The following is a 57,671-nucleotide window of genomic DNA, read 5'->3' on the forward strand; positions in this document are numbered from 1 at the left end:
TACTCCTCGACGCTGTCCTGCGTGGCGGTGCGCGCCGCGGGGGCGGCGGGCTCCTCGCGCGGAGCCGGTGCGGCGGGCGCGGGTTCGACCGGGGCGGGCTCGGTGACCGGTTCGGGCAGGATGGTCGCCAATCCGCGCAGCGCCCGCCCGAAATCGGGATCGACCAGATCGGTGGCCGGATCGTCGAGCGGCACGACCGAACCGCCGTGCGCGTCGGGCTGATAGCGCCAGTGCGCGGCGATCACCGAACGGCCCGCCTGCCACTGCAATTGGGCGACCCAGTAGTTCTTCTCGTCCTTCCAGGCATCCCATTCGGCGATATCGATATTGTGCCCACGCTCGGCGAATGCGGCGGAGACGATCTCGATGAGGGTCTCCACGGCCGGGCCGTCCTTGCGCACCGGATGCGCCTTCTGCGCCAACTCGGCCGCGCGCGCCCGTTCCAACAGCACCGGATAGGCGAAACGCTCGACTCGGCTGGCGGGCATGCCGGATTCCTCGGTGACCTGTTCCACCGAGGCGCCCGCTCGGATACGGGCCTGGATATCGCGAGGACGCATCGTGGCTTCCGTTTCGATCTCGATCTGGCCGAATCGGGCAAGGTCACCGCGGGCGGCGGCACGGAGCTTCTCGTCTGCGGGCAGCCGGTACTTCTGGCCGGTCTCGGTATCGGCACACACGATATGTGCGGAATCGGGCGTCAATCCGATCACTCGAAGTTCACGCACCGTTACCTCCTTATCGCTGCGTCGATCACAGCCAGGCTCGCGACACCGCCCACGTTATGGAACAGTAGTGCACTTCTGAGATTCGTGGGGCAAGACACGCGCGCGAGAATCCAACGTGGGACTCTCGCTCGCGTTAATCTGCTGTGTTCTGAACCCGAAGGCTACTTGGCGATTTCGCTCACAACCCAGTCGACGCAGCGGGTCAGCTGCGAGACGTCCTCGGGATCGATCGCCGGGAACATACCGATACGCAGCTGGTTGCGGCCCAATTTGCGGTAGGGCTCGGTATCGACGATGCCATTGGCGCGCAACACCTTCGCGACCTGCGCGGCGTCGACCGAATCGGCGAAGTCGATGGTGCCGACGACCTGCGAGCGTTGCGCCGGATCGGCGACGAACGGCGTGGCGAATTCGCTCGACTCGGCCCACGAGTACAGCCGCGAGGAGGAATCCAGCGTGCGCTTGACGGCCCAGTCCAATCCGCCGTTGCCGTTGAGCCATTCGATCTGATCGGCGAACAGCAGCAGGGTGGCCAGCGCCGGGGTGTTGTAGGTCTGATCCTTGGTGCTGTTGTCGACCGCGATCGGCAGCGACAGGAATTCGGGGGTGTAGCGACCCGAATCCGCGATCTCGGCAACGCGTTCCAGCGCCTTCGGGCTCATCAGCGCGACCCACAGCCCACCGTCGGCGGCGAAGCACTTCTGCGGGGCGAAGTAATAGACATCGGCATCGGTGATGTTCACCGGCAGACCGCCCGCGCCCGAGGTGGCATCGATGGCGATCAGCGCATTGTCCGAACCCGCCGGGCGCTGCACGCCTACCGCGACGCCGGTGGAGGTCTCGTTGTGCGCCCAGGCGATCACATCGGCGGCCGGATCGGCGACCGGCTCCGGCGCGGTGCCCGGATCGCTGGACACCACGATGGGATCGCCGATGAACGGATTCTTCTTGGCCACCGAGGCGAATTTGGAGCTGAACTCACCGTAGGTCAGATGCAGCGAGCGCTCCCGAATCAGGCCGAACGCCGCTGCGTCCCAGAACGCGGTGGTGCCGCCGTTGCCGAGGACGACCTCGTATCCGTCGGGCAGGGCGAACAATTCGCGCAGCCCGGAGCGCACCCGCGCGACCACGTCCTTGACGGGCTTCTGGCGGTGGCTGGTGCCGAATACGGACGCGCCCACCTCGACGAGGGAACGCAACTGCTCGGGCCGGACCTTGGACGGCCCGCAGCCGAACCGGCCGTCGGCGGGCTTCAAATCGGCGGGAATGGTCGGGAACGCAGCGGTCATGGCCACAAGACTAGAGGCCGACCACGGTCGTTGCTGCGGTGGGTCACCCCCTCGTTTCCCGACGTCGCGTACAAATGAATTTTCATTTGCATAACCATTTCGACGTGGCGTGGGACACAGCCGGGCTACCGTTGAGCCATGAGCATGGCTGCATTGGATGGGGTCGGCCTTCTAGGCCGGTTGTCGACCCAGCTCGAATCGCATGGTTTCGCGCTCCGCCACGGCGCGCTGTCGCCGACCGCCCGGCGCGAACTGCTGCTGCACGGCCTCGCGGGAACCGCGACCGTACTGGGTATGCGGCCGCGCCGGACCGAACCGGGACACCGGTTCTGGGTCCGCGTGCAGATCGATGGCCGCCCGCCCTACGAGACCCGGGTGCGTCAGCAGGTGCAGGCCGCCGATCTGGATGCCATGCAGCCCGGCGACGTGGTCGGCTGCCGGGTCGATCCGGGCGACCGCGATCGCGTCGTGCTCTACGTACCGAGCCCGGAAGAGGCCACCCGCGTGAGCATTTCGAAGATCCTGGCCGACGGCCGCCGCGCCGCGGCCACGGTCCTGGCCGCCACGCCCGTCGCCGCCGACTACTCCGGCCTCGACGATCCGGTGCTGCGGTTGGATCTGGAGCTGCGGGCCTGGGACGAGCCGCGCCCATGGCGGGTTCGGGTGATCCAGCCCGTACCGCTGACCGCGATCGAATTGGTCGATCTGGGTAGACATCTGGAGGTCGCGTTCTTCACCGTCGATCGCGGGGAATCGGTCGCGGTCGACTGGGCCGCCTCGATCGAGGACCGAAACGCTATGGGAGCCTGACGAATTCGTAACCCTGCTGACGCAGCCTCGGCAGCGCGACCAGCATTCCCGGCGCGGTACCGGATTTCGGCCGATGCATATGCGCGATGGTGATCGAACCCGGTTCCACCCGCGCCATGGCCTGCTGCACCTGGGCGGCCGAAAAGGTCGCTCCCGCATCGGCATTGACGCTGAAGCCCACCGGTTGCTCGCCCAGATCGCGCACGATCGAGACCGCCACGTCGTCGTAGTGCGCGGTGCCCGCGCGGAAGAAGCGCGGCGGGCGGCCGAGTAGATCGGTCAGTGTCTCGTGATTACCCCACACCTCGTCGACCGCCTGCTGGGCCGAGCCCGTGCCGTCGATGCCGTAGGCGGCGCGACCGTTCACCGACAGCGGGCAGTGCCGGGTGCCGTGATTGGCCAGTTCGAACAGCGGATTGGCGGCGAGTTTGGCGGCCCGGCCCGGATCGGCGTCGATCCAACGCTTGTTGAGGAACAGCGTCGCCGGAATCGACTGCTCGATCAGGAAATTCACCAGCACATCGTTGATCTCGTCGTTGTCCGGGCCGCCGCAGGCGTCGAAGGTCAGCGCCATCTGCTTGCCCTGGGCCGGGACCGTGGTGATGATTCCGGGCAGATCCATACCCCATGCGCCGGGCTGCGCCCCGGCGTAGCGACCGGCCACCGCGCCGGGGACCTCCGAGCGGACCAGCTGCACCCGGGCGGGCACGGCCGCCGCCGGGGTGCGTTGCGTTGTCGCGGCGGCCGAGCGCGGTACAGACGAATCGTCTTGTGCCGCACTACATCCCGAACTCATGAAACCGGCGGCCAGGGCCGCCCCCGCTGTCAGCAAGCCCCGCCGAGACAGTCCCTTGTCCACCACGCGACCGGATGTTACGCGAAGCGGACCGATGAGTCGATTACTGGTGGGCGATGTTTTCCCAGCCGGCGACGCTGTCGGCCGAACGCGGCTGCGGCCCGGTGTAGATGGCGGCCGGGCGGACCAGTTTGCCCAGCTGCTTCTGCTCCAGGATGTGCGCGCACCACCCGGCGGTGCGGCCACAGGTGAACATCGCGGGCATCATATGCGCGGGCACCTCGGCGAAATCGAGGATGACCGCGGCCCAGAACTCGACGTTGGTTTCGATGGCCCGGTCGGGGCGACGCTCGCGCAACTCGGCCAGGGCGGCGTTCTCGAGTGCGGCGGCGACCTCGTAGCGCGGGGCGTCCAGGCGCTTGGCGGTGGCACGCAGCACGCGGGCGCGCGGATCCTCGGCCCGGTAGACCCGGTGGCCGAAGCCCATCAGCTTTTCCTTGCGGTCCAGGATGCCCTTCACCAGAGCCCGTGCGTCACCGGACTTCTCGACCTGTTCGATCATCGGCAGCACGCGCGCCGGCGCGCCGCCGTGCAGCGGGCCGGACATCGCGCCGATCGCGCCGGACAGGCAGGCCGCTACATCGGCGCCGGTGGAGGCGATCACGCGGGCGGTGAAGGTGGAGGCGTTCATACCGTGCTCGGCCGCGGAGACCCAGTAGGCGTCGATGGCCTCGATGTGGCGCGGATCCGGATCACCCTTCCAGCGGGTCATGAACCGCTGGGTGATGGTCTCGCACTCGTCGATCTTCTTCTGCGGCACGGCGGGCTGGTAGATGCCGCGCGCGGACTGCGCGACATAGGACAGCGCCATCACCGACGCGCGGGCCAGATTCTCCCGGGCGGTGTCGTCGTTGATATCCAGCAGCGGCTGATAACCCCAGATCGGGGCGAGCATGGCCAGGCCCGCCTGCACATCGACGCGCACATCACCGGTGTGCACGGGCAGCGGAAACGGTTCGGCGGGCGGCAGGCCGCGTCCGAATTCGCCGTCGACCAGCAGCGCCCAGACATCGCCGAAGGTCACCTTGTTGGCCACCAGATCCTCGATGTCGACGCCCCGGTACCGCAGGGCGCCACCGTCCTTGTCCGGTTCGGCGATGTCGGTGGTGAAAGCCACGACACCTTCCAGACCGCTGACGAAATCGGGGGGTACGGCAGGACCAGTAGGTGCCGCAGCGCTGGTAGTCATGTTGTGACTCTCCTTGCAAATCGGGCCGCACGATCTGTGGGCGACCACGCCGATCACTTCAGAACCTTAGTCGGTCCACTACTGCGGAGTAACGTCTGGTCCATGCGTGACGAGCAGAATTCACCTGGCTCTCCCGATTCGGAAACGGGAATCGAATCTGCCGAGATCGACCCGGCGGTGCGAGCCGAGATGGATATCGCCGCCATGCGCGCCGAATACGGCGGCGATCCCGATCTCGACGAGTCCTGGCTGGTCGACGGGTGGGAACCGGTGCTGCGCACCTGGATCGAACAGGCCACCCGCGCCCGCATCGCCGAACCGAATGCGATGGTGCTGGCCACGGTCGAGCCGACCGAATCCGGACCGCGCCCGGCCTCCCGCACCGTGCTGTGCAAAGGGCTCTCGCCGGAGGGTGTGACTTTTTACACCAATTACGACTCGGCCAAAGGACGGCAATTGGCGGCCGTTCCCTATGCGTCGATCACCTTCGCCTGGCCCGCCCTGGGCCGACAGGTGAATCTGCGCGGCCCGATCCATCGGGTTTCTGCCGAGGTGACCTCCGTCTATTGGCGCTCCCGCCCACGCAATTCCCAACTCGGCGCCTGGGCCTCCCACCAATCCCGCCCCATCGCCTCCCGCGCCGAGCTCGATCGCGCCCTCACCGAAACCACCGCCCGCTTCGCCGACACCGACGAGATCCCGGTGCCCCCGCACTGGGGCGGTTTCATCCTCCGCCCGGAGATCGTGGAGTTCTGGCAGGGTCGACGCAGTCGGCTGCACAACCGCATTCGGGTGATCTTGGAGGCGGGGAGTATCGACGCCGCGGCCATGAAACTGGAACGGCTGCAGCCTTAGTCGTCCTGGCCTTCGGCCAGGAAAATCGGGAGGGCGCACGCCGCGTCAAGGGGGAGGGCGCACGCCGCGTCAAGGGTTGTATTCATGGGATGACCCACTCAAAATCAATCACTATGTCCGACACCCTGCCGATACGCTCTCGCCGGTGAAGCTGCTCGCCGACGTCGCACCGCTGCGCCATCCCGATTTCCGCCGGTTGTGGACGACCAATGTCGTCACCGTGGTCGGCGCGCAGTTGTCGGTGGTGGCCGTGCCGCAGCAGATCTTCGAGATCACCCGGAGTTCGGGGTATGTCGGGCTGGCCGGATTGTTCGGGCTGGTGCCGCTGGTGGTGTTCGGGCTGTGGGGCGGGGCGCTGGCCGATGTGATGGATCGGCGGAAGTTGTTGCTGATCACCAGTTCCGGTACGGGACTGACCGCACTCGCGTTCTGGGCCCAGGCCGCGGCGGGGGTGAACAATGTCTGGCTGGTGTTCGGGCTTTTCGCGGTGCAGCAGGCGTTCTTCGCGGTGAATCAGCCGACCCGCAGCGCGATCATCCCGCGGCTGCTGCCGGGCGAGCTGCTCCCCGCGGCGAACTCGCTCAACTCGACGCTCATGCAGTTCGGCGCGATCGCCGGACCGCTGCTGGCGGGCATGCTGATCCCCCTCGCGGGCCTGTCGACGCTGTATCTCCTGGACGCCATCGCCCTGCTGGCGACGCTGTGGGCGATCTGGCGACTGCCGCCGGTCCCGCCGACGGGCGGGGTGCGCCGGGCCGGATTGCGCACGGTCGTCGAGGGTTTCAGCTATCTGGCCACCCAGCGCATCCTGCTCGCCTCCTTCGTGGTCGACATCGTCGCGATGGTGTTCGGCATGCCGCGGGCGCTGTTCCCGCAGATCGCCCACGACACCTTCGGCGATCCGGTCGGCGGCGGCACATCGCTGGGCCTGCTGTTCGCGGCGCTGTCGGCGGGTGCGGTCGCGGGCGGCATCTTCTCCGGCTGGCTCGGACATGTGCGCAGGCAGGGCCGGGCCGTGGTGATCTGCATCGCGCTGTGGGGCGTGGGCATGATCGGCTTCGGCGTCGCGGTGGGCCTCAGCGGGGCGGGGCTGGGCACCCGCCTGGGCCTGTGGATCGCCCTGGGGTGCTTGGCATTCGGCGGCGCGGTGGACATGTTCTCGGCCACCCTGCGCACCACCATGCTGCAGCAGGTCGCCACCGACGAGATGCGCGGGCGGCTGCAGGGAGTGTTCATCGTGGTCGTCGCCGGTGGGCCGCGCATCGGTGATGTTGCCCACGGTTTCGCCGCCGCGGCGTTGGGTACCGCTGTGGCATCGGCCGGTGGTGGCACTCTGGTCGTGATCGGAATGGTGATCGCGGCGGTGATCTTCCCGGCCTTCGTGCGCTACCGCGTACCCCGTGCACACGCCGAAATTACGGTGGCATGAGCGATCTCGCGCTAATACCACGCAGACCCGTCCACGCTCACATCGTGCGCAGGTGACTGTGAGGTAGGTAAGGACCACCCTCACGAATCACGCACACAGCCAGCGGCTAGCGTTGAGGCAGGCGCATCGGACGCCGACCGCGCCCGATGCCTATGGTTCTAGCCTGAGAGGGATCCTTCCGTGCCCGCTGAGAACATCATCAACGTCGACGACGACGCCAAGCCGGTACTGTCCTACCCTGGCGGCGAATATCCCATGACGATCGCCAAGGCCGCCGAGGGTAACGACGGGATCGATCTGGGCAAGCTGCTGGCCAGCACCGGCTACGTCACCTACGACCCCGGTTTCACCAACACCGCCCCGACCAAGTCCGCGATCACCTATATCGACGGCGAGGCCGGTATTCTGCGTTACCGCGGCTACCCCATCGAGCAGCTCGCCGCGAAGTCCACCTTCCTCGAGGTCAGCTATCTGCTCATCTACGGTGAACTGCCGACCAAGGCCCAGCTCGACGACTTCACCGACCGCATCCGCCGCCACACCCTGCTGCACGAGGACCTCAAGCGCTTCTTCGACGGGTTCCCGCGCAACGCGCACCCGATGCCGGTGCTGTCCTCGGCGGTCAACGCGCTGTCGGCCTACTATCAGGATTCGCTCGATCCGCGCGATCCGGAGCAGGTGGAGCTGTCCACGATCCGGCTGCTGGCCAAGCTGCCGACCATCGCGGCCTACTCCTACAAGAAGTCGGTCGGCCAGCCCTTCCTCTACCCGGACAACTCGCTGTCGCTGGTGGAGAACTTCCTGCGGATGACCTTCGGCTTCCCGGCCGAGCCCTACGAGGTCGATCCCGAGGTCGCCCAGGCGCTGGACATGCTGCTGATCCTGCACGCCGATCACGAGCAGAACTGCTCCACCTCGACCGTGCGCCTGGTCGGCTCCTCCGACGCCAACCTGTTCACCTCGGTCTCCGGCGGCATCAACGCGCTGTGGGGTCCGCTGCACGGCGGCGCCAACCAGGCCGTGCTGGAGATGCTCGACGGCATCAAGGCGCAGGGCGGCGACGTCAAGGAGTTCATCCGCAAGGTCAAGAACAAGGAAGACGGGGTGAAGCTGATGGGCTTCGGCCACCGCGTCTACCGCAACTACGACCCGCGCGCCACCATCGTCAAGAAGACCGCCGACCAGATCCTCGGCAAGCTCGGCGTGCAGGACCCGCTGCTCGACATCGCCAAGCAGCTCGAAGAGGTCGCCCTGTCCGACGACTACTTCGTCGAGCGCCGCCTGTACCCGAACGTCGACTTCTACACCGGCGTGATCTACCGGGCCATGGGCTTCCCGACCCGCATGTTCACCGTGCTGTTCGCTATGGGCCGGCTGCCCGGCTGGATCGCCCACTGGCGCGAACTGCACCGCGAGCCGCTCAAGATCGGCCGCCCGCGTCAGATCTACACCGGCTACGGCGAACGCGACTACGCCGAGATCGCCGGCCGCTGAAATACGCTGCACGAGACCCGCTTCCGGATTCCGGGAGCGGGTTTTCGCATATTCGGGGAACGAAAACCCCACCGCCACCGTCTAACCCGAACAGAGAAGTCAATTCAACGCTTCGGGGGAAGATATGGAGTTCAGATCGGGCGGCGAGGGCCAGGGCGAGAACCCGGGCTCCGCGCGCAACGAGTTCGCGCGGCGACTGGCCGCCCTGCATCGCGCGGCGGGCCTACCGTCGCTGCGCAATGTGGCGATGCTGGCACAGCGCCGTGGCGAGGGGGATCATCGGTCGGCGGTGGCGACCGCACAGCGCATCAGCGACTGGGTGAGCGGGCGCAATGTGCCCGCCCGTTTCGAATCACTGGTCCCGGTGCTACAGGTATTGGGTTCACGGGCCCGGCGGCGCGCCGGAACCCCTTCCGAGACAATCAATTTACGCGCCTGGCGGATGCTGTGGTCGGCGGCTCGCGCCACGCCGGTGGCCTCGGCGGGCGGGCCCGGCGCGCCGTATCCCGACGCCGCGGGCTTCTCCGAGGCGCACGAATCGGTGTTCTTCGGCCGTCGGCGCGCGCTGAGCGGGCTGCTGGAAATGATTCGCGCGTCGGCGGATTCGGATCGACCCGCCCGTCCGATCGTCCTCACCGGCGCCTCCGGCGTCGGCAAATCGGCCCTGCTGCACGCGGGCGTGGTCCCGGCGCTACGGGCCGAACCGGGCCGCTGGGCGATCGCGGCCATGGTCCCGGGCCGGGACCCGCTCGGCACCCTGGCCCGAATCTTCGGCGGCAGTTCGGATTTCGCCCTCGCCGACTTGGACGCACAGACGATCGCCCGCTGGTCCGGCGGCCGGCGGCCGCTGCTGATTGTCGACCAGTTCGAACAGCTCTACCGACCCGAGCTGGATCCGGCCGCCCGCGAGGGCTTCCTCCGATGGCTCGACCGCCTGACGGCCGTCGGCTCGGTCCTCGTCTCGATCCGCTCGGATCAGGTGGTCCACTGCTCGGAACCGTCCTGGCTGTCGAATGCCCTGCAGCACAACAGCTTCACCCTCACGCCCATGCGCAGACAGGAACTCGTCTCGGCCATCGTCGGCCCGCCGCGCACCCGCGGGGTGACCGTCGATCCCGGCGTGGTCGACCTGCTGATCGCATCGCTCGACGGCGGCCGGGCCGTACCCGCCCGCCCCGCCGACGCGGGTGCGCTGCCCGTGCTGTCGACGGCGATGCGATCGATGTGGGCGCGCCGCAGCGGCGAGCGGCTCGACATCGCCACCTACCGCAGGGTGGGCGGTGTGGCCGGGGTGGTCGGGCAATTGGCCGAGCGCTACTGGGCCGGGCTCACCGAACGCGAGCGCCTCGACGCCCAGCAGGTGCTGCTGGCCCTGGTCACCGTCCACCGCGACGGCACGGTCGTGCGACGCCGCGCGCCGCTCGCCGATCTCGACGGCCTCGCCGCGGGCTCGGGCCCGGATCTCGTCGAACGGCTGGTGCGGGCGCGACTGGTCACCCTGGCCGCCCGCCACGCCGTCCTCGCGCACGACGCGCTGCTGGACTGGGATCGCCTGCGGAATCTGATCGCCACCAACCGCACCATGCTGATCTGGCGGCAGCGCATCGAGGACGACGCGGCCGAATGGGAAGCCGCCGACCGTGATCCGGGCCTGCTGTATCGCGGCGTCCGCCTCACCAGCGCGATCCGCAGCGCCGATCCGTCACTGAGCCCCGCCGCCACCCGATTCCTCCGGGCGTGCGCCCGGACCGAACTCGGTGGTTCGGAGGAGTCCGGCCGGGTAGACGAGTACGAGGAAGCCGCCGCGCGCTGAGTTCGACGGACCGATCGCGGGTCTTGGCGGCTGATTCGCGATCGGTCCAGGAGACTGTGCTCGTGGTCGAGGATGCGAGTTCGGAGCGGATGCCCCGTTGGCTGCCGCGAGCGCTGCTACTGGCGTTCGCGGGGCTGGCCGCGTATCAACTGGGCGAGTGGGCCTTCCACAAACTGCTCGGCCTGATCACGATGATGTTGGTCGCCTTCTTCATCTCGCTGGCGATGGAACCCGCGGTCGATCTGATGACCGCGCGCAAGGTGCCGCGCGGAGTCGCCACCGCCGTGGTCTTCGTGCTCTTGTTCGCCGCGGTCGGCGGATTTCTCGCCGCGCTGGTGACGCTGCTGGTGGAGACGGTGAGCAATCTGCTCAACGAATTACCCGGCCTGCTCAATCAGTTGGTGGACTGGGTCAACGGCACCTTCCACCAGCATTTCACGATCGATCAGCTGCGCGACCGACTGCTGCACGACTCCAACATCATCAACAACTACGCCCAGACGGCCGCCAACAATATCTGGGGACTGTCGAGCACGATCCTGGGCGGGCTGGCCCAATTCCTGACCATCGCGCTGTTCAGCATCTATCTCACCGCCGACGGGCCCAAGCTGCGGCGCACGATCTGTTCGCTACTACCCCAGCGCAGGCAGGACACGGTCCTGCACGCCTGGGATCTGGCGATCGATAAGACCGGCGGCTACCTGTACTCGCGGGCGCTGCTGGCCGTGATCTCGGCGGTGACCCATGCGATCTTCCTGGCGATCCTCGATCTGCCCAATCCGATCGCGCTGGGTGTGTGGTTCGGCGTGATCGCCTCCTTCGTCCCGACGATCGGCACCTATCTGGCGAGTGTGCTGCCGATTCTGGTCGCGCTGACCGTGCAGCCGTTCGACGCGGTCTGGCTGCTCATATTCGTGGTGCTGTACCAGTGGTTCCAGGACTATCTGCTGCAGCCGCGCATCACCGCGCGCACGGTCGATGTGAACGCGGCCGTGGCACTGCTGTCGGTGCTGGCCGGGGCGGCGCTGCTCGGCGCGGTCGGCGCGCTGCTGGCCATTCCGGCCACCGCCACCGTGCAGGCCTTCCTCAGTGAATATCTGCCGCGCTACCAGGTGGCCGCCGATCCGCGCATCGACCGCACCGCGCCCCGGCGCGAACGGAAGGCCATGCTGCGCAGACGCTCCCGGCGCAATCGCCGCGTGCGGTCCGACGAGCCGAACGCGACCGCGCCGACACAGCACGAGGCCGAACGGGATCAGCCGCCGGAGCGTGCCCCGGAGTAGCGCGAGCCGCCCCGAGGTGGCCCGGACCGCAGGGCGCGCGGAAATTGACGTGCGGGTCGTTCCAGCCCCGTGCGAAGGTCGATACATGTCGCTCCCCACCGGAATCTCCCTGCGCTCGGGCGCCGCGGCCGACGAGCCGGCCCTGTATCTGTTGCTGGCCAATGCGTTCGGCGGACGGGCGACCGCCGATCCGGCCGAGGCCGAGTGGCGCAGGCAGGTCTTTCCGACCGAGCGCGCGATTCTCGCCATGGACGGCGATCGCATCGTCGGCCACACCAAGGATCGCGAGATGACCCTGACCGTTCCCGGCGAGCGCACGGTCCAGGCGTGCGGCATCGCCGGAGTCGTGGTCGCCCCGACCCACCGCCGCCGCGGCATCCTGCGCGCGCTGTACACCGAACAGCATCGCCGCATCGAGGAGGCGGGCCTGCCGCTGACCATCTTCACCGCGAGCCGGGCCACCATCTACGGCCGTTTCGGATACGGACCGACGATCGTGGAGAGCCGGGTCCGCATCGATCGCCGCTTCGCCGAATTCCGGCCCACCGCACCGGATCCCGGCGGCGTCGAACTCACCCCGCTCGAGACCGCGCTGGAACGGCAGCTGCCCGAGATCTACGATCGCTGGCGTCGCCGCACGCCCGGCGCGCAGGTACGCCCGGCCGCGGCCTGGCAGACCAAACTCGCCGACTATCGCTCCGACGGCGGCCTGTTCGCCCTGGTCCACCCGGACGGCTACGCGCTGTATCGCTACCAGTACACCGAGACCGACCTGAACGCCGAGGTGGTCGAATTCCACGCCGTCACCGTCGAGGCGCACGCCGCACTGTGGCGCGCCCTGCTCGGCCTGGATCTGGTGACGATCGTGGAAACCTCGATCAGCGACGACGATCCGCTGCCCCACCTGATCACCGACAGCCGCCTGGTACGCACGGTCGGCCGCTACGACGCGCTGTGGGCCCGGTTGATGGATGTGCCCGCGGCCCTGTCGGCGCGCGGCTATCAGCACGATCTGGATGTCGTACTGGCGGTCACCGATCCGTTCCGCCAGGCGGGCGGCGTCTTCGCGCTGCGGGTGCGCGACGGCGTGGCCGAATGCGAGCCGACGGCCCGGCCCGCCGATGTCGAACTGGGCATGGATGTGCTGGGCAGCCTGTACCTGGGCGCGCATCGCGCGCGCACATTCGCGGCGGCGAACCGCTTGCAGGCCAAGGACTCCGAGCAGCTGCGCCGCCTGGACCTGGCGTTCACCGGCGAATGCGAACCGGTCCTCGGCTGGTTCTTCTGATGTGATCCGCGGCTCGTCGACGGGACCCGGGCCGCACTGGCATGCTGGTGCCGTGAGCCTCATCCGGTTGGTCCTGAATGTGCTGTGGCTGGTGTTCGCCGGCTTCTGGATGGCGCTGGGCTATCTGGTGGCCGGTGTCATCTGCTGTGTGCTGATCGTCACCATCCCGTTCGGCATCGCGTCGTTCCGCATCGCGGGCTATGTGCTGTGGCCGTTCGGCCGCGAGGCCGTGGCCCGGCCGGGCGCGGGGGTGCCGTCGTTGATCGGCAATGTGATCTGGGTGCTGGTGGCGGGCTGGTGGCTCGCGCTCGGACACCTGCTCACCAGCATTCCGCTGTTCATCTCGATCGTCGGCATCCCGTTCGGGTGGGCCAACCTCAAGCTCATCCCGATCTCGCTCATGCCGCTGGGCCGCGAAATCGTGCCCAGCGACCGGGCTTTCGGGCAGTGACGCGCTATTCCGATTGATCCACAATCTGTTTCATGATCGCGACCGCGTCCCGCAACACCTGCAGCTGATCGGGGCGCAGGCCCGCCAGCTGTTCGGTCATCCACGCCTCACGGGCGTTGTTCTCGTCCTGCACCAGCGCGCGGCCCGCCTCCGACAGCGACACGATGATCTGGCGGCCGTCGGTGGGGTGCGGGTTGCGTTCCACCAGTTGCAGTTCCGACAGCGACGCGATGACGCGGGTCATCGATGGCGGCTGGACGCGCTCCTTGGCGGCCAGCGTGCCCGGCGTCATGGCGCCCTCGCGGTTGAGCGTCGCCAGGGCCGACAGCTGGGTCAGCGAAATCTGGGCGTCGGCGCGGCGGCCCCGCAGATGTCGCGTCAAGCGCACGACCGCCAGGGAGAGCTCGGCGGCCAGCGCGCGAATGTCGGAAGGCGTTGTCACAGAGGCAAACGATACGGGACCCGCCACCCACGAGACGGCCGTTCCCGTCGCTAAGGTTGACATCGTGACCCGCAACGTGCCCGAAATTCCGCCGCATCTGACCGATCCGCGCCCGGTGCTGGTCGTCGGCGTGCTCGCGTGGGCAATCGCGACCGTACTCGTGTGGACGGTCGACGCCTGGGCCCCCGCCCGGCCGATCTGCCTGATGGGCATGGTCGTCGGACTTCTCGCCTATCTGATCTTCGTACTCCAGCGGCGCTCCGCGCGACGGGGTGACAAGGGTGCACAAAAAGGTCTCTGAGAAGTTTTTACAGCCCGCGAATTGACTGTTCGCGCACTTGCCGCTTAACTGCCTTGGGTGTCCTCCCGATTGAGCGTCGAAGAAAGACGGGCCCACCTTATCGAGGCGGCCATCGGTCTTGCCGAAAAAAAGGGCGTCGCCGGGGTTACCACGCGCGATGTAGCTCAGGCGGCCGGTGTTTCGCTCGGTGTGGTGCATTACTGTTTCGAAAACAAGGACGCGCTGATGACCGAACTGGTCAAGGCGTTGTCGATGGAATTGCGCGATTCCGTTGAGACCAACGAAACGGTCTGGCAGGACGTTGGAAGCGGAAAGGAATCGCTTCAAAATTTGGTGCGCGCGAGCCTGGAACTACTCTGGCTCAACATCGAAGCGACGCCCGAACGACAGCTGCTCACCTACGAAACCACCACCTACGCACTGCGCGAAAGCGAACAAACCCCGGCAAAACTCGCGATCGCCCGAGAGCAGTACACGTTCAACGACTCCACCGTCGCCGATGTGCTCGAACACGCCCGCGACGCGACCGGCACCCAGTGGTCGGTTCCGGTACAGACGCTGAGTCGCTTCACCCTCAACGTCATCGACGGCGTCGTATTGCGCTGGTTGGTCGACAACGACAGCGATGCGGTGCGCACTCAGCTGGATGTGCTCGCCGAGATGGTCACGACGTACGCGAAGTAACCTGTCGCCGAACATGTGTCGTGGTGTCCTCGCGCCACCACGGCACCTCGGCCACACCCTCGTAGGCGCCGCTCAGTCGGACCCGCAAACGATCGTGCAATACCAAATCGCCTGCGGGACGGCCGAATTGCAGACTCAGCACCACGCCCAGCGGTTCGTCGGCCCAGTTCGTCGACTCGCCGGGATCGAGGATCTCGGCGGTCATCGCATCCGATGCCAGTGGTAGATCCAGCAGATCGGCCAGTGCGGCAGCGTGTTCCAGATCTCCGACCACCAGCCGATCGGGCGGAATCACCAGCCCGTACCAGGGGCGGTCCAGCACCATGGCCCGCGCGGGGTCGATCACCGCGCCCGACAGCGCACGTACCCGTTCCGGTGGTGCGAGCGCGTCCAGATCGAGATGGGTTGCGGCCGTGGCCAGTCGGGCGTGCGTTCGGGAAATCGCCTCCGGCGACGGCCTTTTCGCGGGGTCGGCGAGCGCTTCGAGCAGGGCGGCTGCCAGTTCCTGATCGATGGTCTCCGGATCGGCCAGCACCGCGCGTAGCGCCTGCGCCTCGGCCGGTGCGAAATTCGCCGATTCCGGTAGCAGTCCGGCGAAGACGGGATCGCCGGGCGCGCGGAACAGGCCGAGGGGTGTGCCATCGATGCGGGCGTGGCGGCGCAGCCACCACGCGGTGTAGCCGTCGCGGTCGGCCAGCAGCGGGCGGGTGCCGGGCTCGGACAGCAACAACCGCAACGCCTTCGGCCATGCCTCGTCGGCGACCAGATCCAGATCGCGCACCGCGGCCAGTTCCGGCGGATCCTCGGCCAGGCCGTCCCACCACCGCTCCTCGTCGTCGAGGTGATGGTCGGGTCCGGTCGGATCGCTTTCGGTGACGACGGTGAAGCCCCAGCCGACGCCGATCGCGCGCAGGGCCGCGGGGCCGTACCTGTCCACGATCGTGGAATCGACTGTGCCGAACGGCGAATCGGCCACCAGCAGCTCGGCCAGGGGCGCTTGCGGCAGCAGCAGCTCGTCGGCCGGGCGGGATTCGCCCGCGGTATCGGGTAATTCGAGCAGGCCGAGACCGGGCGGTAGGACCGCGTCGTCGGGCAGTTGCGCGGCCAGGCCCAGGACGGCGGCGACGGTATCCGGATCGGCCGGGTCGAGTTCCAGTTCCCCTAGCAGCGCGGGGTCGTTCAGCAGATCCTCGGCGGTGACCGAGCGCGCGCCGAGTCTGTCCAGCAGTTCGTGCGCGGCCTCGGGGTGCACCAGGCGGGCCCAGCGCACCGGGAGGGTGGTGTCGAGGTGGTCGTCCAGGACGACCGTGCGGGGGCCGGTGACGAGCCGACCGTCGGTCAGCGGAACCGCCAGTGCGCCCAGTTCTTCCACGGCCAGCGGATCGGTGACGAACGGATCCAGGGCGTCGTAGAGGGCGTACCACCAGTTCGGCGGACGCTCCAGACCCGAGGACAGCTCGGCGATCCGGGCCAGGCCGATGCGGTGGACGTCGAGGACGGCCAGGGTGTCGGCGGCGACGCGGCCGGACAGATCGGCGATCACCAGGGGGCCGAGGACATCGGCGAGCAGTTCGGTGAGTTCGGTGGTGGCGCCGGGGAATACGCTGCTGCGCCGGGGTGCGGCGGTGGCGTCGGTGGTTTCGCCGGTCGGATCGAGTACGGGCAGCCATGGGGCGCCACGGAGTTCATCGATGAGCGCCTCGCGCAGCAGGCCGTCGGTTTCGCTGCGGGCGAAGCCCGGGGTGGGCACCAGGACCAGTCGGTCGCGCGGCGGTAGAGCGCGCGCGAAATCGGCGTAGCCCGAAGCCAATTCGGCGATGCGAGCGCCAGGGAGCAGGCGGCGGCGGTCGGGCTGCATCGCGATATCGGCGATCAGCAGGGCGGGTAGCGAGAGCTCCTCGTCGGAGCGGGTCGGGGCGCGTAGGACATCGGAACCCGCCGAGACGGGGCGGCCGTCGCGGATCGGCAGCAGCCAGCGGGCGCGACCGGTCGTGAACTGCCACCAGATCCGCGTCTCGTCGGCCGGGCCGGACAGGCGCAGCTCCGCCAGTCCGTTGCCGAGTTCGGTGAGCGCACTGATGATTTCGTCGTCAGCGATTCGAATGGCTTGCAGAGCAGGCAGTTCCAGCAGCAGATCGGCGGCTTCGACGCGCATGGCGGCCAGTAGCGAATCGGGATCGATGTCCGGGCGCAGGCGGAGCACGATCTCACTGTCGAATCCATCGGCGGGGGCGTCCGAGACGGGCCAGGCCAGACGCAACACCGGCGGCTGGAAGCCGTCCGCCGGGATATGGATATCATTGTCCCGCAGCGTATTCCAGGTCTCAGCTCGGGAGAACCGCACCGAACCGGCACTCGATCGGAATTCGATCTCCTCGGAGACAGCCACCACCGCGGTGAACCCGACGCCGAACCGCCCCACGGTCGACCCGGCCTCCGATTTCGCCGAGGCCCGCAGCGCGGTCAGCGCGTGCACCCCCGAAACATCCAACGGCACACCGGTATTGGCCACATGCAGTCCGGCAGCGTCCACCCACACCGCGACCCGCCCCGGCGCTCCGCCCCTGGCCGCCGCATCCGCGGCATTCTGCGCCAACTCGGTCAGCAACCGATCCCGATACCCCGCCCGCACGAGATCCCCCTCGGTAGCGGCATCCTCCCGCAGCCGAGTAGGCGACCCCCGCCAGGCCGCGACCACCCCTTCCCGCAGCCCCGCCGTCCCGAACGGATCCACCCCCACCCCGCCGATCAGCGCTCCTCCGCTCCCCCGACCTCGCCCGGTTTCACCCGCACAGCCGAAACGGCCCACGCATCGCTGTAATGCGCGCGCTCCCCGGAATCCTCCGCGCCCGAGGGAACCGGCCCCGCAACCTCGGAGTCCACCTCGCCAACAGCGCCTTCAGCCTCCACGACGGATTCACTCCCGCCAGCAGTACCTTCCGCCTCCACCGCGGAATCCACTTCGCCAGCAGTACCTTCCACCCCCACAGCAGAATCCCCTTCGCCAGCAGTACCTTCCGCCACCACAGCGGAGTCCACCTCGCTGTCGACGACTTCCGCCTCCACGACAGATTCACTCACCGAAGCCGCCTCGGGCGACTGCTCGGAGTGTCCTCCGCCAGCCGCTTCCGTCTCCACCACAGACCCACTCGCCGAAACCGACTGCTCGTCGGTAGCCGACACAACGACGGAATCCGATGAGCCGACAGTCGCTTCCGAATCGCGGGCGGCGGCACCCTCGACGGCCGAACCGGGCGCGCCGACGGACTCATCCGCCGAGGCCGACCGCTCATCGGCGGTCGGAACCACCGCCACGGCGGAATCCGCCTCGACACCGGCCGACGCCGAATCCTGCGCACTGGTCCGCACCTCGGGCGCGTCGTCTTCGGCGACCTCGGCCGAGACAGTGCCCTCGACAGCGGAATCCACGTCGCCGACGGCCACCTTCGACGCCGCGACGGACTCATCCGCCGGAACCACCTCGACATCGGTATCCACGACCTCGGGCGAGGCGGACGAGATCGTCTCCGCCACGGCGGAATCCGCGTCGCCGACAGCCACCTGCGAATTCCCGGCGGACGATTCCGTCTCCGTCGTCACGGAAGCCGACTCGGCAACAATCTCTTCCGACTTCGGTTCGGGACCATCCGCCGAAGCATCCTCGGCCACAACCGCATCCGCCGGGCGGCGGAGGTCTGTGGTGGGGATCAGGTCGACGGCGGCGTCGTCGTAGGCCTCGTAGAGGGGGGAGCCGGTGCCGGTGGGGACGACGGTGTCGGAGTGGGCGCCGCAGCCGTATTCGGTATGTACCACGTGGCCGTCGGCGCCCATCGCGTTGGCGCAGACGCCGAAGGCGGAGCGGAAGGCGCCGGCCAGGGGGACGAAGAAGCCGCAGACGCCGCAGGTGGAGGGCGCCGAGCGGGCCATGTCCGTGTCGGGGCCGTAGTCGGTGTACCAGCGGAGGGCCGCTTCCTCGCGGCCCTCGCGGCTGAGGACCTGGGGACGGCCGAGGCCGATCTCCTCGATGACCTCGTCAACCACCGGATCGCCGGTGACCAGATAGCCGGGTACCAGGCGTGGGTCGTCGACGGGCGGGGCCAGCAGGTCGCCGGGGGCCAGGTCGCCGGGGCGCACGCGTTGATCCCACGGCACGAAATCCGGTGCCACCAGGGCATCGGGGCCCGGCAGCAGGGCCGACTCACTGACCGTCGCGTACTCCGCCTCCAGCGGCGCCGCCACCACCACCGCCCACTGCCAGCCGCGATAGCCGGGCAGTGTGGCCGCGAAGTGATGCGTGGCCGCGTATTCATCCTCGGCGGTGACCCCCAGATGCTCGCCGACACCGGTCGGCTGCAGCTCGAGGAGCGCACGGCGGGCCAGCCCGACCGCCTCCGCAAGGATCGGTCGCACACCGGACTCCGAAACAGGAACTGCGCTCACGCCCTACATTTTGCCGTATGGAGCGCAAACGTCGTGCGTGGGCTGTGACTGGACTGATCTTGCTGGCAACGGTGGGTTCCGCGACGGCGTCGGGCTGCGCGAACATCGACGACACACCGCGATTCCGAGTCGAGGTGATCGGGACTCGCCCACACGATCGCGCCGCCTTCACCGAGGGCCTCGAGATCGACGGCACGATCCTCTACGAGGGCACCGGCCTCGACGGCCGATCCGATCTGCGCGCCACCGATCTGAACACCGGCGAACAGTTGGCCCGGGTCGAACTGCCCGCCGACCTGTTCGGCGAGGGCGTCACCTTGGCGGGTGACACCGTCTGGCAGCTCACCTGGAAGGACGGCATCGCCATCGCGCGCGATCCGCGCACCCTCGCCGAACGCACTCGGGCCCGCTACGACGGCGAGGGCTGGGGCCTGTGCACCCGCGGCGACCGCCTCGTGATGAGCAACGGCAGCGCCACCCTGACCTTCCGGGATCCGACCACCTTCGCCGCCACCGGCTCCATCCGACTCACCACCCACCGCAATGCCCGCCTCAACGAACTCGACTGCGCCACAGACGGTTCGATCTACGCCAATGTCTGGCCCACCGATCACATCCTGCGCATCGATCCCGACAGCGGCGCGGTTCTGGCCGATATCGACGCGAGCGGCCTGCTGACATCGGCCGAACGCGCGGGAACCGATGTGCTCAACGGCATCGCGCAACTCCCGGGCGCCGACCGATTCCTGATCACCGGTAAGAACTGGCCCACAATGTTCGAGGTGCGCTTCGTCCGGGCATAACGGCTCTGCAGAGGATCACACCCACACCTGAAACCCCATCCCCGAAACCCTGCGAGAGAATCGACATTGTGACTGCCTCCCGCGAACCCTCCGGAACCGATCCTGGTCGGTGGGACGGCGAGGACCGATCGCGCAGCCCGCGCCATCCCGGATACGACCGCTATCCGCCGCCGAACACCCCCGATCGGCAACAGCTGCCACCCCTGCCGCGCCGCAGCCCCGAACCGGACGTACCGGAATTCGTGACCCGCCGACTGTCGAGCGGCGAGCCGCCACCCGCGCTGCCGCCGCCACCGCCCGAACCCGAGACCGCGGAACTCACCGACACCCAACGCGTCCCGCGCAAACTCACCGTCACCCGCGTGGTGGTGATGCGCAGTCGCGAACTCACCGAGAAGGGTTTCCAGACCTTCCAGCGCGCGGCCAAGGCCGACGGCGCGGACGAATCGGGCCTGACGGCACTGGTCTACGCGACGATGGCCAATTTCGCCCTCGACGCGGCCATCGCGGTCGCCCTGGCCAATACGCTGTTCTTCGCCGCCCAGACCGCCGAATCCAAGGGCAAGGTGGCGCTGTATCTGCTGATCACGATCGCACCCTTCGCGGTGATCGCCCCGCTGATCGGTCCCCTGCTGGACCGGCTGCAACGCGGGCGCAGACTCGCGCTGGCCGGATCGTTCGCCGCGCGGGCGGTGGTCGCGATCGTGCTCATCTTCGGCTTCGGCGGCTGGCCGCTGTATCCGCTCGCGCTGTGCATGATGATCCTGAGCAAATCGTTCTCGGTGCTCAAGAGCGCGGTGACGCCCAGAGTGCTGCCACCGGGAATCGATCTGGTGCGAACCAATTCCCGGCTCACGGTCTTCGGCCTGGTGGGCGGGACGATCGTGGCCGGCGGCCTGGCCGGATTGTGCGCGATGATCGCCGGATCCACCGGCGCGCTCATGTTCGCCGTGGTGATCGCCTGCGTCGGAACCTATCTGAGCCTGCGGATGCCGTCCTGGATCGAGGTCACCGAGGGCGAGGTGCCCGCCACCCTCGGTTATCACGGCAGCGAGGCCCGCACCGAGGTCTTCGAGGAGGCGACGCCGTCCACCGTGAAACCCGCCAAGCGCCGCCAGCCGCTGGGGCGCGCGGTGGTCGTGGGCCTGTGGGGTAACGGCTCGATCCGGGTGCTCACCGGATTCCTGTTCTTCTATGTCGCCTTCGTCGCCAAGGCCACCGAACATGTGGCCTGGCGACAGGCCGCGATGCTCGGCGTGGTCGGCGTGGCGGCGGGCCTCGGCAACTTCGCGGGCAATGCCACCGGGGCCCGGCTGAAACTCGGGCGGCCCGCGTTGATCGTGGTCGGCTGCACGGCGGGTTGTGCGGCGATCTCGTTGTTCGCCACATTCGCCGACAATCTGCTCGGCGCGGCCGCGGCGACCCTGGTCGCGTCCGGCGCCAGCGCACTGGCCAAGGTATCGCTGGACGCCTCGATCCAGGACGATCTGCCGCCGGAGTCCCTCGCCTCCGGATTCGGCCGCTCGGAAACCGTGCTGCAGCTGTCCTGGGTGATCGGCGGTGCGGGCGGCGTCCTGCTACCGACCGTGTTCTGGAAGGGTTTCGCGGTCGTCACCGCCGTGTTGGCGCTGGGATTGCTGCAGACCGTGGTGAGCTACCGTGGTCATTCGCTGCTGCCCGGTTTGGGCGGCAACCGACCCCAGCATGCGAAGCAGGAGGTCTCCGGCGCCCATCCGAATCCGGATCCGGGCCTCGGCGATCCGACCCGACAAGCGACAGGAAACCCGCCACAGTGAAGCCGAAGACCCGTACCGCCCTGGCGCTGTCCGCGGCGGCGGTGTTCGTGGTGATCGTCGCCGTGGCCGCGGTGGTGGCCGTGGCGGTCCACAACGCGCACCGAGCCGATCCACAGCTCACCGCCTACGCGCACGGCAAGACGGTCACCGTCCCGCCCTACCGGTACTGCACCGTGACACAGTCCGACAGCAACGGCCAGCTCGGATTGTCCTGCCGGCAAAGCGAAATCACCGCCCAGCTGGACACCCCGCCCGGCTATCCGGTGCAGCTGTCGCTGCCGAACCACCTCGTGGACGCGCCGTGGGTGATGGTGATGGAGTACCGCGCGCCCGATGGCACCACGGCCCGGCACGTGGCGTCCTACCGCGACTACAGCGCGGGAACCCGTGCCGTGACGGTGGATTCGCGACCGCAGCCGGATCTGCGCCTGATCGGCATCGAACTGCAGCTGGTCGTGCCGACCCGCGACGAGGCGGGCAACGAATCCTTCGCGCCCTACCAGGTGTGGTCCATCCAGACGGCTTGATACGCGGCGGCCCCGGTGAGACATGCTCACCGGGGCCGCCGTGGATCTCGTCCTGTAATCAGTGATCGAGTTCGCGGGCCACGCCGCGCACGACCTCCGCGATGCGCTGGGCCGTCTTGCGATCCGGGTACTTGCCCTTGCGCAGATCCGGCTGCACCGTCGCCTCCAACAGCGTGATCATGTCCTCGATCAGGCCGTGCAGATCGTCGGGGGTCTTGCGGGGCAGCGCGGGAATCTCCTTGCGCTCCTTGCCCTGACCGCCACGCACCGACGGCAGCGGCTCGAGCAGCTTGAGGCTCAACGCCTGCGGGCCACGCCGACCCGCGGCCATTCCGAATTCCACTCGTTGCCCGGGCTTCAGCGCCTCGACACCCTTGGGCAACGCGGACGACCGAACATAGACGTCCTCGCCCTCATCCTGGGACAGGAAGCCGAAGCCCTTTTCGACGTCGTACCACTTCACCTTGCCGGTCGGCACTGCGCTCACCCGTTCGTCATCGATGCCCGGACCTCCCGGGCACAACCATGGGCCCCGGAACATGTCCGGAACCTTCCTGCTTGCGTAAAGAAAGCGCCCCACAGGTATGTAGGACGCGGTGCTTTCGAGTCTACCCCGGTGACCAGTGGCCGAGCACACCAGTTTTACGGTGCAGTAATGCCCGATTCCGTCTCGAATCCGACGCCCCGCCGCTCCGGCCGGTCGCTGCTGTACGTGGCACTGGGCCTGTTCGCGATCGGCCTGGTGGCGATCATCGCCGTATTCGTGGTTCCGCTCGTGAGCGATGCCCGTCCGGGGGTGTGGCTGTATCTGATCGCGATGGCCGCGACCTCGCTGGGTCTGCTGCTGGGCATCGTGTTCGCACTCTGGTCCGGTCGGCGGGCGCGGTAGGCAACAACTATTTGCCCAGTTCGTTATCCAGCCAATCCTGTGATCTTCGTCACATAACGAACCGATAACGAGACGGTCACGACGACCGAGATCTGATGACACGCCGCGACAACCTGCACAGACGGGGTTTTGGAAGACCTTGCGGCAGACCGCGACCCGCAAATACACGCCGGTTACCAAATGGTGATTTTTCGCGGCGATCGTCGTACGGTCTTACCCAGCCGGGAGCAGTCCCGGAACCACCGGCCCGCCGCACCGAGCCTTGCCCCGCGGGTACGGACACCCGACGGAAACAGGGGCAAGGGCGGGGAACCCAAAGTCCCACGCAGGGAGCCGGGAGAAGTCGAAAGACCGATCCCTTGGGGTGAAGTCCCGGGCAACCGGGACCGGACGACCTCTCAGTCCGAACCCGACAGCTCACCTCGCAGGAGCGTACGAGAGGAAGACACCCGATATGAGTGGACGCCATCGCAAGCCGACCAGTACCGGCCGCACCGTAGCCAAGGTCGCCGTCTCCACCGCGATCATGGGTGGTGCGGGAGTGGCCCTCGCGGGGCACGCGGCCGCAGCTCCCGACTCCGATTGGGACAAGCTCGCCCAGTGTGAGTCCGGTGGTAACTGGGGTATCAACACCGGCAACGGTTACCAGGGCGGCGTGCAGTTCTCGCAGAGCACCTGGGCCGCCCACGGCGGCACCGAATACGCCGCGTCGGCCAATCAGGCCACCCGCGAACAGCAGATCACCGTTGCCGAGCGCGTTCTCGCGACCCAGGGTTGGGGCGCTTGGCCGACCTGCTCGCAGCGCATGGGCCTGCACAGCGGCGCGACCGAGCGCAGCGCTCCCGCGCCCGCCGCCACCCAGAATTCGCACTGGACCCCGCAGACCGATGCCGCACCGCAGCAGCCGATTCAGGGCGACAGCACCCAGGAAGTGTTCCAGGCCGTCGACAAGGCCGTCGCCACCGCGCAGTCGCAGGGCTTCGCCGTGCCGCAGCAGGCGCTCGACGCCTACAACGCCTTCAAGTCCAGTGGCGCCAAGCTGGATCCGTCCGTCGTGAACTTCTTCGAGGCGAACAAGAACGTGCTGCCGAACTAGGCCGCGTCGCACCTCATATCGAAATACAGACAGCGAAAGGCCCCCACTCCGAGGAAGAGGTGGGGGCCTTTCGCCGTCTGCGCGTCAGCGGTTGATGACCGTGTGCGGGTGCACATACGGCACCTGATCCGCCGGCACCGGAAACTCGGTGTCCTCGCCGTAGGGCGACAGACCACCGGAACGAGTCGACGAGAGCTCGGTAACCGCGTGGTCGCCGTTCTCGACCTGCGGCCAGCCATTGTCGACGTAGGGTTTCTTCGATTTGTTCACCACGCGCTCATTCTGGCACGGCGGTTACCCGCCGGCGCGATAGGTACGACACAGCTCGGCAGGGCGTCGACCACGGCCGTAGGCTGGATGGGATGACCACGACCGACTCCGCTCCCGGCTCGGCCGAAATCGCGCTCGCCGACTGGCTGACCACCCGCTCCGACGACGATCTGGTGACGCTGCTGCAACTGCGCCCGGATCTGGCCGTCCCGCTGCCGGGTTCGATGGCGGTGCTGGCGGCACGGGCCGAACAGCGCGCCTCGGTGCTGCGCGCCACCGACGAGTTGGACACCCTGGATTTCGCCGTCGTGGAGACCCTGGCCGTGCACGGCGCGAGCTATCCGGGCCGCACGGCCGATCCGCTGCCCCGCGCCCGCCTGTACGAACTGCTCGGCGATCGGGTGCCCGCCGCGGCCATCGACGCGGCCGTGGCCCGTCTCGCCGCCCGGGCGCTGCTGTGGGGCGAGGACGAGTTATTACTCGCCGCGGCCGCCAAAGACGCGCTGCCGTGGCCGCTGGGCAGCACTACGCAACTTCCGGATGCGTTGACCGAACCGGAGATCCACGCGGCCCTGAGCGAAATCGGTTCGGCCGAACGAGCCCTGCTGGACAAGCTGGCCGCCACCGGCCCGCGCGGGCGCACCCGTGACGCCGCGCCCGGCACCGCGCCCGACCGTCCGATTCAGCGCCTGCTGGCCAAGCGGCTGCTCGAGTGGGTCGATGCGGAGACCGTCGAATTGCCGCCGTCGGTCGGCCAGGTGCTGCGCCGCGAACCGGTGACCGATCCGCACGCCCTGACGCCCCCGCAGCCGGAACCGCGGCGGCACACCGCGGCCGATGTGAACGCGGCCGCCGCCGGCGAGGTGGGTGAGCTGCTGCGCCACTGCGGCGACATCCTCGAGGTCCTGGGCCAGGCGCCCGCCCCGGCGCTGCGCTCGGGCGGACTGGGTGTGCGCGAATTGCGCCGCGTGGCCAAGCAGACCGGAATCGACGAGACCCGCATCGGAATGCTCGCCGAGGTGCTGGCCGCGGCCCGCCTGCTGGACAAGGGAATTCCCGAACCGCCGCCGGATTCCGATGCCGTCGACGACTTCTGGGCGCCGACCGGCTCGGCCGACGGCTGGCTGGACGGCCCGGCCGCCCGCCGCTGGGTGGTGCTGGCCGACGCCTGGCTGGAACTGGACCGCTTCCCGTGGATGATCGGCCTGCGCGACGCCAACGACAAACCGCTGGCCGCGCTGTCGCTGGAACTGCGCAATGTCCACGCCGTACGCGATCGCCGCACGATTCTGACGCTGCTGGCCGAATGTCCGCCCGGATCGGCCCTGTCCCCCGCCGATATCGTGCGAGTACTGGCCTGGCGACAGCCGCGCTGGCGCAGGCATTTCCGCCTCGACGCGGTGACGGCGACGCTGGCCGAGGCGGCCGCCCTGGGCATCGTCGGGCGTGGCGCGCTCACCTCGGCGGGCCGCGCGCTACTGCACGACTCGCTCGGCGACGCGGAGGCCGAGATGGAGTCGGCGCTGCCGGAACCGGTCGACCACGTGCTGGTGCAGGCCGATCTGACGGTGATCGCCCCCGGCCCGCTGGTACCGGATCTGCAGAGCCGCATCGCCCTGGTCGCCGATGTCGAATCGGCGGGTGCGGCAACGGTTTACCGGATCGGCGACGCCTCGGTGCGCCGCGCGCTGGACGCCGGGCTGACGGCGGCGGAACTGCATCAGCTGTTCGCCGCGCATTCGCGCACCCCGGTCCCGCAGTCGCTGACCTATCTCATCGACGATGTCGCGCGTCGGCACGGGCGGCTGCGCGCGGGTATGGCCCAATCATTCCTGCGCAGTGAGGATCCCACGCTGCTCGCCGAGGTGCTGGCCGCTCCCGTGGCCGAGCGACTGGCGCTGCGGGCCATCGCGCCGACCGTGGCCATCTCCCAGGCCCCGCTCGGCGAGGTGCTGGAATTGTTGCGCGGCGCGGGTTTCAGCCCGGCGGGCGAGGATTCCTCCGGCGCCATCGTCGATCTGCGCCCGCGCGGCGCGCGAATCCCCTTGCGCACCAACACCCGTCAGACCTGGCGTCCGACGCCGCCCAGTACCGAACAACTCCAGTTGCTGGTCGCCGAACTGCGCGCGGGCGAGAAGGCCGCCCAGGCCCGCCCCGGCCAGTCGGTGCGCTCCGACGGCACCCGCACCGGCACCGCGGCCACCCTGGCCCTGCTGCAACTGGCCGTCCGGGTGCGCCGCCCGGTGCATATCGGCTACGTCGACGCTCAGGGCACGGCCACCCAGCGCATCGTCGAACCGCTCAAGGTCGCCGGTGGCCAACTCGACGCCCTGGATCAGGTCACCGGATCGGTGCGCCGTTTCACACTGCATCGCATCGCCTCGGTCGCCCTGGTCGACGAGCAGCAGTGATCACGCCCGCGGATTCACGAAGCAGAACGTGGTTTTCGGCTCCGAGACAGTGAGATAGGTCGCGGGCGGTGCGCACAGCTCGCGGTCGGCGCGGCCGTCGACGCGCGCCACGACGCGGACGGTGGCCTGCGAGTCGGCGCAGTCGGCGGTGGCGAAGCCGGTCGCGGAGTCGCGGTGATAGCAGCTGTTCTGCTTCAGATCGGGAGCCAGGCAGAGGTAGGCGACGGTCTCCCCGGCCGAGGTCTCCTCGTAGCTGGCGTATTCGGAGCCGCAGTCGCGCCGATGGTCCGAATTCGATACGACCGTGTAGACCGTGCGGGCCGACGAACAGTCGGTCGGTTCGGTCCGGGCCTGGGTCGCCGCACCCTCGGCGACCGCGAGACAGTCACCGGCCTTGGCGCGGGCGGTGGCGGACAGTTCGGTGACCGAGCAGCCGGTGACCGCCCCGACGGCCACCGTCACCGCCACGCAGAGCAGCCGGACGTTCAGAACTGCCGCAGGCTCCACAGAGCCCACAGCGAATGATTGAGGATGCTGGGGAGAAGGTTGTTGAGCAACTGCAGACCGAGATAGTTCACAATCAATGCCTTTCGCAATACTGGACGAGCGCCCAGGCGTACATCGAGATCTCTGTCGCTATGGTCGGGGAGATCGTTACGCTCTGCAACATGAAGCTCGAGGACATCATCCGGGAGCTCTACGGAACCGATCCCGGCGAATTCGTGCGGGCGCGAGACGCGCAGGTCAAGGACGCGCGGGCCGCCGGGGACAAGGATCTGGCGACCGCGGTGGCCAAATTGCGCCGCCCGACGGTCGCGGCGTGGGCGGTCAATCTGCTGGCGCGCGAGGCCGGCGAAGAGGTCGGGGTGCTAATGGATCTCGGTGCGGCCCTTCGTGATGCGCAGCGCCGTCTGTCCGCCGACCGCCTGCGCACCCTCACCGCGCAGCGGCAGCAGGCGGTGAACGCGTTGTCGCAGCGGGCCGGTCGGCTCGCCGCAGCACGCGGCAAACCCCTCGGCGAGGCGGTACTGCGCGAGGTCGGCCAGACCCTCAATGCCGCACTGGCGGATTCGGCTGTGGCGGAACAGGTTCGCGGGGGCACCCTGGCCGCCGCCGCGAGCTACGAGGGCTTCGGCCCAGCCGGACCCGCCCTGGCCGCGGCCCCGGAGCCACCCGAACCGGCCGTCGCACCCGAACCTCCCGCCGATCGAGACGTCGCGGCCCGCCACGAACTCGACGAGGCGCTGAACTCGCTCGAATCCGCCCGCGAGACAACCGATTCCGCCCGCGCCGACGTCGCGCGGCGCGACGCCGAACTGGCCGAGCTCGACGCCCGCATCACCGCCCTGCGCGCCGATCTCGAACGCGCCGAGGATCAGCGCCGCTTCGCCGCGGCGGCCGAACGCTCCGCCCAGGAGGCCCTGCACAAGGCCGAACGCCAACTCGACCGGATCGAACGCTGGGTGGCCAAGGCGCGCTCACGGCTACCGGAGGGCGAATGATGTTCAGGCGCGCAAGGATCCGGGATACAGATACTCCGGCGCGGGTATCGTCTCGCGCTCGAGCCACGCCTCGAAGAAGGCGCTCAGATCCAGCCCGGCCCGTGACTGCACGAACTGCCGGAACTCCGGCATCGAGGCATTGCCGTAGGCATGCGACTGCACGAAATCCCTTGTCGCGGAGAAGAACACCGCATCCCCGACCAATCGGCGCAGGGCGTGCAGGAACAGCGGCCCGCGGTAGTACACGGCCGTGAACTCCCGGCCCGCACCGGGATTCTGCAGCGGAATCTCCCAGAACCTCGGATCGTCGCGGCGCTCGGCGACGGTCTTGCGATATCGCGCGTCGGCGTCGAGCCCCTCCTTGCTCTCCGGCCAGAGGTAGTCGGCGGTGTAGCTGGCGAAACATTCGTTCAGACAGATATCCGCCCACTGCCGCACCGACATCGAATCGCCCCACCACTGATGGGCGTTCTCGTGCACGACGGTGTCCAGATCGGTCCAGGGCGCGTAGATCGGGCGCGTCTGGGTCTCGAGCGAGAAGTTCAGGTCGGTGTCGACGTAGATACCGCCCCCGCTCTCGAACGGGTAGGGGCCGTAGACGGATTCGATGAAGTCCAGCACCTCGGGCAGGCGCTGCTCGAGTTCCCGGGCCCGCGCCGCGCCGGGCGCGAAGGCGCTGATCAACGGCGTGCCGTCGGCACGAGTCTGATCGAGGAAGTCGAAGTGGTCGATGGCCACGGTCGTCAGATAGCCGAGCGTCGGATGTCGCGACGCCCATTCCACCGTCCGATTCGGACCGTCGACCTCATCGCGCACCCGCAGGCCGTTCGACACCACCTGCCAGTCCCGCGGAACCGTCACGCTCAGATCGAAGGTGGCCTTGTCCAACGGGGTGTCGTTGAGCGGATACCAGGTGCTGGCCGAATGCGGTTCACCCGCCGCGAACGCACCGCCGCTGGGCGAGAAGGTCCAGCCGCCCTCGTCGTTCTGCGTTGCCTCTCCGCCGTATTCGACGCTCACCGTGAACGGCAGCCCCGGCAGGACGGGCAGTGCGGGGCTCACGGAGAGCTTGTGCTCGCCGTGGCGGACGAATCCGGCGGGCAGGTTGTTCACCGTCACCCGGCGCACCTGCGGCCCCGCGAAATCGAGATCGAACATGCGCAGCGCCTGGGCGGCCACCGACTCCAGCCGCGCCGTGCCGGTGAGCTGACGGCTCGGCGGATCGTAGGAGATCGCGACGGCGTAGTGGCCGACGTGATAGCCGCCGTTGCCGTCGTCGGGGTAGTACGGATCGCCGAGACCGGACGCACCGACCAGCGGATCGGCGGGCGGCTGCGCCTGCGCCGATGTCGCGAGGACGCTCGCGATCAACACAACCGCGGCCGAGAACCGCATTCCGGTACGCATTCTCATGCGACGAGCCACCCTTTCCACGAAGCGCAGAACAGGTGCCGATGCTAAACGCTCAACTCTCCGCGCCCGAGACCGCCACGCTCGCGCCCAGGCCGATGATCATCAGCCCGCCCGCGCCGCCTACCGCCTCGAGCCGCCGCGGCGAACGCGCGAACCAGTCGCGGGCCGATCCGGCGGCCAGCCCCCACACGCTGTCGGAGACCAGCGCGATGGCCAGGAAGATCAGGCCCAGGGTCAGCAGTTGCAACGGCACCGCGCCCCGGTCGCGATCGATGAACTGCGGCAGCACCGCGGAGAAGAAGATGATCGACTTCGGATTGGTGATCCCGACGATGATGCCCTGTCGGAAGATTCGCCGATTCGACACCGGAGAGATCTGGGTCTCCAGGGCCGCGCGCAGCGATCGACGCTCCCGAATCGCCTGCACCCCGAGATACATCAGATACAGCGCCCCGGTGAACTTGATGACGGTCAGGGCGATCGCCGAGGCCGCGACGATCATGCCGAGCCCCGCGGCGACCAGCACCAGCGCCACCAGGACGCCCAGCGCGTGGCCGAGTACCGAAACCAGTGCGGCCCGACGGCCGTTGGTGAGGGCGCGTCCGATGGTGAACAGCACGCCGGGACCCGGAACGACGATCAGAATCGTGGCGGCCACCAGAAACGCCCAGAAATGTGTGGCAGATATCACTGACCAAGTTTACGGATCCGGTCAACCGGATTTCAGCCCCGCAATTCCTCCGGCAGTTGCTGGGGATCCAGCAGCAGGTATTTCGAATCCTTGCCCTGCACCTTGTCGGCCACCTCGAGATTGTCTGCCAGCAGACGCCATTCCACCTCGCTGATGGCCGCGCGGGCGCGATCGATCACCCCGGTGTCGCGGGTGCCCCAGGCGATCGGCATGGCACTGACCACCTGGCGCAGATCGGCCACCGAGCGGGGCACGCGATCGGCCCGGACCGTCACCGCGGGCACCTGCTCCCCCGGCCCGCCGCCGTGGCCGGGCAGCGAGCGCACCACCCGCGTGATCAGGGCATAGCGCGGATCCGCCTCGGGTTTGGCCAGATTCACCAGCGCCAGCAGCGTCACGCCCTTGGGGTTCTTACCCGACACCACCGCCGGAACCAGCTCGCCCTCGGCGTAGAGCTTCTCGATACGCGACCGATACGGCGTCCAGACCGCCACGAACAGGGCGATGATCGTGCCCAGCGCGAAGGCGATCGCGAGCAGGAACGAATACGGATGATTCAGCCAGATGAGCCCGGCCGTTCCCAGACCGAGCACGATGGCCGCGGCCAGCGCGAGCACGCGCATCCGGCGAATATCGTGGACGACTTCGTTCACCGCCCGGGCATGCTCGCGGTCCACCGCGAATTCGAAGCGTCGCACGTCTCATTCCTAACACGTTTTCGGAGGCAAGCCCTCCATCTAGCCGATCGCCGGCCCCAGCAGGTCGTCCGCATCGGTGATGCGATAGGCATACCCCTGTTCGGCAAGGAAACGCTGCCGGTGGGCCGCGTATTCGGCGTCCAGGGTGTCACGGGCGACAACGGAATAGAAGTGCGCTTGACCACCGTCGTGTTTGGGCCGCAGCAATCGGCCCAGCCGCTGCGCCTCCTCCTGACGCGAGCCGAAGGTGCCCGAAACCTGGACCGCGACAGACGCTTCCGGAAGGTCTATGGAGAAATTGGCGACCTTGCTCACCACCAGCACCGGAATCTCACCGCGGCGGAACGCGTCGAACAGCGCCTCGCGCTCCTTGGTGCGGGTGGAACCCTGGATGACCGGGGCGTTCAGATGTTCACCCAGTTCGTCGAGCTGATCCAGATACGCGCCGATCACCAGGCACTGGGAATCCTTGTGCCGCTCCAAAATCGACTCCACCACGGGCAGTTTGGTCCGCGCGGTCGAGCACAGTTTGTAGCGCTCCTCGGGTTCGGCGGTGGCGTAACTCATCCGCTCGGCGTCGGTGAGGGTGACCCGCACCTCCACGCAGTCGGCCGGGGCGATCCAGCCCTGGGCCTCGATATCCTTCCAGGGCGCGTCGTAGCGCTTGGGGCCGATGAGGGAGAACACATCGCCCTCGCGGCCGTCCTCGCGAACCAGCGTCGCGGTCAGGCCCAGGCGGCGACGCGACTGCAGATCGGCGGTCATCCGGAAGACCGGGGCGGGCAGCAGATGCACCTCGTCGTAGATGACCAGGCCCCAGTCGCGGCTGTCGAACAGTTCGAGATGCCGGTACTCGCCCTTGGTCTTGCGCGTGATGACCTGGTAGGTGGCGATGGTGACCGGGCGGATCTCCTTGCGCTCGCCGGAGTATTCCCCGATCTCGTCCTCGGTGAGCGAGGTGCGCGCCAGCAGCTCGCGCCGCCACTGTCGACCCGCCACGGTATTGGTGACCAGGATCAGCGTGGTCGCCTTGGCCTTGGCCATCGCGGCCGCCCCGACCATGGTCTTCCCCGCACCGCACGGCAGCACCACGACACCCGAACCGCCCGCCCAGAACGAGTCGGCGGCCATCTCCTGATAGTCGCGCAGCTCCCACTGGCCCCCGTCGAAGTCCAGATCGATCGCATGGGCCTCGCCGTCGACGTACCCCGCCAGGTCCTCGGCGGGCCAGCCGATCTTGAGCAGCATCTGCTTGATCCGCCCGCGCTCGGACGGATGCACCGCGACCGTATCGTCATCGATGCGCGAGCCCAGCATGGGCTGAATCTTCTTGTGCCGCAGCACCTCCTCCAGCACCGCCCGATCCAGACTGACCAGCACCAGCCCGTGCGCCGGATGTTTGACCAGCTGCAACCGCCCGTACCGGGCCATGGTGTCGACGATGTCCACCAGCAGCGGCTGCGGCACGGCGTACCGCGAGAAGTTCACCAGCGCGTCGACCACCTGCTCGGCGTCGTGGCCCGCCGCCCGCGCGTTCCACAGCGCCAACGGCGTCACCCGATAGGTGTGCACATGCTCCGGCGCCCGTTCCAACTCGGCGAACGGCGCGATAGCCTGCCGCGCCTCATCCGACCGCTCGTGATCGATCTCGAGCAGCAGGGTCTTGTCGCTTTGGACGATGAGCGGTCCGTCGGTCACGGCGCCTCCTAGTCTGCGGGCCGTGGTCCATTGTTCCTGATGGGTCCGACACGGCTCAGAGCGCGGGCGGAACGTTCTCCAGGGTGGCGAGATAGGCCGCGGCGGAACCGGCTTCGGGTGCGCCGATACGGCGGTAGATCTCGACGGCTTCTCGTAGCCGGGTCAGCGCGGCGTCGGTGTCGCCCAGACCGGCTCGGCAGCGGGCGGCGCCCTCGAGCGCGCGGGCCTGTTCCGGTTGGCTGTCCACCCGACGGGCCAGCTCGAGCGCTTCGTCGAACACTCCCAACGCCTCTCGCAGAGCACCGCTGCGGGTCAGCACCTGCCCGATGCGATTGAGCGCCTCGACCTCGCCCAGGCGGTTTCCGAACTTGCGATAGAGGTTCAGGGCCTGCCGGTGCAGGTCGGCGGCCTCGGCGTAATCCTCGGTCAGATAGCGCACGCTGCCGAGATCATTGAGGACGTTGGCCTCGCCGAGACGGTTGCCGAGCCGCCGGAATTGCTCCAGTGCCTGCCGGTGCATTTCGATGGCCTCGGCATAGCCCCCGGCTGCCTTGCGCACATTGCCGAGGTTGCCCAGGGCGTTGGCCGCGCCGAAGCGGTCACCGACCTCCCGGAAGAGGTCCAGCGCCTGCTGGTGCAGCTCGGTGGCCTCGGCGTAGTCGCCGACATCCGCGCACGCGACGCCGAGATTACCCAGGGCGTTGGCTTCACCGAAGCGGTTGCCGATCTGCCGATAGAGCTCCAGGGCCTGGCCGTACAGTTCGGTGGCCACGGCATAGTCGCCGATATCCGCGCGCACGACGCCGAGATTGTTGAGGGTATTGGCCTCGCCGCGGCGATCATCGATCTCCCGATACAGCGTCAATGCTCGCTCGTACAGGTCGATGGCCTCGGCATAGGTCCCCGTCTCCTCGCCCACGATGCCGAGGGTGCCGAGGGCGTTGGCCTCGCCGAGTCGGTCGCCGATCTCCCGGTACAGTCTCAGCGCCCGGCGATGCAGTTCGGTGGCCTCGGCATAGTCGCCGGTCCGCTGGCATACGCTGCCGAGATCGGCCAGGGCGTTGGCTTCGCCGAGTCGGTCGCCGAGACTTCTGGCCGCGTCGACGGCGCGGTGATGCAGTCGCCGTGCCTGCGGCCAGGGTCCGTCACGGTCCAGCAGGGCGGCGAGCCCCGCGGTCAGCTCGACCACTCGGCGCGGTTGGTCCGTGGCGGCGGCGTGTTCCAGACAGGCCAGCAGGTTGACCCGTTCGACGCGCACCCACCCCCAGGCCCGTGCCTCGTCGGCGAAATCGTTCGCCGCGACATCCGCGCTCGGCCGCGTCCGCCGGGCCAGGCGTCGGTCAGCGGCCGCCGCGGTGTTGCGATAGTGGTCCAGCAGCCGGTCCAGGGCGCGATCGTTGTGTTCGCGCGGATCACCGGCCGCGAGAGTGCGTGCGTAATCGCGCAGCAGATCGTGTAGGCGGTAGCGGCCGGGAGCGGGTTCCTCGACGAGATGGTCGGTGTAGAGCGCCTCTAGTTCGCGACGCGCGACCGCGACGGGCAGGTCGGCCAGGGCCGCGACCGCGGCGATGTCGGTATCGGGGCCGGGGTGCACACCCAGATAGCGGAACACCTGCGCCCGCAAGGGCGGCAGATCGCGATAGGACATCGTGAAGGCCGCGTAAACGGCTCGATCGCCGGTGTCGAGTTCGGTGAGCCGATCGGTGGCCGCGGCGAAGTGGTCGGCCAGGGTCTGAATGGTCCAGGCCGGGTGGTGAGCCAGGCGTCCGGCCAGCAGGACGATCGCCAGGGGGAGATATCCGCACAACCGCACGATCTCGGCGATGGCGGCGGCGTCGGCGCTTCCGGTCGGATCGCGTTGCGCCAGACGGCTGAACAGCTGGGCGGCGTTGTCCGGGTCGAGGGCGTCCAGGGTCAGCGGGACCGCGCCGTCGAGAGCGACCAGCCGCCGCCGACTGGTGATCAGGGTGAGGCAACCCGGCCCGGTCGGAAGCAGCGGTTCGATCTGCGCGTGGTCGCGCGCGTCGTCGAGCACCAGCAGCACCCGCCGATCCGACAGCCGATCCCGCCACAGATCGCGCCGCGCCGCGAGCGAGTCGGGTATGTGTCCGGGCGCGATGCCGAGATCGGTGAGCAGCGTGGCGAGCACATCGAACGGATCGACAGGATGCTGTCCCGGTGTGTGAGCGTGCAATTCGACGAAGAAGCGGCCGTCGGGGAACTGGTCGGACAGCAGGTGCGCGCCGCGCGTGACCAGCGCGGTCTTGCCGACGCCAGGCATGCCGTCGACGGTGTGGATGGAAACCACCCGCCCCGGCCCCGCCGCCTGCAGGATCCGACGCAATTCGAACTCGCGCCCGACGAATGTGTCGAGGTCGCGTCGCAGCCCGGTCGTCACGGTCGGGCGCGACGACTGGGGTTCCTCGGTCGCGGCCTTCCACAGTCGTTGCCAGGCCGACCGATTCGCTACAGCGGGCTGGATGGGCACGGACCTCGCCTTGGCGAGCTGTACCAATGTCACCAGCACCGGTTCGAACGTTTCGAAACGTGAGGGCACATTGCGGCCCTTACGCCAGTCGCTGATTCGCTGTGCCGAGAGTCCGCCCCCGCGACCGGAGGCCCGTGTCGCGCGCAGCCGGGTCTCGGCGGCGGCCACGACCCGCTGCAATGTGGGATTACCGGCGGCCTCCCAGAGTTCCGCCAGTCGAGCCGTGAAAAGCGCTCGTGGTGAATCATTTTCGTGCCCGCTACCCACACCGACCAACCTAGGCCATAGCCGGATCAGACGTCCGCGGGCCAACCCCGCGCTGGCGTCGCGGGATCATCCGCCAACCGAGCCGCGATCCAGGAATCCCTACGCACCCCGCGCTGATATCCGCCCATGCGCATCAGGCCCTCGTAGTGGAAGCCCGTGCGGCGGGCCACGGCGGCGGAGGCCCGGTTGCCGACGAAGGCGCGCCATTCGATGCGGCCCAGGCCCAGGCTGGCGGGGGCGAAGCCGAAGTCGCAGACCAGGCGGACGGCCCGGGTCATCAGGCCCGCGCCGCGGGCGCGGGCGGCGAGCCAGAAGCCGATTTCCGCGGCGCTGGGGTCGTTGTCGCGGCGCATCAGGCCGATCATGCCGACCAGCTTCGATTCGGCCGATTCGCGGACACCCCAGGTCGGCAGGCCCGCGGTCCAGCCGGGGGCGACGGTGTCGGTGAGGAACTTCTCCGCGTGCGTGCGCTCGTAGGGCATGGGCACGGTCGTCCACTCGCCCACCGACGGTTCGCGACAGCAGTCGACGATCGTGTCGATATCGTCGGTGGCGGGCCGCGACAACCACACCACACCATCGGTCAGCGTGCAGTCCTCCATGCGGTCATGCTGTCATGTGCCGAGCTGACGGCCCAGCGATTTTCGGACCTGAAGTAAACTCACCGCAATGGTTGCCGCTCTGCTCGCCGATCTCTTCGAATCCCACCGGGCACATCTGTTCGCGGTGGCCTATCGCCTGACCGGCAGCGTGACCGATGCCGAGGATGCGGTGCAGGAGAGCTGGCTACGGCTGATCACCGCGCGGCAGTTCGAGATCGAGGATATGCGCGCCTGGCTGACCACGGTGGTGAGCCGAATCTGCCTGGACCACTTGCGCAGTGCCGCGACCCGCCGGGAAAGCTATGTCGGCCAATGGCTTCCGGAGTTCGTGGTGACCGGAACGACCCCGTCGAGCACCCCGGACCCGTTGGAAAGCGTCGTCCGAGGACAGGATTTCCGCTTGGCCGCACTGGTCGTGCTCGACACTCTCACCCCGCCGCAGCGGGTGGCCTTCGTCCTGCACGACGGCTTCGGCGTGCCGTTCGACGAGATCGCGGACATCCTCGACATCTCCGCCGACGCCGCGCGGCAGCTGGCCGTGCGGGCGCGAAAGGCGGTGGCGCACACGCCCGAACCGGCCACCGACGCCGACCACGATCTCGCGGTGCGGCGGCTGCTGGCGGCGATGGCCGCGGGTGACCTCCAGGCGGTGGTCGCCGCCCTGCATCCGGACGCGACCTACACCGCCGACAGCAACGGAACCACCAGCGCCGCCCTGCAACTGCTGCGCGGAGCGGCCAAGATCGCCCGTTTCACGGTGAGCCTGCTGCGGCGCTATCGGGTGGACTTCTCCGAAAACGGCAGCGGGGAATACGAATTCGTCAATGTCAACGGTCAGCTCGGTGTGCTGTTGCACGAGCGCGCACCGCACGACGGCGTACCGGGGTCACCGCCGCGGGTGATCGCCTTCAGCGTCCGCGACGGATTGATCGGCGCCGCTTACGAAATGGTCAACCCCGTCAAACTCCGGCGCGGACTACGGGTGCCGCACGACGGCCTGCTCTATTAGGGTCAGCCACCGACCTTCCCCGACATGTCGTATTCCTGGTACAGCTGCGCGGCATTCTCCTTGGTCACCTGCGTGGTCGGCAGCACCTGCTTCTTGTCCACCGGCTGCTGGTGCAGCAGCTTCTCGAGGGTGTCCACGGCCTGTTCGGCGCAGGTCGGATAGACGAAGGTGGTCAGCAGCTGCCCGTTCTGCACCGCGCGAATACCGCCGGTGGGAATGGCCAGACCGTCGATGCCGATGATCTGGATCTGTCCGGCCTTACCCGCGCCCTGGATCGCCAGCTGCGCGCCGAGGGCCATATCGTCGTTGTGCGCGTAGACCAGATCGATCTTGTCGCCCTTGGCCAGCCACTGCTGCATGGTCGCGGTGGCATTGGCCTTGAGCCACTTGGCCTCCTGCTGCTCGATGATCGAGATATTGTGGCCCTCGACGGCATCCCGGAAGCCCTTGTCCCGGTCGACCTGCGGCTGATCGGACAGGATGCCGCGCAATTCGACCACATTGCCGCCGTTCGGCAGCGCCTGGACGGCGGCCTGACCCGCGAGTTTGCCGATGGCGTAGTTGTCGCCGCCGATGAAGGCCGAATAGCAGTCGGTGTTGACACTGCGATCGAGGATGATCACCGGAATCTTCGCCGCGCACGCCTGCTGTACCGCGGCCGCCAGCGGCGCGGGCTCGTTGGGCGAGACGATCAGCGCGTCCACCTTCTGCTGGATGAAGGCCTGCACCTGGCTCACCTGGGTCGCGCTGTCCTGATGCGCGTCGGTGATGGGCAGCAGCTTCATATCGGGATGCTGTTTGACGTAGTACTGCAGCTGTAGATTCAGTTGCGCGCGATAGGGTTCGGCGTTGTTGGACTGCGAATAGCCCACTACGAACTGCTTACCGTCCCCGCCGCCGCTGGGCGCGTTGGCGGCGCAGGCCGAGGCGAGCGCGGCGACCGCGCAGACGGCGAATACGGTGAAGCGTTGGTACAGCTTCATTCTCGACTCCTGAACGAGATCCGACGGAAGAAATCGGGCCGCTGCAGAACCACGGCGACCACGACGATGAGGCCCTTGATGATCAGCTGGGCATTGGTGCTGATCGCATTGAGCCCCAACACGTTGTCCAGCAGCGTCAGAATCAACGCGCCGACGAACGTGCCCGTGATGGTGCCCTTGCCGCCCGACAGGCTGGCACCTCCGATGACCGCCGCCGCGATGGCGTCCAACTCGTATCCGGTCCCGGCGAGGGGATCGGCCGAGGCACTGTAGGCGGCATCGATCGGCCCGGCGAATCCGGCCAACATGCCCGACAGCGTGAACACCGCCACCACGACCAGCGTCACATTCACCCCGGAAAGCCGTGCGGCCGTGGGATTTCCACCCACAGCGTAGATATGGCGGCCGAATCGGGTCTTGGTCAGCACGAGCTGGAATACGATACAGACCGCCACGAAGGCCAGTACCGGATAGGCGATTCCGGCCCGCCCGAACAGCGGCAGCCAGGTGCCCTGGAACAGCGTGTGCCCGGGCGTGCCCAGATTCGCGAACTCCGCCGCGCGCGGGGTGGGATGGCCGCCCTCGTCGACCACGGCCGTGCCGACCGCGACATTGCCGGAGAACTGCCTGTCCAGGCCGCGCACGATCGACAGCATGGCCAGGGTCATGACGAACGACTGCACCCGCAGCACGGTCGTGCCGAGGCCGTTGCACAGTCCGAAAAACGCGCCGACCAGCGCGGACGCGGGCACGATCAGCCACGGGCTCAGATCGTGGTCGACCAGCAGCAGGGCCGCGGTCAGCGAGCCGATCCCCATGATCGATCCCACCGACAGATCGATACCGGCGGTCAGGATGACCAGTGTGACCCCGACGGCGAGAATGCCCCGCGAGGAGAACGCCGCGACGGCATTGGTGAGATTGGTCTGATTCCAGAAGTACTGTCCCTTGGTGATGATCCCGACCGCGATCACCAGCACCAGGCCGATATAGCCTTGCACCGCACCGAGATACGGTCCCAGCCGGGTCACCCTGGTCCGCAACGATACAGCGGGAGAAGCGGTTTCGGTCATGAGTCAACCTGCGCGCGATCGTCGAGGGCGGTGGGCCTGGCCATCGCCGCGGTGAGTATGCGTTCCTGATCGAAGGGTTCGCCACGAGCCGCATCGCGATGGAACTCACCGGTGATCCGGCCCTCGCAGAGCACCAGAATGCGATCGCACATGCCGATCAGCTCGGGCAGCTCCGAGGACACCGCCACGATCGCCGCGCCGCCGCGCGCCAGCTGGTCCATCAGCGCGTGCACCTCGGCCTTGGCGCCGACGTCGATACCGCGGGTCGGCTCGTCCATCAGCAGTACCGAGGGCTTGGTGAGCAGACATTTCGCCAGCACGACCTTCTGCTGGTTCCCGCCCGACAGGGTCGCGACCACGCTCATGGGCGAGGCCGCCTTCACGCGCAACTCGCTCAGCTGCCGGGCCACCGCGGCCCGCTCCCGGCGCGCGTCGACGGTCCGCCACGGTCGCAGGAAGCGGGCCGACGCGGCCAGGGAGGCGTTGAACCGCACGGTGTTTCCGAGTACCAGGCTCTGCGCCTTGCGGTCCTCGGCGACCAGTGCGAATCCGCGTGCGATGGCCCGGCGCGGACTGCGCGGGACGTAGCGCCGTCCCTGCAGTTCGATCCGGCCGTCCAGCGCGGGCCCGGCCCCGTACAGCGCCTCGAGCACCTCGCTGCGCCCCGCACCCATCAATCCGGCCAAGCCGACGATCTCACCCGCCGCGACGTCGAAGGAAATATCCCTCAGCGCAACGGTTTCCGCGCCCGGTGCGGGCCTGGTCGACAAGCCGTCGACCCGAAGCACCGCTCCGTCACCCGAATGCTGTTCGGGCCGACGGGGATACAACTCCCCCAGCGGTCGCCCGACCATCAACTGGATCAGCTCACCCCGCGCGGTACCGGCCATGGCGCGCTGACCGACGTGCGCGCCGTCGCGCAGCACCGTCACCGAATCGGCGATCTGGGCCAGTTCCTCGATGCGATGGGAGATGTAGACCACGCCCACCTCGCGCGCGGTCAGCCCGCGGATCACCGTGAACAGCCGCTGCGCCTCGGATTCGGTGAGCGCGGATGTCGGTTCGTCCATCACCAGGACCGCCAGCCGATGGTTGAGCGCCTTGGCGACCTCGATCAGCTGCTGTTCGGCCAGTCGGCACTGCCACACCGGCCGCCGCGGGGGCAGCCGCAATCCCACCCGCTCGAGCAGCTCCCGGGTGCGCGCGTCCATCGCCGGACGATCCAATGTGCCACGCGCGGTGCGCAATTCATGTCCGAGAAACAGGTTGTCGGCGATCGACAGCTGCGGCACCAGATTCAATTCCTGATGGATCATGGCGATGCCGTGCCGGGCCGCCTCGCGCGGCGAGCGCAGCTGCACCGGGTCGCCGTCGATTTCGATATGTCCGGCATCGGGAGTGAACACCCCCGCGAGGACATTCATCAGCGTCGACTTCCCGGCGCCGTTCTCGCCGAGCAGCGCCAGCACCTCACCCCGGCGCAGGGTCAGATCGACCCCGCGCAGCGCCTGTACGCCCGGAAACCCCTTGGTGATTCCGCTCATCGTGAGCAGCACCGGGCGCTCGTCGAGGTCGGTCATGCTCGTCCTCAGGCAGCGTCGCCGAATCCGTCGTAGTCGATGTCCAGCAGCTCACAGATCGCGCGCAGCTCGGGCAGATACTCCCCGGGTATGGCATGAATATGGTTGGCGCCGAAGCGATTCAGGAATTCGGTGGCATCCACGTGCAGCCGCGCGAAGGCGTGCGGCCATTCGAAGGTCGACATTCGCATCATCGCCTCGTTGGCCGCGGTGTCATAGTTCTCGAATTCGCCGCGCATCGCCTGCAGGCGATAGCGGCCGTCCAGGCGGGTGAGCCGGGCCAGGGTGAACGACCCCGGCGCGGCCAGATGATGCACCGACGCGCCACCCGCCGGGAAGAAGAACACCTCCGGATAGAAGTGGGTGCGCGCCAGATTCTCCAGCGGATCGTCCGAGCGCGCGGCGAACCAGGTGGCGTGCTGTCCGGAGTTGCACAGATCCCACACATCCCGATCGGCGTGATAGTGCCGGACGTCGGCGAACAGCACCGGGGTGCCGGACAGGCCCTTGAGCAACTGCATCGTCAGGGCCGCGTCCATATCCGATTCGGTCGCGGTGACGTGGGTCGGCTTGGGTCCCTCCCAGTCATAGGGATCGTTGAGGAAGGCCTCGGCGATATCCATGGTGGCGAAGTGGGTGGTCAGCTCGGGCTGGCCCTTGATGCCGGAGAAATCCAGATGCCATTCGTCGATGAGTTCGCGCATGGCGTAGTACGAACGGATCTGGCGTTCAAGCAGTTCGGGGGTCAGGGCCTTCCCGTCGTAGTGCACGCCCGCGGCGCTTTTCTCCAGCCACAGCCGGGCCTGACTCACCCGCCCGGCCTCGACGAGTTCGCTGCGCCGCACGATCTCCCACTGATCGATCTCCTCGACATCGATGCCGAAGGTGCGCATCCACTGATCGGTATCGGCGACCGCGGTGTACATGCCCATGGGCCGTCCGCCGATGCGCCCGAAGGTCGAACCCCGCAGCCCCTGCACCGCCGCGGCCGCTCGCACCCGCTCGAGCACCCGGGCGAGGGTGTCGGGATCGTTCATATCGCCCCACGCCCGGGCGTGCCGACGGCCGATCTGATCCAGCGCGCCGCCCGCGGCGAGCATGCCGACCATGCCGGGCTGCACCGGATCGAGGCCGCCGAACAGCAGCAGCGGACCCGGAGTCGCCTCCGCCGCCAGCATTGTGAAGTGCGGGAACGCCCAGACGGCGTAGTGGAAGACGGTCAGATCCACGCGCTCGTCGGCCAACCGACGGGCGGCGGCCGTGGCCAGTTCGTTGGTCCAGACGATATCGCCGACGATCACCTCGTGGCCCGCGGTCCGCAGCGCCTCGGCCACCGAAGTCGCACTGGCGCCGATGAATTCGGTGATGTCGCGATGAACGAAGTCGCGTCCGTCGGACATGGACAGCAGCCCGATACGAGCCATTCTCCGGCCTCCCCGCCCTCTCGCGAGAAATCGTTTTCTGAAAGCCTAGGTTCGCACAAGGGGACCGGTCACACGCGCCTTTTGGGCGAAACCGGGCGCTTCGGCAACAATGATGAGGAATCGTTTTCTCAGCGGGGTAGGTAAAGGCGGTGGTGAATGGCGGTGACGATCCGCGACGTCGCGGCACTGGCCGGGGTGTCGCCCGCCACGGTGTCCAGGGTGCTGAACGCCGATCCCCGGGTCGCCGCGGATCTGGGCGAGCGGGTGCGCGATGCGGTCGCCAAGCTCGGGTATCGACCCAACAGCGCGGCCCGGTCGCTGCGCACCCGGGCCACCAAGGTGCTCGGCCTGATCATCGCCGATATTCAGAATCCGTTCTTCACCGCTCTGGCCCGCGGCGTCGAGGATGCCGCCAACGAGCGGGATTACTCTGTGGTGCTTGCCAATTCGGACGAGAGCCTGGACAAGGAGCAGCGCTACCTCGAGGTGGCGGCGGCCGAGCGGATGGCGGGGGTGGTGCTCGCACCGTCCTCGACCAGCGCCAGCCGCATCGATATCCTCACCGAGCGCGGGATTCCGGTGGTGGCCATCGACCGGCGGCTGCGCTGGGCCGAGATCGACAGCGTGACGGTCAATAATCAAAAGGCCGCCAAGGAGGTGGTGGACCATCTCATCGCCGCGGGCGCGCGACGCGTCGCCATGATCACCGGACCCTCCGACGCCTCGACCGCGACCAGTCGACTGGCCGGGTACCGGGCCGCGCTGCGCGAGGCCGGACTCCCGCTCGATCCGGCGCTGCAGGTGCGCGGCGACTATCGGGCCGACAGCGGACGCGCGGCCACCCAGGCCCTGCTCGACCTGCCCGAACGCCCCGACGGCCTGTTCGTGGCCAATAATCTGATGATGGTCGGCGCGCTGGACGCGCTCGCCCGCGCCCGGGTCCGCTTCCCCGAGGATGTGCTGCTGGCCGGTTTCGACGAGATGAGCTGGGCGGGTTTCGCTCCCCCTATCACCCTGGTCGAACAGCCCAGCTACGACATCGGCCGCCGCGCCGCGGAACTGCTGCTCCGCCGTATCGCGGGCGAACAATTCCCGCCGCAGCGCATCGTGCTGTCCGCCCGCCTGCGCATCCGCTCCAGCACCGATCACACCGCCGTGGCCTGAGCGGACTACCTTGTGATCATGCAGCAGATCCCGACCGTCAGCCGACTCCGCCCGTTCGCGTCGACGATCTTCGCCGAGATGACCGAACTGGCCATCCGCCACGGCGCGATCAATCTCGGTCAGGGCTTTCCGGACACCGACGGTCCGGCCGGAATGCTGACGGTCGCGCGGCAGGCCATCGCCGACGGCTTCAATCAGTACCCGCCCGGACGCGGCGTCCCGACGCTGCGCAAGGCGATCGCGGCGGACCGGCTGCGCCGCTACGGCGTGCAGTACGACCCGGACAGTCAGGTGCTGGTGACCGTCGGCGCCACCGAGGCGATCGCCGCGAGCATTCTCGGTCTGGTCGAACCGGGCGAGGAGGTGGCGCTGATCGAGCCGTACTACGACTCCTACGCCGCCGCGGTCGCACTGGCCGGGGCCACCCGCCGCACCGCGCGGCTGGTGCCCGACGGCGACGGCTTCGCCCTGGATCTGGACTCGCTGCGCGCGGCCATCGGACCGAAAACCCGCATGCTGCTGCTGAATTCGCCGCACAACCCGACGGGTGCGGTGCTCGGCCGCGCCGATCTCACGGCCATCGCCGAACTCGCGATCGAACACGATCTGATCGTGGTCGCCGACGAGGTGTACGAACATCTCACCTTCGACGGGCACGAGCACATCAGCATCGCCACCCTGCCCGGCATGTTCGAGCGGACGGTGGTGATCTCCAGCGCGGCAAAGACATTCAGCGTCACCGGCTGGAAGATCGGCTGGGCCTGCGGTCCCGCGCCGCTCATCGATGGCGTGCTCGCGGCCAAGCAGTTCCTGACCTTCGTGGGCGGCGGCCCGTTCCAGCCCGCGGTCGCCCATGCGCTCGAACACGAGCAGGAGTGGGTGGCCGCACTGCGGGACAGCCTGTCCGACAAGCGCGTTCGCCTCTCCAAGGCCCTCGCCGACGCCGGGTTCGGGGTGAAGCGCAGCGACGGAACGTATTTCGTCACCGCGGATATCTCCGGGCTCTCCGGCGCCGACGCGCTGTCGTTCTGCCGCGAACTACCCGAACGCCTGGGCGTGGTGGCCGTGCCGATCAGCGTATTCGCCGACGACAAGGCCACCTGGAATCGCCTGGTGCGCTTCGCGTTCTGCAAACAGGGCCAGACCCTCGACGAGGCCGTCCGGCGCCTGCACGCCCCTCACTGACGACGACGCCGCACCGCATCGGCGAGGCGATCCAGCTGGGCGGAGGTGGTCTCCCAGTTCAGGCAGGCATCGGTGATGGACTGGCCGTAGGTCAGGTCCTCGGCCCGGCCCAGGGTCAGGTCCTGGCGACCGGCGATCAGGAAACTCTCCATCATCACACCCGCCAGGCCCGGCTCACCGGCGGCGAGCCGCTCGGCGATATCGGTGACCACATCGACCTGCCTGTTGTGGTCCTTGTTGCTGTTGCCGTGGCTGGCATCGATCACCACGCGCTGGGCCAGCCCCGCCTTCTCGAGGCGTAGCCGGGCCTCGGCGACCGAGGCGGCGTCGTAGTTGGTGCCATTACTGCCGCCGCGCAGAATCACATGGCAGTCCGGATTTCCGGTAGTGCGGATCAGCGCCGAGCGACCGTCGAGATCGGTGCCCGGGAAGACGTGGCTGGCCGCGGCCGCGCGCACACCGTCGACGGCCACCTGCACATCCCCGTCGGTACCGTTCTTGATGCCGACCGGCATGGACAGCGCGCTCGACAGCTGCCGATGCACCTGACTGGCCGCGGTCCGCGCGCCGATCGCCCCGTAGGACACCATGTCCGCGATGTACTGCGGAGTGATCGGATCGAGGAATTCGCAGGCCACCGGCAGACCGAGTGCGGAGATTTCGACCAGCAGCCGCCGGCCCAGTCGCAGCCCGGTGTTGACGTCGAAGGAACCGTCCAGATGTGGATCGTTGATCAGGCCCTTCCACCCGAGGGTGGTGCGCGGCTTCTCGAAGTACACGCGCATCACCACGTGCAGCCGATCGGAGACCTGCTCGGCCTTGGCGGCCAGGCGGCGGGCGTAGTCGATCGCGGCGTCGGGATCGTGCACCGAACAGGGGCCGACGATCACCATCAGGCGGTCGTCGACGCCGTTGAGCACGTCGACGGTGGCCTTGCGTCCCGCGCGGACGATATCGGCGAGCCGGTCGTCGGTCGGGTATGCGCGGCGCACATCGGCAGGCGACAGCAGCGGCGAGACGCTGATCGTGCGCTGATCATCCAGATCCGCGGTATTGGCCTCGATATCGGCTGCGGTTGTCATCGTGGGTTCCTTTTCTCAGGCCGACCCACGGAGAGGAGATTCTCGACGAGCCGGTCTGTGTCATCCGGCTCGGGGTGGTGGAAGGTCAGCGCGGCTCGCCGACCGGCCCACCCAGGGCCGGCTCGGTAAACCAGAAATACGCGCGCTGCACGAAAGGGACTGTACCAGGCGGTCACGCGGAAAGGTGACCGCCCATCTCGCACATCAGGAAAACATGCCGGGCTCGTAGGACCCCGCGGGCGTCCGCGCGATGACATTGAGGCGGTTGTAGGCGTTGATCAACGCCACCAATGAGATCAGCGCGCCGATCTGCTCGTCGTCGTAGTGCTTGCGCACCTGATCCCAGGTCTCGTCGCTGACGCCGCGGTGCGCGTCGGCGAGCCGGGTGCCCTCCTCTGCCAGCGCGAGCGCCGCCCGCTCGGCCTCGGTGAAGACGGTCGCCTCACGCCAGACGGCGACCAGATTCAACCGCACCGCGGTCTCACCCTCGGCGGTCGCGTCCTTGGTGTGCATATCGGTGCAGAAGCCGCAGCCGTTGATCTGGCTGGCGCGGATCTTCACCAGTTCCTGGGTGGCCTTGGGCAACGTCGAGTTGTCGATCGCCAGACCCGCGTTGCCGATCCGCTTGAAGAACTTGGTGACGACGTCGTTCGCGAAGAGGTTGACCCGTGCTTCCATGACCGGACTCCTTACTCGTGTCCGCCGCGTTCGCGGCGGCCTGTATCAAGTGGACGGAGCGCGGACCTGGAGTGTGACAATGCCTCGACGGTGAGCCGGATCACCTACGGGCGAACGGATAGGCGACCTTGGTCAGCTGTTCGGACAGCTCCCACAGGCGACGCGCGGTGACCTCGTCGCGAGAGGCGGCAGAGGAGCGGCAGCGCGCGGGATGTCCGCGCAGACCGCGCCACCCGGTGGGGCCGTAATACCCGCCCGGTTCGACCTCGGGCGCCGTGGCCGCGTAAAGGCTTCCCAGCGCGCCCATTTCGGCGCTCTGGGCCAGGACCCGGTTGCCCAGCGCCATGATCGAGTCGAGGAACGATTCGGTATGCGACTGCAGTTCGGTCGCGGCGTAGCCGGGATGGGATGCGACCGACAGCTTCGCCGATCCGCTGGCGCTCAACCGGCGCTGCAGTTCGTAGGCGAACATCAGATCGGCCAGTTTGGCCTGCCCGTAGGCCTGCCAGCGCTCGTAGCGGCGGCGCTCCCAGTTCAGGTCGGCGAGATCGATCTTGCCGATCACGTGGGCGCCGCTGCCGACCGTGACGATCCGATCGGAAATCTTGTCCAGCAGCAGCCCGGTCAGCGCGAAATGGCCGAGATAATTTGTGCCGAACTGCATTTCGAAGCCGTCGGCGGTACGGCTCAGCGGCACCGCCATCACGCCGGCATTGTTGATCAGCACGTCGGCCCGCTCGACCGAATCGGCGAATTCGTGGATCGAGGCCAGATCGGCCAGATCGAGCCGCCGCACCAGCGCGCCCTCGCCGATGGAATTGGCGACCGTTCGCGCCTTGATCTCGTCCCGGCACGCCATGATCACCCGGCCGCCCGCGGCGACCAGCGCCCGCGTCGTCGCCGCGCCGAGGCCGCTGTTGGCGCCGGTGACGATGAAGGTGCGACCGCGCTGATCAGGGATATCGGATGTGTCCCAACCGCTCACGCTCTCGAGTCTAGAGGGGTGCGGGGGTCACGGCGTGTCCCATTCCGAATCCGGGATCATCGGCGCGGCCGACGGTACTTTCCGGGCCATGGACACGATCATCTTCGCGGGTCTGCTCGTGGTAGTGGTCGGACTGTATCGTCGGCGATCCCGGCGCTGGGTCCTGGCCGGATGGTGGCTCGTGCTCGTCCTGACGCTGATCCTGCTGCGCCACCACATCACCAGCGGGCTCGGACTGGGGCTGACATGGTGAGGGGGCGGCTGGGGCAGCTGCAGTATCGGCTCGCGATCGTTTTCGTCGTCGGCTGGACCGGTGTGGTGTGCGGCGGCCTGGGCACCCAGTTCGTCGCCTGGGACTATCCGTGCCCGCTGTGCATGGTGCAGCGGGTGTTCATGCTGTTGGCCGCCCTCGGCGGCGCCTATATCGTGCGCAAGGCCATGACCGGCGTGGTGGCCGCCGAGGATTACGCCACCGGCTGGGGGCTGGCCATAGTCGCCTGTGTCGCAGGCGGTTTCACCTCCTGGCGTCAGACCATGCTGCATATCCTGCCCGGCGATCCGGGTTACGGCGATCCGGTCCTCGGCCTGCACCTCTACGTCTGGGCCCTGATCCTGTTCATCGCCGCCATCGCCACCATAGGCGTGGTGACGATCTTCGCCGAGGAAACCGCCACCGACGCCATTCCCACCCGCCCGCACCGCCTCATCGGCACAGCGGCGATCGCCTTCCTCGCGGTGGTGATCGGAATCAACCTGGTCGCGGTGTTTCTCGAGGAAGGGTTCCACTGGTTCCTGCCGGATGATCCTCGGCGGTACGAGTTCTTCTATGACGTGGGTATTTTGCGGTGAGTCCCGGAGGGCCCGGTCAGGCTTGGGCGAGGACTTCCTCGTCGGTCATGGCGGCGACTTCCAGGTAGAGCTTGGCGACCGTGGGCAGGCGGGTCGGGTCGGACTCGTGGGCCGAGAGGCGTTGGGCCAGGCCGGTTATGGTGCGGGTGGCGAACAGGTCGGAGACTACCGCGCGGGGTGCGTCGAGCCATTCCCGGACTCGGGCTATGACGGTGGTGGCCAGGACGGAGTCGCCGCCGAGGGCGAAGAAATCGTCGTGGACGCCGACGCGGTCGACGCCCAAAACCGCGGCGACGATATCCACCAGGGCGGCCTCGAGGTCGTCTCGCGGCGAATTGTCCTGGGCCGCGGCGGCTCCCGCGCGCAGCCGGTTCAGCACCGCGCGTCGGTCCAGTTTTCCATTGGGGGTCAATGGCATCGGGTCGAGGATCTCCACGCGGGTGGGCACCATGTAGCCGGGCAGCAGCTCCGCGACCACGGCCAGCACCTCCTCGACCGAGCTCACCGTACCGGCAACGGCCGCAACGAGTTTCGGTGCATGACCATCGAGCACCTCGGCCACCGCGTGCCGGACCCCCGGCGCGCGCCGCAGCGCCCGCTCCACCTCGCCGAGTTCGACGCGATAGCCGCGGATCTGCACCTGATGATCGGCACGGCCGAGGAATTCGATAATGCCGTCGGGCCGGTAGCGGGCCATATCACCGGTCCGATACCAGCGCAGCCCGTCGTAGTCGACGAAACGCTGCGCGGTCCGCTCCGGATCATTGCGATAACCCGCGGCCACATTCGCACCGCCGACCCAGAGTTCACCCGGCACCCAGTCGGGACAGTCGCGCCCGGCGGGCGAGACGATCCGGCAGCGCACATTGCGCAGCGGCACGCCGAACGGGATCGAGGTCCAATCCTCGGGCGGATCGGTCACCTCGCAGATCGTATTGTGAATCGAGGTCTCGGTGGCCCCGCCCAATCCGGAGAATCGGCAGCCGGGCGCCTGCCGCGCCAACCGCCGCGCGAGCTCCGCCCCGACCCAGTCGCCGCCGAGCGTCACCGCGCGCAGCGAATCCCCGAGCCGATCGCCGCCGATCTCCAGAATCATGTCGAGCATGCTCGGCACGCAGTTGAGGATCGAAACCCTATGCCGCCGTAGCAATTCCACCCAGGTGGTAGCCTCGGCGCGCTGTCGCGCGTCCACTGCGACCAGCGAGCCGCCGACGGAGAACATGCCGAAGACGTCGTACACCGAGGCGTCGAACTCCAGCGCCGACAGCGCCAGCACCCGATCGGATCCGCCGACCGAGAACCACTCGTTGACCGCATCGATGGTGTTCATCGCGCCGCTGTGCGGCACGTCCACACCCTTGGGCGCACCGGTCGACCCGGAGGTGAAGATGACGTAGGCGATCTGCGCGGTATCCGGAAACACCGGCTTCGCCAACGGATTCGAATATTCGCGCGCCCGATCCAACGCCAGACACGGCAGCCCCGGATCACCCATATCCGCGCCCGCGACGGTCAAGGCCGCGGAAACGCCTGCGGTACGCAGGATCTCGGTTCGTCGCGCCACCGGCTGATCGAATCCGATGGGCACGTAGGCCGCGCCCGCGGCCAGCACGCCGAGTACGGCCACGATCTGATCGCGCCCCTTGGGCAGCTGCACCGCCACCGCGTCACCCGGTCGCACCCCGCCGCCGCGCAGCGCCCCCGCCACGGCCAGCGCCTGCCGCGCCAATTCGCCGTAGCTCCAACGACCTTCGTCGCCCTCGAGCCCCCACACCACCGCGGTGTCATCGGGCGCGACGGCCGCATGTTCGAAGAGGCCCTGATGCAGACAGCGCCCGCTGACCGGCCCGTCGGTGGCATTGACCGCCGCGCGGACCGCCGCCTGCTCGATCGGCAGCCGCACCGCCGCCTCGGCCTCCCAGCCGGCCTCCTCGGCCAGCCGCGAGATCGCCGCAGTGTAGCAGGCGAACATGGCGTCGATCATGCCGTCCGGGAAGGCGTCCCGGCGCACGTCCCAGTTGAGCAGCAGTCCGCCGCGCACCTCGGTGACCTGCGCGTCGAGCAGCACCTGCGGGCCCTGCGAGATGATCCAGACCGGCTCGCCGAAGGTTTCGGTGACCCGGTCGGCGAACAGCTCGCCGAGATTGAGCGCACTGGTGTAGACCACCGGTGCGAGCACCGGCTCGCCGCGGAACCGGCTCAGATCACGCAGCACCTCCAGCCCCGCGTAACCGGCGTGCGCACCGCTGTCGTGCATACCGCGCTGCATTGCCCTGGCCCGCTCGGTGACGGTGACATTGTCGGTGACATCGACCTCCAACATGATCGAGGAGGTGAAATCGCCGATGACGCGGTCGATCTCCGGATGCACCGGTTCGCGGTGGAACAGCGGCACATTCAGCAGGAAGCGCGGCTGGGCCGACCAACCTCCGATGGTCTCGGCGAAAACCGCGGCCAGGGCCATCGCCGGCGTCACGCCGCGCCGATGGGCCGCCGCGAGCAGGCGCTGTTTGGCCTCGGGCGCGAGCCAGTGGTTGTAGCGCACGGTGCGATGCGGTTCGGCGCGACGACCGACCGGCACGGTCGGAAGTTCCGGTGCGCCGGGCAGTTCCGGCAGTCGCTGCTGCCACCACTGCCGATCGCGTTCACGCACAATCGGATCCGCCTGCCGCTCGGTGAGATAGCGGCGGAAGCTGTAGCTCGGCTCGGGCAGTCGGGCGCCGTGATAGAGCTCGGCGAGGTCAGCGGTGAGTACGCGGTAGCTCATGGCGTCCCCGGCCAGCATGTCGACATCCAGATGCAGTCGGCTGCGATCGTCGTCGAGCAGCGTGAGGGTGATATCGAGGACCTGCCCGTCCTCGAGGGCCAGGCGCTGATGGGTCTTGGTGTCGCGCAGGCGTTCCAGGGTTTCCTCCACGTCCCGCTCGTCGCGGCCGCGCAGATCGACGACCGAGAACACCGGGCGGCCCGGATTCGGCAGCGTCTGCTGGGTCCCGTCGGGCAGCACGCGGGTGCGGAGCATGGGGTGCAGGGCGATCAGTTCGCCGACAGCACGCTCCAGGCGGACGGGATCGATTGCGCCGCCGTCGAATTCGACATACAGATGCGCGGCGACGCCGCCGAGTTCCTGTTCGTCGGAGCGGCCGACCCAGTACGCGTGCTGCATACCGGCCAGCGGGAACGGATCTCCGGCGGCCGGATCGGCCGGTGCGATCGGAACCTCGGGTTCGGTCCGTTCGCCGAGATCACCGCCGAGCAGTTCGAGCCAGGCGTCGACGGTCGGGGCGGCCGCCAGCTGCGCGAAGTTCACATCGATCCCGCGTTTGCGCCAGCCGCCCGCCAGCTTCATGGTGCGGATCGAGTCCAGGCCGAGCTGAATGAGGTCGTCGCCGCCCGCGATATCGGCGGCGTCGATGCCGAGTTGCGCGGCGATCGCGGCGCGGATCTCGGCGCTATCGATAACCCCCCGGTGCTGCCCTGACTCCATATGCGCTGTCACTCCTTGTTCCGGCCGATCGGCCATAGCGTAACGCAATGAGATAGGGTTGCCTAACCTAGCTTAGGTGACCCTGATAACTGCCCTGCGATCGTGAGGTCCGCGCCCGTGACATCGACATCCACCGCCACGTCGGACCATCGCGACGGATTCGTGCCGTTCCCCTCGGAATTCGCCGAGCGCTATCGCGCCGACGGATATTGGACCGGCGTGACACTGGGCGAACTGCTGCGCACGGCGGCGCGGACCTGGCCGCAGCGGCCCGCCGTCCACACCGAGACCGGTGCGCGCAGTTACGCCGAACTCGACGCCGCGGCCGATCGGGTGGCCCGCGGATTCGGCGCGCACGGTATCGTGCCCGGCGATCGCGTTCTGGTGCAGCTGCCCAATGTGGCCGAATTCGTCCCGCTGCTGTTCGGACTGCTGCGCGCCGGGGCCATTCCGGTACTCGCGCTGCCCGCCCATCGACGGGCCGAGATCGAGCATCTGGCCGAATTGTCCGGCGCGGTGGCCTATCTCATCGCCGACGAGGTGGGCGGGTTCGACTATCGCGAGCTGGCCGCCGGTGTGCTCGAGCGAGTGGAATCGGTGCGGCGGGTGTTCGTACTGGGCGATCCGGGCGAGTTCATCGACGTGAATTCGGTTGTCCGCGAGGAGGGTCCGCTGCCGCGGGTCGATGCGAGCGATATCGCGCTGATGCTGGTCTCCGGCGGTACGACCGGACTCCCCAAGCTGATCGCCCGCACCCACGACGATTACGCCTATAACGCCCGAACCAGCGCCGAGGTGTGCGAACTGGGCCCCGAGGACGTCTACCTGGCCACACTGCCCGCGGCGCACAATTTCCCGCTGGCCTGCCCCGGCATCCTCGGCACGGTCGCCACGGGCGGTTCGATCGCGCTGATCGACGATCCGAGTCCGGAGAGCGCCTTCGCGGCCGTCGAGCGCTTCGGCGTGACCGTGACCGCCATGGTGCCGCCGCTGGCCCAATTGTGGAGTGCGGCAACCGAATGGGAGCAGGCCGATCTGTCCTCGCTGCGCCTGGTCCAGGTCGGCGGGGCGAAACTGGCCGAGGTGAATGCCCGCGAGGTGGAGCCCGCCCTGGGCGCGCGGCTGCAGCAGGTGTTCGGCATGGCCGAGGGACTGCTCAACTACACTCGCCTCGACGATTCCGACGATCTGGCGTGCGGCACCCAGGGCCGCCCGCTCTCCCCCGCCGACGAGATCCGCGTGGTGGACCAGGACGGCAACGACGTGGCCCCCGGCGACGAGGGCGAACTCCTGACCCGCGGCCCGTACACCATCCGCGGCTATTACCGAGCGCCGGAACACAATTCCCGCGCCTTCACCCCCGACGGCTACTACCGCAGCGGCGACCTGGTCCGCCGCCTACCCTCCGGCCACCTGATCGTCTCCGGCCGCATCAAGGACGTCATCAACCGAGGCGGCGAGAACATCTCCTGCGACGAACTGGAAGAACACCTCCTCGCCCATCCCGCGGTCCGCCACGCCGCCGCCGTGGGCCTCCCCGACCCGGCCCTGGGCGAAAAGGTCTGCGCCGCCCTGGTGGTCACCGACACCATGCCCACCCTCCCCGACCTGAAAGCCTTCCTGACCGCCCGCGGCCTGGCCACCTACAAACTCCCCGACACCCTCCGCCAGGTAGATCACCTCCCCCTCACCGCCGTAGGCAAGATCGACAAGAAGTCATTGCGCGCCCAGCTGTGAGTGCCCAGGGAAATAAAGAAGGCCGCGGCGCTCCCCTTTCCTCCTAAGCCTCCACTACGTAAGGCGCGATACTCGAAAGCTTTTCGCAGGTCTCCTCGAACTCGCGGTCCGGGCGGGATTGCGCGACGATCCCCGCGCCCGCGCGGAGCCAGGCGCCCTCGGTGGTCTGGTAGACCGCGCGCAGAACGAGGGTGGCCTCGAGGGAGCCGGTGGGAGAGATCGTCACCACCGCACCGGAATACAGGCCCCGGGGATCGTGGTCGAGGCGGAAGACGGCGTCGACTCCGGCGGATTTGGGGATGCCGGAGGCGGTGACCGAAGGGAACAGGGTTTCCACCGCATCCCAGGGGCTGTGGGCGGGGGCGAGGCGGCCGCGGACGGTGGAGGCGAGGTGTTGGACGCTGCCGCGTTCGCGGACGGCCATGAAATCCGAGACGGCGGTGGTGCCGGGCTCGGCGACGGCGGCGATCTCGGCGAAGGAGGTCTGCACCGAGATGGCGTGCTCGACGATCTCCTTGGGATCGCCGATCAGTTCGGTGCGCGCGGCCCGATCGACCTCGAGACCGCGGCCGAAAGCCCTTGTGCCCGCGAGCGGTTCGGTGGTCACCACCCTGTTCTCATCGACCGCGACCACGAGCTCCGGACTGAACCCCGCGGCCTCCAGCCCGCCCAACCGCAGCAGGAACGACCGCGCGGGCGTGTTGTGCGCCCGGCCGAGTCGATAGGTGGACGGCACATCGACCACATACGGCAGATCGACCTTCCGCGACAGGATCACCTTCTGATACCGCCCACCGCGAATCTCGTCCACGGCACCGGCCACCCGATCGCGATACGCCGTGGGATCGATGGCGATATCGGCCGGACGCGACCGCGGCAGCGCGACGCCCTGCGCGGCCGCGATGATCTCGTGGATCTCCCCGGCCTCCGCCAGCGCCGCCCCGGTGATTCGCACACCGGTCGCGCCGATCCGAACCTCGAGCCGCGGAATCATCAGATGGGCCAGCGGCGTTCGCGCGGCCAGATGTTCGGTCGCCCCCAGCGCCCAGGCACAGAACTCGAATCCGATCCAGCCGTAGACATGCCGTCCGCCCAGCTCCAGCCCGGCCAGCGCCCGATCGATCACGCGCGCGGGACTGCCCTCCCACGGCGTGGCGGTGACCTCGCCCGCCCAGTCGACCCGGAGCTCATGGGCGTCCAGCTCGACACTGCCGATCGGATCGGCCGCGAACACCCATTCCCCCGGACGTTCGTACATCACGTATTCGCCGAACCGATCGGCCGCGGCGAGGGCGGAAACCGCTGCGACAGGATCGATTCCGCATGCCGCGGTGAATGTCGCCCCCGGAATATCCCCACACTCGATTCGCACGCGCTCCGTGGTCGACACAATTCCTCCAAGGTTATGCTTACCTAAGCTTGGAAAGTAAGGCTAGCATTACCTCGGTTGGCTGCGGGTGTGCGGACGAGCACATCATGATCAATAGAGACGAAATACATCGAGGCGGTGGGCAAGCGCGCTTCAATGGTGAAGCGTCACCTGATGGAGGGCCCCGCCATGATCGAGCACCGCGCCGACGTCCCGAGCGCGACCACACCGAATTCCGCGCCGCGTTCGGCCGTCGCACTGGTGGACGCCTCCTCCTCGGTGGAACGCGAGTTGATCGGCGGCTGGCTCGCCGAGGGCGGGATCGCCGCCGAATTCGGCATCGACGCACCGGTCACCCAGCTCGATCTGGATCCGGCCGCGGTGGCCGAACGGCTGGTGGGCCGCCACGACGATCCGCTGGTCGTCCCCGTCCGCGTGCTGTGGCTGCCGCCGGAGCGAGACGGCGTGCGCCGCACCACTTTCACCGATCTGGTGAGCCTGAGCAATCCCCGCAAACCACACCGGTTGATGCAGCGCCGACTGGTCGCCAAATCCCCGGACCGCCACCTCGTCCTCACCGGTCAGCCCGCCCGGCTCAGCGAGTTGCGCGCCAACAATCCGGGCGTCGCCTCGAGCGCGGAACCGTTCGCGCGCGCCATTGTTCGCGCGGGCATCGTCGCCCTCGAGCGCGCCGAACGGTCGGTCATCGGCGACCGCTACAAGGTCCCCCGGCTGGTCGTCGAGGAGATCCTCGACTCCCCCGAATTCCTGCGCCGCCTCGACGCCATCGCCGCGCATATCGGCGTCGATCCGAGCGAGGTGTACCGGCGCGCGGAGAAGTCGCTGCGGGAATTGGTTGCGGCCCAGAGCCGTCTGGTGTCGGACCTGTTCACCCAGGCCATGCGCCCGGTGCACGCCTCGGCGTGGAAGGTCGACTTCGAACCGTCCGGCCTGGCCGGGCTGCGCCGTCTCAATCGCCGCTACCCGCTGGTCTTCCTGCCCTCGCACCGCTCCTACGTGGACGCCTTCGTCCTCGGAGACGTTCTGGGCCGCAACGATTTTCCACCCAATCATGTGATCGGCGGCGCGAATCTGAGTTTCTGGCCGATGGGTCCGATCGCGCGGCGGACCGGAACGGTATTCATTCGCCGCAGTTTCGGCGACGACGAGGTGTACAAGGCCGTCGTGGAGGAATACTTCGCATATCTACTGGCCAAACGTTTCAATATGGAGTGGTATTTCGAGGGCGGCCGCACTCGAACCGGAAAACTGCGTCCGCCGCGCTACGGCCTGCTCAACTACCTCGCCGCCGCGCTGCGCGCCCGACGCGTGGACGATGTGATGCTGGTGCCCGTCTCGATCACCTACGAACGCCTCAACGAACTCGGCGCGATCGCCACCGAGCAGGTCGGCGGCGTGAAGAAGGCCGAGGGCCTCACCTGGCTGGCCAGATATATTCGCAATCAACAGCATTCGGCCGGACACGTCTACGTGCGCTTCGGCGAGCCACTGTCGGCGCGGGGTCGCCTGGCCGCACACGGCGATCCGCTGGTCCCGGATACCGGTCCCGCCCAGCCGCTTCCGGACGAGGTCCGCGAGCAGGAGCGAAAGGCCGTGCAACGCTTGGCCTTCGAGGTGGCCGTCGGCATCAACGCCATCACCCCGATCACCGTCAACGCCCTGGTCACCCTGGCTCTGCTCGGCGTGCACGAACGCGCACTCACCCTGGGCGAGGTGCGTGCGGTGGTTCTGCCCGTGCTCGGCTATATCGAACGTCGCGGCCTGCCCAGCGGCGAACTCGCCGCGCTGCGCACCGATCACGGCGTCGCGGTCGTGCTCGAACAGCTCTCGCTCGCGAAGGTCGTGACGGTGTATCGCGGTGGGCTGGAAGCGGTTTACGCCATCGAACCGGGGGCGCATCTCGAGGCCGCGTTCTATCGCAACAGCGCCGTGCACTGGTTCGTCAATCGCGCCATCCTCGAACTGGCCGTACTCACCGCGGTCGAGGCGCCGGAGGGTAAGCAGCTCGACGCCGGCTGGGAGGCCGCCTACCGGCTGCGCGATCTGCTGAAGTTCGAATTCTTCTTCCCCGAGCGCGCCGAATTCGCCGCGCAGATCTCGCGGGAGATGCTGCTGGTGGATCCCGAGTGGCACAACCACACCGGCGACGGGACCGTCGGCGCGGACATTCTGGCCCGGCTCGCCGATACCGGATTCATCATGGCCCATCGCGTACTTCGATCGTTCTTCGACGCGCAGCTGGTGGTGGCCGAGCGGCTGGCCGCCCGCGCGGTCGACGAGCCGCTGGACCGCAAACAGTTCCTCGACGAATGTCTGGCCGTCGGCCGCCAGATGCAGTTGCAGCAGCGCCTGCACAGCCCGGAATCGGTTTCGTCCGAATTGTTCTCCACCGCACTGAAACTCGCCGACAATCACGGCCTGCTCGATCCCGAGGGCGTCGATCCGGCCGCGCGCCGCCGGGCCTTCGCCGACGAACTGCGGACCATCGGCGCCCGCATCTCGCGGGCCGCCACGCTTGATCCGTCCAACCGGGTGGAGGTGT

48 protein-coding genes, 1 pseudogene and 1 riboswitch (1 of these 50 running past the window's edge) are annotated in these 57,671 nt (G+C 68.2%); of the genes and pseudogenes, 24 read left to right on the top strand and 25 right to left on the bottom strand.

Annotated features, from left to right (window positions below; genetic code table 11):
- Nucleotides 1–728 (bottom strand): septation protein SepH (sepH, locus tag NP4_RS34450; protein ID WP_156524964.1); only part of this gene is annotated, 728 nt, incomplete at its 3' end.
- Between the two features lie 161 nt (nt 729–889).
- Nucleotides 890–2,017: a phosphoserine transaminase gene (gene serC / locus NP4_RS34455; RefSeq protein ID WP_068006848.1), complete on the bottom strand. Its 1,128-nt coding sequence runs from the start codon at nt 2,015–2,017 to the stop codon at nt 890–892.
- A 138-nt stretch (nt 2,018–2,155) separates the two neighbouring features.
- On the opposite strand from serC, the gene NP4_RS34460 reads away from it, so the two are divergent.
- Nucleotides 2,156–2,827, top strand: coding sequence for a hypothetical protein (locus tag NP4_RS34460; protein ID WP_068006849.1), 672 nt, complete (start codon nt 2,156–2,158; stop codon nt 2,825–2,827).
- On the opposite strand, the gene NP4_RS34465 is transcribed toward NP4_RS34460, so the two are convergent.
- Both NP4_RS34465 and NP4_RS34470 read right to left on the bottom strand, forming a co-directional pair.
- Complete coding sequence (locus NP4_RS34465) at nt 2,814–3,689, bottom strand: polysaccharide deacetylase family protein (RefSeq protein WP_245998667.1); 876 nt, start codon at nt 3,687–3,689, stop codon at nt 2,814–2,816. The genes NP4_RS34460 and NP4_RS34465 overlap by 14 nt on opposite strands.
- Before the next feature lie 37 nt (nt 3,690–3,726).
- Nucleotides 3,727–4,872, bottom strand: coding sequence for a citrate synthase 2 (locus tag NP4_RS34470; RefSeq protein ID WP_068006852.1), 1,146 nt, complete (start codon nt 4,870–4,872; stop codon nt 3,727–3,729).
- Nucleotides 4,873–5,061: 189 nt separating this feature from the next.
- On the opposite strand from NP4_RS34470, the gene pdxH reads away from it, so the two are divergent.
- The 7 genes from pdxH (at nt 5,062) to NP4_RS34505 (ending at nt 13,485) form a co-directional block, all read left to right on the top strand.
- Complete coding sequence (gene pdxH, locus NP4_RS34475; RefSeq protein ID WP_255285622.1) at nt 5,062–5,727, top strand: pyridoxamine 5'-phosphate oxidase; 666 nt, start codon at nt 5,062–5,064, stop codon at nt 5,725–5,727.
- A gap of 145 nt (nt 5,728–5,872) precedes the next feature.
- Nucleotides 5,873–7,156 (top strand): MFS transporter, encoded by a 1,284-nt coding sequence (locus NP4_RS34480; RefSeq protein ID WP_082876478.1) that lies wholly within the window; start codon nt 5,873–5,875, stop codon nt 7,154–7,156.
- Between the two features lie 180 nt (nt 7,157–7,336).
- Nucleotides 7,337–8,650 (top strand): citrate synthase, encoded by a 1,314-nt coding sequence (locus tag NP4_RS34485; protein WP_082876479.1) that lies wholly within the window; start codon nt 7,337–7,339, stop codon nt 8,648–8,650.
- 124 nt (nt 8,651–8,774) lie between these two features.
- A complete protein-coding gene (locus NP4_RS34490; protein WP_068006854.1) occupies nt 8,775–10,463 on the top strand; it encodes an ATP-binding protein in 1,689 nt (562 codons plus the stop codon).
- A gap of 62 nt (nt 10,464–10,525) precedes the next feature.
- Nucleotides 10,526–11,746 (top strand): AI-2E family transporter, encoded by a 1,221-nt coding sequence (locus NP4_RS34495; RefSeq protein ID WP_245998669.1) that lies wholly within the window; start codon nt 10,526–10,528, stop codon nt 11,744–11,746.
- 85 nt (nt 11,747–11,831) lie between these two features.
- A complete protein-coding gene (locus tag NP4_RS34500) occupies nt 11,832–13,034 on the top strand; it encodes a GNAT family N-acetyltransferase (protein ID WP_068006861.1) in 1,203 nt (400 codons plus the stop codon).
- A 61-nt stretch (nt 13,035–13,095) separates the two neighbouring features.
- Nucleotides 13,096–13,485 carry a YccF domain-containing protein gene (locus NP4_RS34505; RefSeq protein ID WP_218024000.1) on the top strand — a complete coding sequence of 130 codons (390 nt, stop codon included), beginning with the start codon at nt 13,096–13,098 and terminating at the stop codon, nt 13,483–13,485.
- A gap of 4 nt (nt 13,486–13,489) precedes the next feature.
- Here NP4_RS34505 and NP4_RS34510 read toward each other — a convergent pair whose 3' ends face one another.
- On the bottom strand, nt 13,490–13,927 hold the full coding sequence (locus NP4_RS34510; protein ID WP_068006868.1) for a MarR family winged helix-turn-helix transcriptional regulator: 438 nt from the start codon (nt 13,925–13,927) through the stop codon (nt 13,490–13,492).
- 64 nt (nt 13,928–13,991) lie between these two features.
- On the opposite strand from NP4_RS34510, the gene NP4_RS34515 reads away from it, so the two are divergent.
- Complete coding sequence (locus NP4_RS34515; protein ID WP_068006872.1) at nt 13,992–14,228, top strand: DUF2530 domain-containing protein; 237 nt, start codon at nt 13,992–13,994, stop codon at nt 14,226–14,228.
- A 69-nt stretch (nt 14,229–14,297) separates the two neighbouring features.
- Nucleotides 14,298–14,912, top strand: a complete 615-nt coding sequence (locus tag NP4_RS34520; protein ID WP_245998671.1) for a TetR/AcrR family transcriptional regulator — start codon at nt 14,298–14,300, stop codon at nt 14,910–14,912.
- Here NP4_RS34520 and NP4_RS34525 read toward each other — a convergent pair.
- Together NP4_RS34525 and NP4_RS42965 are read right to left on the bottom strand one after the other, a co-directional pair.
- Nucleotides 14,893–17,652 carry a sacsin N-terminal ATP-binding-like domain-containing protein gene (locus tag NP4_RS34525; protein ID WP_245998673.1) on the bottom strand — a complete coding sequence of 920 codons (2,760 nt, stop codon included), beginning with the start codon at nt 17,650–17,652 and terminating at the stop codon, nt 14,893–14,895. The two genes, NP4_RS34520 and NP4_RS34525, sit on opposite strands and share 20 nt — an antisense overlap.
- Nucleotides 17,653–18,476: 824 nt before the next feature.
- Nucleotides 18,477–19,322: pseudogene (locus NP4_RS42965) on the bottom strand (DUF3027 domain-containing protein); the annotation flags it as partial.
- 47 nt (nt 19,323–19,369) lie between these two features.
- On the opposite strand from NP4_RS42965, the gene NP4_RS34535 reads away from it, so the two are divergent.
- From NP4_RS34535 to NP4_RS34545, 3 genes are all read left to right on the top strand, one after another.
- Nucleotides 19,370–20,155, top strand: coding sequence for a glutaminyl-peptide cyclotransferase (locus NP4_RS34535; protein WP_068006880.1), 786 nt, complete (start codon nt 19,370–19,372; stop codon nt 20,153–20,155).
- Nucleotides 20,156–20,223: 68 nt separating this feature from the next.
- On the top strand, nt 20,224–21,951 hold the full coding sequence (locus tag NP4_RS34540; RefSeq protein ID WP_068006882.1) for an MFS transporter: 1,728 nt from the start codon (nt 20,224–20,226) through the stop codon (nt 21,949–21,951).
- On the top strand, nt 21,948–22,478 hold the full coding sequence (locus tag NP4_RS34545; protein WP_068006884.1) for a DUF2771 domain-containing protein: 531 nt from the start codon (nt 21,948–21,950) through the stop codon (nt 22,476–22,478). The genes NP4_RS34540 and NP4_RS34545 overlap by 4 nt, the downstream gene beginning before the upstream one ends.
- A 58-nt stretch (nt 22,479–22,536) precedes the next feature.
- Here NP4_RS34545 and NP4_RS34550 read toward each other — a convergent pair whose 3' ends face one another.
- Nucleotides 22,537–22,956 (bottom strand): cold-shock protein, encoded by a 420-nt coding sequence (locus NP4_RS34550; protein WP_174556207.1) that lies wholly within the window; start codon nt 22,954–22,956, stop codon nt 22,537–22,539.
- A gap of 177 nt (nt 22,957–23,133) precedes the next feature.
- Here NP4_RS34550 and NP4_RS34555 point away from each other — a divergent pair, with 177 nt between their 5' ends.
- Nucleotides 23,134–23,367 (top strand): hypothetical protein, encoded by a 234-nt coding sequence (locus tag NP4_RS34555; RefSeq protein WP_068006889.1) that lies wholly within the window; start codon nt 23,134–23,136, stop codon nt 23,365–23,367.
- A gap of 270 nt (nt 23,368–23,637) precedes the next feature.
- Nucleotides 23,638–23,813: riboswitch (cyclic di-AMP (ydaO/yuaA leader) on the top strand.
- Nucleotides 23,814–23,821: 8 nt separating this feature from the next.
- Nucleotides 23,822–24,463: a resuscitation-promoting factor Rpf1 domain-containing protein gene (locus NP4_RS34560; RefSeq protein ID WP_068006891.1), complete on the top strand. Its 642-nt coding sequence runs from the start codon at nt 23,822–23,824 to the stop codon at nt 24,461–24,463.
- A gap of 84 nt (nt 24,464–24,547) precedes the next feature.
- Here the strand turns inward: NP4_RS34560 and NP4_RS34565 are convergent, their stop codons facing one another.
- Nucleotides 24,548–24,736, bottom strand: a complete 189-nt coding sequence (locus tag NP4_RS34565; RefSeq protein ID WP_062507293.1) for a hypothetical protein — start codon at nt 24,734–24,736, stop codon at nt 24,548–24,550.
- Between the two features lie 89 nt (nt 24,737–24,825).
- On the opposite strand from NP4_RS34565, the gene NP4_RS34570 reads away from it, so the two are divergent.
- Nucleotides 24,826–27,144: a helicase-associated domain-containing protein gene (locus tag NP4_RS34570; protein WP_068006894.1), complete on the top strand. Its 2,319-nt coding sequence runs from the start codon at nt 24,826–24,828 to the stop codon at nt 27,142–27,144.
- On the opposite strand, the gene NP4_RS34575 is transcribed toward NP4_RS34570, so the two are convergent.
- A complete protein-coding gene (locus NP4_RS34575) occupies nt 27,145–27,651 on the bottom strand; it encodes an LppU/SCO3897 family protein (protein ID WP_068006896.1) in 507 nt (168 codons plus the stop codon). It lies immediately after the preceding gene.
- 161 nt (nt 27,652–27,812) lie between these two features.
- Here NP4_RS34575 and NP4_RS34580 point away from each other — a divergent pair, with 161 nt between their 5' ends.
- Complete coding sequence (locus NP4_RS34580) at nt 27,813–28,646, top strand: hypothetical protein (RefSeq protein ID WP_068007004.1); 834 nt, start codon at nt 27,813–27,815, stop codon at nt 28,644–28,646.
- 3 nt (nt 28,647–28,649) lie between these two features.
- Here the strand turns inward: NP4_RS34580 and NP4_RS34585 are convergent, their stop codons facing one another.
- The 6 genes from NP4_RS34585 to NP4_RS34610 are packed head-to-tail and all read right to left on the bottom strand — an operon-like array spanning nt 28,650 to nt 36,503.
- Nucleotides 28,650–30,059: a M1 family metallopeptidase gene (locus tag NP4_RS34585; protein ID WP_307598750.1), complete on the bottom strand. Its 1,410-nt coding sequence runs from the start codon at nt 30,057–30,059 to the stop codon at nt 28,650–28,652.
- A 52-nt stretch (nt 30,060–30,111) separates the two neighbouring features.
- Entirely contained in the window at nt 30,112–30,750 is a 639-nt protein-coding gene (locus tag NP4_RS34590) for a LysE family translocator (RefSeq protein ID WP_068006899.1), read from the bottom strand.
- Between the two features lie 32 nt (nt 30,751–30,782).
- Nucleotides 30,783–31,448, bottom strand: a complete 666-nt coding sequence (locus tag NP4_RS34595; RefSeq protein ID WP_082876481.1) for a DUF3239 domain-containing protein — start codon at nt 31,446–31,448, stop codon at nt 30,783–30,785.
- Between the two features lie 39 nt (nt 31,449–31,487).
- Nucleotides 31,488–33,146 carry a DNA repair helicase XPB gene (locus NP4_RS34600; RefSeq protein ID WP_068006901.1) on the bottom strand — a complete coding sequence of 553 codons (1,659 nt, stop codon included), beginning with the start codon at nt 33,144–33,146 and terminating at the stop codon, nt 31,488–31,490.
- Between the two features lie 55 nt (nt 33,147–33,201).
- The gene (locus tag NP4_RS34605; protein ID WP_068006905.1) at nt 33,202–35,901 is read right to left on the bottom strand and encodes an ATP-binding protein; all 2,700 of its coding nucleotides are present in this window, start codon (nt 35,899–35,901) and stop codon (nt 33,202–33,204) included.
- 26 nt (nt 35,902–35,927) lie between these two features.
- Entirely contained in the window at nt 35,928–36,503 is a 576-nt protein-coding gene (locus tag NP4_RS34610) for a GNAT family N-acetyltransferase (RefSeq protein ID WP_068006909.1), read from the bottom strand.
- A 67-nt stretch (nt 36,504–36,570) separates the two neighbouring features.
- On the opposite strand from NP4_RS34610, the gene NP4_RS34615 reads away from it, so the two are divergent.
- On the top strand, nt 36,571–37,512 hold the full coding sequence (locus tag NP4_RS34615; RefSeq protein WP_068006912.1) for a sigma-70 family RNA polymerase sigma factor: 942 nt from the start codon (nt 36,571–36,573) through the stop codon (nt 37,510–37,512).
- A 2-nt stretch (nt 37,513–37,514) separates the two neighbouring features.
- Here the strand turns inward: NP4_RS34615 and NP4_RS34620 are convergent, their stop codons facing one another.
- Genes NP4_RS34620 through NP4_RS34635 form a run of 4 tightly spaced genes read right to left on the bottom strand, consistent with a single transcriptional unit; the run spans nt 37,515 to nt 42,572 of the window.
- Nucleotides 37,515–38,495 (bottom strand): substrate-binding domain-containing protein, encoded by a 981-nt coding sequence (locus NP4_RS34620; protein ID WP_068006914.1) that lies wholly within the window; start codon nt 38,493–38,495, stop codon nt 37,515–37,517.
- Nucleotides 38,492–39,568: an ABC transporter permease gene (locus NP4_RS34625; RefSeq protein WP_068006916.1), complete on the bottom strand. Its 1,077-nt coding sequence runs from the start codon at nt 39,566–39,568 to the stop codon at nt 38,492–38,494. The genes NP4_RS34620 and NP4_RS34625 overlap by 4 nt, the downstream gene beginning before the upstream one ends.
- Nucleotides 39,565–41,148, bottom strand: coding sequence for a sugar ABC transporter ATP-binding protein (locus NP4_RS34630; RefSeq protein WP_068006920.1), 1,584 nt, complete (start codon nt 41,146–41,148; stop codon nt 39,565–39,567). The genes NP4_RS34625 and NP4_RS34630 overlap by 4 nt, the downstream gene beginning before the upstream one ends.
- An 8-nt stretch (nt 41,149–41,156) precedes the next feature.
- A complete protein-coding gene (locus NP4_RS34635) occupies nt 41,157–42,572 on the bottom strand; it encodes an L-fucose/L-arabinose isomerase family protein (RefSeq protein WP_068006924.1) in 1,416 nt (471 codons plus the stop codon).
- Nucleotides 42,573–42,728: 156 nt separating this feature from the next.
- On the opposite strand from NP4_RS34635, the gene NP4_RS34640 reads away from it, so the two are divergent.
- Both NP4_RS34640 and NP4_RS34645 read left to right on the top strand, forming a co-directional pair.
- A complete protein-coding gene (locus tag NP4_RS34640; RefSeq protein ID WP_068006927.1) occupies nt 42,729–43,736 on the top strand; it encodes a LacI family DNA-binding transcriptional regulator in 1,008 nt (335 codons plus the stop codon).
- A gap of 18 nt (nt 43,737–43,754) precedes the next feature.
- A complete protein-coding gene (locus NP4_RS34645; protein ID WP_068007012.1) occupies nt 43,755–44,921 on the top strand; it encodes a pyridoxal phosphate-dependent aminotransferase in 1,167 nt (388 codons plus the stop codon).
- On the opposite strand, the gene NP4_RS34650 is transcribed toward NP4_RS34645, so the two are convergent.
- The 3 genes from NP4_RS34650 to NP4_RS34660 all read right to left on the bottom strand — a co-directional run bounded on the left by NP4_RS34650 (nt 44,915) and on the right by NP4_RS34660 (nt 47,666).
- Complete coding sequence (locus NP4_RS34650) at nt 44,915–46,003, bottom strand: 3-deoxy-7-phosphoheptulonate synthase (RefSeq protein ID WP_068006930.1); 1,089 nt, start codon at nt 46,001–46,003, stop codon at nt 44,915–44,917. The genes NP4_RS34645 and NP4_RS34650 overlap by 7 nt on opposite strands.
- 204 nt (nt 46,004–46,207) lie before the next feature.
- Entirely contained in the window at nt 46,208–46,681 is a 474-nt protein-coding gene (locus NP4_RS34655) for a carboxymuconolactone decarboxylase family protein (protein ID WP_068006934.1), read from the bottom strand.
- 100 nt (nt 46,682–46,781) lie between these two features.
- Nucleotides 46,782–47,666, bottom strand: coding sequence for an oxidoreductase (locus tag NP4_RS34660; protein ID WP_068006939.1), 885 nt, complete (start codon nt 47,664–47,666; stop codon nt 46,782–46,784).
- 34 nt (nt 47,667–47,700) lie between these two features.
- Between NP4_RS34660 and NP4_RS34665 the strand changes: the two genes are divergently transcribed.
- Nucleotides 47,701–47,919 (top strand): DUF5993 family protein, encoded by a 219-nt coding sequence (locus NP4_RS34665; protein ID WP_068006944.1) that lies wholly within the window; start codon nt 47,701–47,703, stop codon nt 47,917–47,919.
- Nucleotides 47,913–48,515 (top strand): disulfide bond formation protein B, encoded by a 603-nt coding sequence (locus NP4_RS34670; RefSeq protein ID WP_068006948.1) that lies wholly within the window; start codon nt 47,913–47,915, stop codon nt 48,513–48,515. Before NP4_RS34665 ends, NP4_RS34670 begins: the two co-directional genes overlap by 7 nt.
- Nucleotides 48,516–48,531: 16 nt before the next feature.
- Here NP4_RS34670 and NP4_RS34675 read toward each other — a convergent pair whose 3' ends face one another.
- Nucleotides 48,532–52,002, bottom strand: coding sequence for a non-ribosomal peptide synthetase (locus NP4_RS34675; protein ID WP_068006951.1), 3,471 nt, complete (start codon nt 52,000–52,002; stop codon nt 48,532–48,534).
- 117 nt (nt 52,003–52,119) lie between these two features.
- Here NP4_RS34675 and NP4_RS34680 point away from each other — a divergent pair, with 117 nt between their 5' ends.
- The gene (locus NP4_RS34680) at nt 52,120–53,739 is read left to right on the top strand and encodes a (2,3-dihydroxybenzoyl)adenylate synthase (RefSeq protein ID WP_068006954.1); all 1,620 of its coding nucleotides are present in this window, start codon (nt 52,120–52,122) and stop codon (nt 53,737–53,739) included.
- Nucleotides 53,740–53,782: 43 nt separating this feature from the next.
- Here NP4_RS34680 and NP4_RS34685 read toward each other — a convergent pair whose 3' ends face one another.
- Entirely contained in the window at nt 53,783–55,132 is a 1,350-nt protein-coding gene (locus NP4_RS34685) for a salicylate synthase (protein WP_373863887.1), read from the bottom strand.
- Between the two features lie 165 nt (nt 55,133–55,297).
- On the opposite strand from NP4_RS34685, the gene NP4_RS34690 reads away from it, so the two are divergent.
- Nucleotides 55,298–57,671, top strand: partial view of a glycerol-3-phosphate 1-O-acyltransferase gene (locus NP4_RS34690; protein WP_082876489.1) — the 5' portion only. Its footprint extends 2 nt past the window's final position; 2,374 of the gene's 2,376 nt are visible here — the first part of the coding sequence; its start codon is at nt 55,298–55,300; the stop codon is cut by the window's right edge — 1 of its three bases falls inside, at nt 57,671.

It is taken from the genome of Nocardia pseudobrasiliensis NBRC 108224 (assembly GCF_001613105.1).
GTDB lineage: Bacteria > Actinomycetota > Actinomycetes > Mycobacteriales > Mycobacteriaceae > Nocardia > Nocardia pseudobrasiliensis.

Excerpts from the sequence above, each read along its gene's own strand:
- serC (WP_068006848.1), bottom strand. The coding sequence starts at position 2,017 with ATGACCGCTGCGTTCCCGACCATTCCCGCCGATTTGAAGCCCGCCGAC.
- NP4_RS34460 (WP_068006849.1), top strand. The coding sequence starts at position 2,156 with ATGAGCATGGCTGCATTGGATGGGGTCGGCCTTCTAGGCCGGTTGTCG.
- NP4_RS34470 (WP_068006852.1), bottom strand. The coding sequence starts at position 4,872 with ATGACTACCAGCGCTGCGGCACCTACTGGTCCTGCCGTACCCCCCGAT.
- pdxH (WP_255285622.1), top strand. The coding sequence starts at position 5,062 with ATGGATATCGCCGCCATGCGCGCCGAATACGGCGGCGATCCCGATCTC.
- NP4_RS34490 (WP_068006854.1), top strand. The coding sequence starts at position 8,775 with ATGGAGTTCAGATCGGGCGGCGAGGGCCAGGGCGAGAACCCGGGCTCC.
- NP4_RS34500 (WP_068006861.1), top strand. The coding sequence starts at position 11,832 with ATGTCGCTCCCCACCGGAATCTCCCTGCGCTCGGGCGCCGCGGCCGAC.
- NP4_RS34535 (WP_068006880.1), top strand. The coding sequence starts at position 19,370 with ATGGAGCGCAAACGTCGTGCGTGGGCTGTGACTGGACTGATCTTGCTG.
- NP4_RS34555 (WP_068006889.1), top strand. The coding sequence starts at position 23,134 with ATGCCCGATTCCGTCTCGAATCCGACGCCCCGCCGCTCCGGCCGGTCG.
- NP4_RS34560 (WP_068006891.1), top strand. The coding sequence starts at position 23,822 with ATGAGTGGACGCCATCGCAAGCCGACCAGTACCGGCCGCACCGTAGCC.
- NP4_RS34570 (WP_068006894.1), top strand. The coding sequence starts at position 24,826 with ATGACCACGACCGACTCCGCTCCCGGCTCGGCCGAAATCGCGCTCGCC.
- NP4_RS34580 (WP_068007004.1), top strand. The coding sequence starts at position 27,813 with ATGAAGCTCGAGGACATCATCCGGGAGCTCTACGGAACCGATCCCGGC.
- NP4_RS34585 (WP_307598750.1), bottom strand. The coding sequence starts at position 30,059 with ATGAGAATGCGTACCGGAATGCGGTTCTCGGCCGCGGTTGTGTTGATC.
- NP4_RS34610 (WP_068006909.1), bottom strand. The coding sequence starts at position 36,503 with ATGGAGGACTGCACGCTGACCGATGGTGTGGTGTGGTTGTCGCGGCCC.
- NP4_RS34615 (WP_068006912.1), top strand. The coding sequence starts at position 36,571 with ATGGTTGCCGCTCTGCTCGCCGATCTCTTCGAATCCCACCGGGCACAT.
- NP4_RS34620 (WP_068006914.1), bottom strand. The coding sequence starts at position 38,495 with ATGAAGCTGTACCAACGCTTCACCGTATTCGCCGTCTGCGCGGTCGCC.
- NP4_RS34625 (WP_068006916.1), bottom strand. The coding sequence starts at position 39,568 with ATGACCGAAACCGCTTCTCCCGCTGTATCGTTGCGGACCAGGGTGACC.
- NP4_RS34630 (WP_068006920.1), bottom strand. The coding sequence starts at position 41,148 with ATGACCGACCTCGACGAGCGCCCGGTGCTGCTCACGATGAGCGGAATC.
- NP4_RS34635 (WP_068006924.1), bottom strand. The coding sequence starts at position 42,572 with ATGGCTCGTATCGGGCTGCTGTCCATGTCCGACGGACGCGACTTCGTT.
- NP4_RS34640 (WP_068006927.1), top strand. The coding sequence starts at position 42,729 with ATGGCGGTGACGATCCGCGACGTCGCGGCACTGGCCGGGGTGTCGCCC.
- NP4_RS34645 (WP_068007012.1), top strand. The coding sequence starts at position 43,755 with ATGCAGCAGATCCCGACCGTCAGCCGACTCCGCCCGTTCGCGTCGACG.
- NP4_RS34650 (WP_068006930.1), bottom strand. The coding sequence starts at position 46,003 with ATGACAACCGCAGCCGATATCGAGGCCAATACCGCGGATCTGGATGAT.
- NP4_RS34655 (WP_068006934.1), bottom strand. The coding sequence starts at position 46,681 with ATGGAAGCACGGGTCAACCTCTTCGCGAACGACGTCGTCACCAAGTTC.
- NP4_RS34670 (WP_068006948.1), top strand. The coding sequence starts at position 47,913 with ATGGTGAGGGGGCGGCTGGGGCAGCTGCAGTATCGGCTCGCGATCGTT.
- NP4_RS34675 (WP_068006951.1), bottom strand. The coding sequence starts at position 52,002 with ATGGAGTCAGGGCAGCACCGGGGGGTTATCGATAGCGCCGAGATCCGC.